Annotated in this window: 47 protein-coding genes (1 of these 47 running past the window's edge); 4 read left to right on the forward strand and 43 right to left on the reverse strand. The window is 44.7% G+C overall.

Annotation, left to right across the window (positions count from 1 at the left end):
* Positions 1 to 342: 342 nt before the first annotated feature.
* A complete protein-coding gene (locus ACFP56_RS19620) occupies positions 343 to 789 on the reverse strand; it encodes an N-acetyltransferase (RefSeq protein WP_379237799.1) in 447 nt (148 codons plus the stop codon).
* A 226-nt stretch (positions 790 to 1,015) separates the two neighbouring features.
* On the opposite strand from ACFP56_RS19620, the gene ACFP56_RS19625 reads away from it, so the two are divergent.
* Positions 1,016 to 1,573: a Crp/Fnr family transcriptional regulator gene (locus ACFP56_RS19625; RefSeq protein ID WP_379237801.1), complete on the forward strand. Its 558-nt coding sequence runs from the start codon at positions 1,016 to 1,018 to the stop codon at positions 1,571 to 1,573.
* Here the strand turns inward: ACFP56_RS19625 and hmpA are convergent.
* The 5 genes from hmpA to ACFP56_RS19650 form a co-directional block, all read right to left on the reverse strand.
* On the reverse strand, positions 1,537 to 2,754 hold the full coding sequence (gene hmpA / locus ACFP56_RS19630; protein ID WP_379237803.1) for an NO-inducible flavohemoprotein: 1,218 nt from the start codon (positions 2,752 to 2,754) through the stop codon (positions 1,537 to 1,539). The genes ACFP56_RS19625 and hmpA overlap by 37 nt on opposite strands.
* A 288-nt stretch (positions 2,755 to 3,042) precedes the next feature.
* A complete protein-coding gene (gene ligA, locus ACFP56_RS19635) occupies positions 3,043 to 5,067 on the reverse strand; it encodes an NAD-dependent DNA ligase LigA (protein ID WP_379237805.1) in 2,025 nt (674 codons plus the stop codon).
* Positions 5,068 to 5,148: 81 nt separating this feature from the next.
* On the reverse strand, positions 5,149 to 7,521 hold the full coding sequence (gene pcrA, locus ACFP56_RS19640; RefSeq protein WP_379237807.1) for a DNA helicase PcrA: 2,373 nt from the start codon (positions 7,519 to 7,521) through the stop codon (positions 5,149 to 5,151).
* A gap of 23 nt (positions 7,522 to 7,544) precedes the next feature.
* Positions 7,545 to 8,258: a heptaprenylglyceryl phosphate synthase gene (locus ACFP56_RS19645; protein ID WP_379237809.1), complete on the reverse strand. Its 714-nt coding sequence runs from the start codon at positions 8,256 to 8,258 to the stop codon at positions 7,545 to 7,547.
* A gap of 75 nt (positions 8,259 to 8,333) precedes the next feature.
* Entirely contained in the window at positions 8,334 to 10,850 is a 2,517-nt protein-coding gene (locus tag ACFP56_RS19650; protein ID WP_379237811.1) for a U32 family peptidase, read from the reverse strand.
* 258 nt (positions 10,851 to 11,108) lie between these two features.
* Here ACFP56_RS19650 and ACFP56_RS19655 point away from each other — a divergent pair, with 258 nt between their 5' ends.
* The gene (locus ACFP56_RS19655; RefSeq protein WP_379237813.1) at positions 11,109 to 12,077 is read left to right on the forward strand and encodes a sugar phosphate isomerase/epimerase family protein; all 969 of its coding nucleotides are present in this window, start codon (positions 11,109 to 11,111) and stop codon (positions 12,075 to 12,077) included.
* Positions 12,078 to 12,132: 55 nt separating this feature from the next.
* Here ACFP56_RS19655 and ACFP56_RS19660 read toward each other — a convergent pair whose 3' ends face one another.
* The 21 genes from ACFP56_RS19660 to hpf form a co-directional block, all read right to left on the reverse strand.
* Positions 12,133 to 12,345 carry a hypothetical protein gene (locus tag ACFP56_RS19660; protein WP_379237815.1) on the reverse strand — a complete coding sequence of 71 codons (213 nt, stop codon included), beginning with the start codon at positions 12,343 to 12,345 and terminating at the stop codon, positions 12,133 to 12,135.
* A gap of 195 nt (positions 12,346 to 12,540) precedes the next feature.
* On the reverse strand, positions 12,541 to 15,402 hold the full coding sequence (gene uvrA / locus ACFP56_RS19665; protein WP_379237817.1) for an excinuclease ABC subunit UvrA: 2,862 nt from the start codon (positions 15,400 to 15,402) through the stop codon (positions 12,541 to 12,543).
* Positions 15,403 to 15,417: 15 nt separating this feature from the next.
* On the reverse strand, positions 15,418 to 17,391 hold the full coding sequence (gene uvrB / locus ACFP56_RS19670) for an excinuclease ABC subunit UvrB (RefSeq protein WP_379237819.1): 1,974 nt from the start codon (positions 17,389 to 17,391) through the stop codon (positions 15,418 to 15,420).
* A gap of 133 nt (positions 17,392 to 17,524) precedes the next feature.
* Entirely contained in the window at positions 17,525 to 18,697 is a 1,173-nt protein-coding gene (locus ACFP56_RS19675; protein ID WP_379238083.1) for a response regulator, read from the reverse strand.
* A gap of 108 nt (positions 18,698 to 18,805) precedes the next feature.
* Positions 18,806 to 20,131, reverse strand: coding sequence for a PDZ domain-containing protein (locus ACFP56_RS19680; RefSeq protein WP_379237821.1), 1,326 nt, complete (start codon positions 20,129 to 20,131; stop codon positions 18,806 to 18,808).
* A gap of 90 nt (positions 20,132 to 20,221) precedes the next feature.
* Positions 20,222 to 21,679, reverse strand: a complete 1,458-nt coding sequence (locus tag ACFP56_RS19685; RefSeq protein WP_379237823.1) for a S41 family peptidase — start codon at positions 21,677 to 21,679, stop codon at positions 20,222 to 20,224.
* 125 nt (positions 21,680 to 21,804) lie between these two features.
* On the reverse strand, positions 21,805 to 23,025 hold the full coding sequence (locus ACFP56_RS19690; protein ID WP_379237825.1) for a murein hydrolase activator EnvC family protein: 1,221 nt from the start codon (positions 23,023 to 23,025) through the stop codon (positions 21,805 to 21,807).
* A gap of 12 nt (positions 23,026 to 23,037) precedes the next feature.
* A complete protein-coding gene (gene ftsX / locus ACFP56_RS19695) occupies positions 23,038 to 23,955 on the reverse strand; it encodes a permease-like cell division protein FtsX (RefSeq protein WP_379237827.1) in 918 nt (305 codons plus the stop codon).
* Complete coding sequence (gene ftsE, locus ACFP56_RS19700; RefSeq protein WP_379237829.1) at positions 23,945 to 24,631, reverse strand: cell division ATP-binding protein FtsE; 687 nt, start codon at positions 24,629 to 24,631, stop codon at positions 23,945 to 23,947. Before ftsE ends, ftsX begins: the two co-directional genes overlap by 11 nt.
* Before the next feature lie 313 nt (positions 24,632 to 24,944).
* Positions 24,945 to 26,072 (reverse strand): LCP family protein, encoded by a 1,128-nt coding sequence (locus tag ACFP56_RS19705; protein ID WP_379237831.1) that lies wholly within the window; start codon positions 26,070 to 26,072, stop codon positions 24,945 to 24,947.
* 169 nt (positions 26,073 to 26,241) lie between these two features.
* Positions 26,242 to 27,657, reverse strand: a complete 1,416-nt coding sequence (gene argH, locus ACFP56_RS19710; RefSeq protein WP_379237833.1) for an argininosuccinate lyase — start codon at positions 27,655 to 27,657, stop codon at positions 26,242 to 26,244.
* Positions 27,658 to 27,724: 67 nt separating this feature from the next.
* Positions 27,725 to 28,957, reverse strand: coding sequence for an argininosuccinate synthase (locus ACFP56_RS19715; protein WP_379237835.1), 1,233 nt, complete (start codon positions 28,955 to 28,957; stop codon positions 27,725 to 27,727).
* Between the two features lie 30 nt (positions 28,958 to 28,987).
* Positions 28,988 to 29,944 (reverse strand): ornithine carbamoyltransferase, encoded by a 957-nt coding sequence (gene argF / locus ACFP56_RS19720; protein ID WP_379237837.1) that lies wholly within the window; start codon positions 29,942 to 29,944, stop codon positions 28,988 to 28,990.
* A 148-nt stretch (positions 29,945 to 30,092) separates the two neighbouring features.
* Positions 30,093 to 31,280: an acetylornithine transaminase gene (locus ACFP56_RS19725; protein WP_379237839.1), complete on the reverse strand. Its 1,188-nt coding sequence runs from the start codon at positions 31,278 to 31,280 to the stop codon at positions 30,093 to 30,095.
* Positions 31,281 to 31,293: 13 nt separating this feature from the next.
* Positions 31,294 to 32,082 carry an acetylglutamate kinase gene (argB, locus tag ACFP56_RS19730; RefSeq protein WP_379237841.1) on the reverse strand — a complete coding sequence of 263 codons (789 nt, stop codon included), beginning with the start codon at positions 32,080 to 32,082 and terminating at the stop codon, positions 31,294 to 31,296.
* Positions 32,083 to 32,095: 13 nt separating this feature from the next.
* Complete coding sequence (gene argJ / locus ACFP56_RS19735; RefSeq protein ID WP_379237843.1) at positions 32,096 to 33,328, reverse strand: bifunctional ornithine acetyltransferase/N-acetylglutamate synthase; 1,233 nt, start codon at positions 33,326 to 33,328, stop codon at positions 32,096 to 32,098.
* Between the two features lie 21 nt (positions 33,329 to 33,349).
* The gene (gene argC, locus ACFP56_RS19740; RefSeq protein ID WP_379237845.1) at positions 33,350 to 34,399 is read right to left on the reverse strand and encodes an N-acetyl-gamma-glutamyl-phosphate reductase; all 1,050 of its coding nucleotides are present in this window, start codon (positions 34,397 to 34,399) and stop codon (positions 33,350 to 33,352) included.
* Positions 34,400 to 34,568: 169 nt separating this feature from the next.
* Entirely contained in the window at positions 34,569 to 35,441 is an 873-nt protein-coding gene (locus tag ACFP56_RS19745) for a YitT family protein (RefSeq protein WP_379237847.1), read from the reverse strand.
* A gap of 62 nt (positions 35,442 to 35,503) precedes the next feature.
* Positions 35,504 to 36,614 (reverse strand): peptide chain release factor 2 gene (gene prfB / locus ACFP56_RS19750; protein WP_379237849.1). Its coding sequence is split into 2 segments (ribosomal slippage): positions 35,504 to 36,541 and positions 36,543 to 36,614, totalling 1,110 coding nucleotides; the frame shifts between segments, so codons are not numbered across the junction.
* A 373-nt stretch (positions 36,615 to 36,987) separates the two neighbouring features.
* Positions 36,988 to 39,492 carry a preprotein translocase subunit SecA gene (gene secA, locus ACFP56_RS19755; RefSeq protein WP_379237851.1) on the reverse strand — a complete coding sequence of 835 codons (2,505 nt, stop codon included), beginning with the start codon at positions 39,490 to 39,492 and terminating at the stop codon, positions 36,988 to 36,990.
* A gap of 180 nt (positions 39,493 to 39,672) precedes the next feature.
* Complete coding sequence (gene hpf, locus ACFP56_RS19760; RefSeq protein ID WP_379237853.1) at positions 39,673 to 40,218, reverse strand: ribosome hibernation-promoting factor, HPF/YfiA family; 546 nt, start codon at positions 40,216 to 40,218, stop codon at positions 39,673 to 39,675.
* Between the two features lie 182 nt (positions 40,219 to 40,400).
* Here hpf and ACFP56_RS19765 point away from each other — a divergent pair, with 182 nt between their 5' ends.
* Complete coding sequence (locus tag ACFP56_RS19765; RefSeq protein WP_379237855.1) at positions 40,401 to 40,766, forward strand: hypothetical protein; 366 nt, start codon at positions 40,401 to 40,403, stop codon at positions 40,764 to 40,766.
* A gap of 136 nt (positions 40,767 to 40,902) precedes the next feature.
* On the opposite strand, the gene ACFP56_RS19770 is transcribed toward ACFP56_RS19765, so the two are convergent.
* Positions 40,903 to 41,100 (reverse strand): cold shock domain-containing protein, encoded by a 198-nt coding sequence (locus tag ACFP56_RS19770; RefSeq protein WP_213519776.1) that lies wholly within the window; start codon positions 41,098 to 41,100, stop codon positions 40,903 to 40,905.
* 260 nt (positions 41,101 to 41,360) lie between these two features.
* Between ACFP56_RS19770 and ACFP56_RS19775 the strand changes: the two genes are divergently transcribed.
* A complete protein-coding gene (locus tag ACFP56_RS19775) occupies positions 41,361 to 42,773 on the forward strand; it encodes a glycosyltransferase (protein WP_379237858.1) in 1,413 nt (470 codons plus the stop codon).
* 227 nt (positions 42,774 to 43,000) lie between these two features.
* Here ACFP56_RS19775 and ACFP56_RS19780 read toward each other — a convergent pair whose 3' ends face one another.
* The 15 genes from ACFP56_RS19780 to ACFP56_RS19850 all read right to left on the reverse strand — a co-directional run.
* Positions 43,001 to 43,930: a hypothetical protein gene (locus ACFP56_RS19780; protein WP_379237860.1), complete on the reverse strand. Its 930-nt coding sequence runs from the start codon at positions 43,928 to 43,930 to the stop codon at positions 43,001 to 43,003.
* A gap of 277 nt (positions 43,931 to 44,207) precedes the next feature.
* The gene (locus tag ACFP56_RS19785) at positions 44,208 to 45,008 is read right to left on the reverse strand and encodes a formyltransferase family protein (RefSeq protein ID WP_379237864.1); all 801 of its coding nucleotides are present in this window, start codon (positions 45,006 to 45,008) and stop codon (positions 44,208 to 44,210) included.
* Positions 45,005 to 46,348, reverse strand: coding sequence for a DUF4910 domain-containing protein (locus tag ACFP56_RS19790; RefSeq protein WP_379237865.1), 1,344 nt, complete (start codon positions 46,346 to 46,348; stop codon positions 45,005 to 45,007). The genes ACFP56_RS19785 and ACFP56_RS19790 overlap by 4 nt, the downstream gene beginning before the upstream one ends.
* A gap of 11 nt (positions 46,349 to 46,359) precedes the next feature.
* Positions 46,360 to 47,505 (reverse strand): UDP-4-amino-4,6-dideoxy-N-acetyl-beta-L-altrosamine transaminase, encoded by a 1,146-nt coding sequence (gene pseC, locus ACFP56_RS19795; RefSeq protein ID WP_379237867.1) that lies wholly within the window; start codon positions 47,503 to 47,505, stop codon positions 46,360 to 46,362.
* Positions 47,502 to 48,548: a pseudaminic acid synthase gene (gene pseI / locus ACFP56_RS19800; protein ID WP_379237869.1), complete on the reverse strand. Its 1,047-nt coding sequence runs from the start codon at positions 48,546 to 48,548 to the stop codon at positions 47,502 to 47,504. Before pseI ends, pseC begins: the two co-directional genes overlap by 4 nt.
* A complete protein-coding gene (pseG, locus tag ACFP56_RS19805; protein ID WP_379237871.1) occupies positions 48,545 to 49,531 on the reverse strand; it encodes a UDP-2,4-diacetamido-2,4,6-trideoxy-beta-L-altropyranose hydrolase in 987 nt (328 codons plus the stop codon). The genes pseI and pseG overlap by 4 nt, the downstream gene beginning before the upstream one ends.
* Positions 49,528 to 50,250: a cytidylyltransferase domain-containing protein gene (locus ACFP56_RS19810; protein WP_379237873.1), complete on the reverse strand. Its 723-nt coding sequence runs from the start codon at positions 50,248 to 50,250 to the stop codon at positions 49,528 to 49,530. Before ACFP56_RS19810 ends, pseG begins: the two co-directional genes overlap by 4 nt.
* A 38-nt stretch (positions 50,251 to 50,288) precedes the next feature.
* On the reverse strand, positions 50,289 to 51,488 hold the full coding sequence (locus ACFP56_RS19815) for an acyl-CoA reductase (protein ID WP_379237875.1): 1,200 nt from the start codon (positions 51,486 to 51,488) through the stop codon (positions 50,289 to 50,291).
* Positions 51,485 to 52,555, reverse strand: a complete 1,071-nt coding sequence (locus ACFP56_RS19820) for a LuxE/PaaK family acyltransferase (RefSeq protein WP_379237877.1) — start codon at positions 52,553 to 52,555, stop codon at positions 51,485 to 51,487. Before ACFP56_RS19820 ends, ACFP56_RS19815 begins: the two co-directional genes overlap by 4 nt.
* A gap of 2 nt (positions 52,556 to 52,557) precedes the next feature.
* On the reverse strand, positions 52,558 to 53,910 hold the full coding sequence (locus ACFP56_RS19825) for an AMP-binding protein (RefSeq protein WP_379237879.1): 1,353 nt from the start codon (positions 53,908 to 53,910) through the stop codon (positions 52,558 to 52,560).
* A 63-nt stretch (positions 53,911 to 53,973) separates the two neighbouring features.
* Complete coding sequence (locus ACFP56_RS19830) at positions 53,974 to 54,213, reverse strand: acyl carrier protein (protein WP_379237881.1); 240 nt, start codon at positions 54,211 to 54,213, stop codon at positions 53,974 to 53,976.
* 66 nt (positions 54,214 to 54,279) lie between these two features.
* Positions 54,280 to 54,819, reverse strand: a complete 540-nt coding sequence (gene pseH / locus ACFP56_RS19835; protein WP_379237883.1) for a UDP-4-amino-4,6-dideoxy-N-acetyl-beta-L-altrosamine N-acetyltransferase — start codon at positions 54,817 to 54,819, stop codon at positions 54,280 to 54,282.
* Between the two features lie 19 nt (positions 54,820 to 54,838).
* The gene (locus ACFP56_RS19840; RefSeq protein ID WP_379237885.1) at positions 54,839 to 55,579 is read right to left on the reverse strand and encodes an SDR family NAD(P)-dependent oxidoreductase; all 741 of its coding nucleotides are present in this window, start codon (positions 55,577 to 55,579) and stop codon (positions 54,839 to 54,841) included.
* Between the two features lie 26 nt (positions 55,580 to 55,605).
* Entirely contained in the window at positions 55,606 to 56,775 is a 1,170-nt protein-coding gene (locus ACFP56_RS19845) for a glycosyltransferase (RefSeq protein WP_379237887.1), read from the reverse strand.
* 9 nt (positions 56,776 to 56,784) lie between these two features.
* A protein-coding gene (locus tag ACFP56_RS19850; RefSeq protein WP_379237889.1) for a Stealth CR1 domain-containing protein crosses the window boundary here: on the reverse strand, positions 56,785 to 57,671 show its 3' portion. Its footprint extends 118 nt past the window's final position; the window shows 887 of its 1,005 coding nt (coding positions 119-1,005); its start codon lies off the right edge, out of view — the gene reads right to left on this strand; its stop codon occupies positions 56,785 to 56,787.

A 57,671-nucleotide genomic window follows, 5' to 3' on the forward strand; every position in this document is an offset into this window, starting at 1 on the left:
ATGTATTAGGCACGCCGCCAGCGTTCGTCCTGAGCCAGGATCAAACTCTCCATTAAAGTGTTTGATTGCTCATTTATAACTACTCGATTAACGAGTTAATTGACGTGTTCCATTTGTTCAGTTTTCAAAGAACTTTCGGTTACCGATGCGGTAACAAGATATTATGATATCAGCTTCTGACTATTTCGTCAACAACTTTTTTAATTTCTTTTTTGTTGATTCATGTCGTTCGAAGTGACAAGAAATAATATAACACGTGGACAAGCATATTACAACTTGTAATTTTTTCTATATACCAAGTCATATTTTCATTTATAAACATGGACAAGTTTATTTTTAATGTTAGTCGATACTGTTGCTCGAGGAATGCCACATCATGACAAGCTCTCTTTCATTTGTTTCCTCATCTAAGATGTTATCAATAACTTGAAAGCCGTTTGCCTGATAGAAACTGATTGCCCCTGAATTCTTTTCATATACTTTTAGCTGCAAAGAGTTCCGCAAGCTTTGAGCATGTTGAAGCAGTCTTTTTCCAAAGCCTTGTCCCTGCACATGACCAACCACAAATATAGCAGCCAAATAATCTTCCACCAAGGATATAAAGCCTACTACCTCATTCTCCACGCTAATGACATATGTTTCAGATTGAGGCAAATATACATCTGCCATATCATTCGCCCGCTGTTCCCAATACTCAAAAGGAATAAAGGAATGCGCTTCTTTCGATCCACTCAGCCATATCGTTACGAGCTGTTGAATATGGTTTTGATTCATTTTCAATATCGTCATGCCCAAAAGCCTCCACTCATTTATAATAAGAATAAAATAACTAGTTACTTTAAAACTATTGCAGTGACCCAATGTGTAAACAATATTACTTATTCTACCATAACTAAAAGCACTAAGCGAGATATACGAGATAATTGTATAAATAAAATAGCGTTATTCTATGATTAGATGTTAAGTCGCAATTATCGTGAATATATATTGTGAGTGAAGTTAGGAGCGATATGTCATGATCCTTCATAAGGGCGAAACGTTATTCCGCCAAGGAGAAACTGGCCCGCTTTATTATGTTAAGAGCGGACTGCTTAAAATATCCCGATTGAACGAGGATGGAACGCAAGCATTAGTGAATATCATTACACCTGACGAAATTATCCCGCATCATTCTTTAATTGTACAAAACCCTTACCACGGAACGGCCATCGCGCTAACAACATGCGAAATAGAGCTAGTACCAACAGAAAGCTGGTATCGATCCATTGCGCAGGATACCGAGCTCTGCCGCGATATAGCCTTGCGACTGCAGGATAAGCTCCGCATGATGCAGCAACGAATCGACCAGCTTACAGAAGTTACACCAATGAACCGCTTGATCAAGCTCCAGGCTTGGTTCAAGCAATATGTTGGTACAGCCTCAATTAACGATATTTTGACGCAAGAGGAAATTGGTCAGTTTATCGGCCTGCGACGGGAAACAGTCAATCGACTGCTTCGTAATCAATCAACAGCAGCAAAAGTCACAGCTAATACTCAATCCAAGCTTCCTTTGGGACCAAAAAATTCATAATGAATATCCGCTTGCGGCACACCAATGCCATGCAATGATTGATGAACTTGCCTCATAAATGGGATTGGGCCACAGAAATAATAGGCAGCATCCTTGTTAGGAACTATTCCCTTCAGCCAATCAGCTGTGATATACCCTTCCTTGTCAAAGCTTTGCTGCAATCGATCTTCTTCAGTTGGTTGGCTATAGCACCATTGAACAGTTACATTCGAATTAGTCTTGGCAAGCTCTTCGACCGCTTGCTTCATGGCGTGAGCGCGACTGTTACGAGCTGCATGAATGAAGGAGACTTTTCGCTCTGGCGCTTGTTCAACGATGGTGTTCAGCATGCTTATCATCGGAGTCAAGCCTACACCACCACTAATAAGAACGACGGGTCGAGCATCCTCCAGATTTAGGGTAAAGCCCCCTGCAGGCGCTGTTATATCCAGAACATCCCCTTCACTTACTTGATGGTGCAAATATTGTGATACTATTCCACCTGGCTTAACCTCGCTGTCGTCCTCACGCTTGACGCTTATCCGGTAATAAGGCAATCCAGGCTTATCAGATAAACTGTACTGCCGCATATGCGTGTAGGATTGTCCAGGAATGTTAGCTTTAACGGTCACATACTGACCCGGCAAAAATCCAGATATAGCTTTTCCGTCCTCGGGAACAAGGTAGAAAGAGGTAATGGCATCACTTTCTTGAACTTTTCGTGTAACAACAAAGGATCGAAATCCTCGCCAGCCACCTTCTGCGTTTTCAGCAGCTTCGTACATCTCTGCTTCTACATCAATAAATACTTGCGCGATAACTCCATAAGCCTCAGCCCATGCTTGAATAATATCATCTGTTGCTGCGTCACCCAGCACATCCTTTATTGCCGCCAACAAATTTTTCCCTACAATCGGGTATTGATCCGCTGTTATGCCCAAACTCCGATGCTTGTGAGCAATCTGCTTCACAACAGGTATAATCTTCTCAAGTTGATCGATGTTGGCTGCCGCTGCATAAACGACATTAGCAAGCGCAGTCGGTTGCTTTCCTTGCTTTTGATTGATATGGTTAAACACATTTAACAGCTCAGGATGATTGGAAAACAGCATTTGATAAAACCGCTTCGTTATCGCTACACCATGCACCTCTAGTACAGGCACTGTAGATTTAATAATGCCAATAGTATGTTCACTTAACATACGTTCACTCTCCCTTACAGCTGGAATCAACATCTGTACCCAGTATAACGAGTGACACTAACAGCTCTTGTGATCGAAATCACAGCAAAATCAAACGCTTTGTGAAAATTATGACAGACTGTATCTTTATGCTTGCAATAAAAATAGGCAGGTTTATAGGTTAGCGACCCGTAAACCTGCCTAACACATATTCTATTCTATAACGATCTGCAACCAGCCAAGCACTTATCTAAATACGTTGAGCGCAACCACGTAAGCAAGCGTTATATCGCTCCTCCACCGCCAGTACTATTCTTGACTATCAAGCAATTGCAAAACTGCAGCTTCGTCTTCAATAATCTCAATGCCAAGCTGCTGGGCTTTGGTTAGCTTACTGCCTGCTTTCTCTCCTGCGATAACGAGATCTGTCTTCTTCGAAACGCTGCCCGTTACTTTAGCTCCGCATGCTTCCAATTTTTTCGTTAGCTCATCGCGCCCTAATGTCGGCAATGTTCCCGTAATAACAATTGTTTTGCCGAATAACGGGTGATCCTCAGAAGCTGCTGTTGGCAGCTCTTCTATCTGCGGGGCAACTCCCGCTTCCAGCATCTCCGAAATGCTTTGCTTGATCGAGTCATCCTGGAAGAAGCTTACGATGCTTTCTGCTACAATTAGACCGATATCCTGCAGCTCGATCAGTTCATCAACAGTCGCATTCATCACCGCATCAAGACTACGATAATGATCCGCTAATGTTTTAGCAGTCGCTTTCCCTGTATTCGGAATGCCTAGCGCGAACAAAAATGAGGCAAGCTCTCGTGTTTTCGACTTTTCAATCGCGTCTAGCAGCTTCTGTGCTTTCTTCTCTCCAAACCGCTCAAGCTTAATTAGATCGTCAAAGGTCAACCGGTACAAATCAGCCGGGTCCTTAACGCCACACTCATGATACAGTTGCTCGGCAGTCATCACGCTGAACGATTCAATATCCATCGCATCACGCGCCGCAAAGTGGGTGATGCGTCCAATCATTTGCGGTTCACAGCCTAGCTTGTTGTTGCAAAATAAATGCGCGCCACGCTGTTCCAGCTCTGAGCCGCAGGCTGGACAAAGCGTAGGGAATACAATTTCTTCACCCTGCTCCTCGTCAACCTTACCCAGAATTTCCGGAATTACGTCATTAGAGCGGCGAATGGCTACAAGCGTACCAAGCGCAAATTTCAAGTTTTTACGCTCGATATCCCCCATATTGTTCAGCGTACAGTTTTGCACCGTTACGCCCGCCAGCTCCACGGCTTCCACCTTCGCAACAGGCGTAATCTTGCCGGTGCGTCCAACCTCCCATGAAACCGATAGCAGCGTAGTCTCTGCTTCTTCTGCTTCAAATTTGAACGCAACCGCCCAGCGCGGAAACTTGTCCGTATAGCCAAGCGCCTCGCGCGTGCGCATATCCTGCACCTTAATAACCGCTCCATCGATCAGGAAATCAAGCTCGTTTCTACGCTCCGCCAAGGCTGAAAGCTCGCTCTCAAGCTCCTTCAGATTGTCTGCATAGATGACATACGGATTAACCTTGAACTGGTTATCCTTAAGAAACTGCTGCATTTGGCGATGATCTGCAAAAGATACGCCTTGTGCATACCCAACATTATAGATAAATGCATCCAGCTTGCGGCTTGCTGTAACTGACGGATTTAAGTTGCGCAACGCTCCAGCTGCTGCATTTCTCGCATTTTTCAATGGTTCCTCAGCTGTTTCGTTATAACGAGCCAGAGTAGATAAGGTCATAATTCCTTCGCCCTGTACTTCAATGATACCCTCGGTGAACGGAATGCTCAGCGGAATCGATTTAATCGTCTTAACCTGAGCCAATATTCCTTCGCCGATTGTCCCGTTCCCGCGTGTAGCTGCCTGCACAAGCTGTCCGCGCTCATAGGTCAGATTTAGCGTGAGGCCGTCGAATTTCAATTCCATAACATAGGTCGGATCGGGAAGCGCCAAGGATGGATTTTTCGTATTATAGTCCTGTATGGCGCGCTTCAATTTCGCTTCCCAAGCATACAGCTGCTCAAGGTTTTGTGCTTTGTCCAGACTCCATAATCTAGCTAGATGCTTATGCTGTGCAAAGCCTGTCAGCATCTCTCCGCCTACTCGTTGGGTAGGAGAATGCGGCAGCACGTTGCCCAGCGATGCTTCCAGCGCTACCAGCTCATCATACAGTCTGTCGTACTCCGCATCTGAAATAGTCGGGGCATCCAGCGTATAATAGCTGTAATTATGCTCATTTAGCTCCTTGATCAGCTGCTCCATCCGCTGCTGATCCTGATTGGTCGACATCGACATCCCTCCATGCTTCCTTCTTTACTAAATAGGATTGCCTTATTGCTATGAAAACAAGCCATTGCTCGCTTACAGCTTTTATACTTTTTTAATTGGCGCGAAGCTAGCAAGCAGCTTTTTAATACCGGTCGGCGCAGGAAATGCGATTTGCAGTTCCATGTCCTGATCCTTGCCGCGCACAGCGATGACTGTCCCTTCGCCCCATTTGCCGTGCATCACCTTGTCACCAGCCACATAACTGCTTGTACCATCATTCTGTACATGCTGCTTCTTCGCAGCATCGAGTCCTGATGTGACCGTAACACTAGGGCGTGCTGCGCTTGAGCCTGGTCTTCCTGCCGATGAGGCTGGTCCTCTGCTGCTATACCCGCCTTGTTGACCCGTGGCGCCTCTAGCTCCATAGCCAAATCCGCTCTGTCCTGCTCCAAATCCGCTTGGACGACCGGAGGCTCCGAAGCCACGAGAAAAGCCGCCATCAGCGCCAGCTAGCGGTTGATTAGTTTCAATCAACTCGCTCGGAATTTCCTTCAGGAAGCGCGAAGGCATGTTCACTGAAGTACGACCAAACAACGTTCTCATCTTCGCTGAAGTGAGATACAGCTGCTCCTCCGCACGTGTAATGCCAACGTAAGCCAGGCGACGCTCCTCTTCCAGTTCCTCCTCATCGGTAAATGCGCGAGAATGCGGGAAGATCGACTCCTCCATCCCTACGATGAACACAATCGGGAATTCCAGTCCCTTCGCGCTATGCATCGTCATCAGAATAACTGCATCCTGAGCGCCTTTTTCTTCTTCACTATCATTCATAGAGTCAATGTCTGCAATTAAGGCCAAATCCGTCAGAAAGGCAACGAGCGTTCGATCCTCGTTACGCTGCTCGAAGTCTTGCGTTACAGATAGAAACTCCTCAATATTTTCAATTCGAGATTGTGATTCAAGTGTCTGCTCGCGTTGAAGCTCAAGCTTATACTCCGAAAGCTCCAGAACCTTCTCAGTCAGCTCCGTTACCGTCATCTCATCAACCCGCGCATTCAGGCTTTGAATCATATTGCCGAAGTTGATAAGCTGTTCCTTCGTTTTTCCCTTTACATCCACCGAATCAAGCTCTGATATCAATACTCGATAAATCGACATACCTTTAGCTGTCGCTTCTGCCGCCAGCTTCGCCACCGTCGTATCGCCAATGCCCCGCTTCGGCACATTGATGATGCGCTGCAAGCTAATATCATCGTCAGGATTGGAGATTAGTCGCAAATAAGCCAGCAAATCCTTAATCTCTTTGCGGTCATAGAACTTGATGCCGCCGACGATCTGATAAGGAATCTCCGATTTAATAAGCGTTTCCTCGATCACACGCGACTGCGCATTCGTACGATACAGTATGGCATGGTCACGGTATTTGCGTGAGCCCGCTACATTTTTCTGTATAATTCCTGTTACGAAATAGCCTTCATCCCGTTCGCTATCTCCATAGTAGACGTAGATTTTGTTGCCGTCCCCTTGATCGGTCCACAGCTTTTTCGATTTTCGGCCTGTATTGTTGGCGATAACCGCATTTGCCGCGTTCAAAATCGTAGAGGTAGAACGATAGTTCTGCTCAAGCAGAATCGTCTTTGCTTCGGGGTAATCATCCTCGAAATTTAGAATGTTGCTAATATCGGCACCACGCCAACGATAGATTGACTGATCGCTATCCCCTACTACGCAAATGTTATGGTGCGCATCAGCTAGCATACGCACGAGCATATATTGCGCACGGTTCGTATCCTGATACTCGTCCACATGGATATAACGAAACTTGTTTTGATAAAACTGAAGCGCTTCGGGCACTTCCTTAAACAAGCGAATCGTCATCATAATCAAATCATCAAAATCAAGCGAGTTGTTTTGCTTTAGACGCTTTTGATACAGCTTATATATTTTAGCTACGATCCCCTGAAAGTAATCACCGATTTTTTCTTCATAGCGTTCAGGACTAACCAGCTCATTTTTAGCCGAGCTAATTGCAGCTTGAACCGCCTTCGGCTCAAATTTTTTCACATCGATATTTTCATCCTTCATGCAGCTGCGAATAACGGACAACTGATCAGCTGAATCTAAAATAGAAAAATTAGAGCTAAAGCCAATCCGATCAATATCCTTGCGCAAAATGCGAACGCACATCGAGTGAAATGTCGATACCCATATATCTTGCCCAGAAGACCCTACGAGCGAGCTGACACGCTCCTGCATCTCTCTTGCTGCTTTATTCGTAAAGGTAATCGCCAATATGCTCCATGGCGCTACCCGCTTCTTTTCAATGAGATAGGCGATACGATGAGTCAGCACACGCGTTTTACCACTGCCTGCGCCGGCCATAATTAGCAGCGGCCCTTCCGTCGCCTGTACCGCTTCGCGCTGTGGTGCATTAAGCTTTTGCACCGCATCATCAATATTAAAGAAACTAAACATCTACCTCACTCCCTCTTGTAGCCTTATGCTTTTTGCGATTGCTTTACTTGCTTGACCGCCTCAACCGTTGCTAGTGCCGCTGTTAGATCGTTATAGACAATATTGCCGACAACAACGGTTTTGGCATGTTTAGCCGCGTTCGCAGCCTTTTCCGCATGATCTATCCCGCCACCGTAAAATAAATGCGCCTGCTGCAGCTCGCTGGCAACGCGGGCAAGCAAGCTCATATCTCCGTACATTCCGCTATATTCGATATAGACGACCGGCAGACGCAGCAAGCGATCTGCCATCCACACATACGGTAACACCTCTTGTGCAGAAAGCTTCGCATTCGCGCCAGATACTTTAGCCGCCGTACTATCCTCATTTAATACGATATAACCCGAAGCCGAAGTCATCTCCCACGGCACAAAATGACCGTATTCCTGCAGGCCCTCCAGCTGCTTGAGCATGAGCCAGTCGGCCTCCTTTGTGTTCAACACGAACGGCACAAAGTAGCCATCGAAGCCAGGGACGGCTCCATCCATCGTCGATACCTCTAATGCGCAATCGACACTGTAACGGCGAACGCGAGCCAGCAGATCAACCGTATTTTCAAAGGTTACGCCGCTTGAGCCGCCGATTATAATTGCATCCGTTCCAGACATGCACAGCTGATCGAGCGCTTCATCACTAATTTCCTTATCAGGGTCCAGCTTGAACACATGCTGCCAATTGGAAAACCACTCTGTATCCACGTTTTTCCTCCTTCCCTTGTCACAGAAAAGGCCAAGCCATGCGTTCGACTTGACCTTCTCTCATGCTGCAAGCTTTTATTTTACGAGCTGTCCGCGTGTGACGCCAAGCTGATTCGTTGCTTTCAAGCTGCGCCATACTTGCGTTCCACTGATGTTGCCGTCCAGTGCCTTGCGATAAAGTGACAAGACCTCCTGCACCTTCTCCGCACTTTCTTCCAAAAACTCTACTCGATATTGCCCGACTCCGAGCTCGATAAAGTTTTTCAAGTATTCCGCACCAGACTGCTCGATCGCATTATATACCGTATTACGGCAGCCTTCATCTACACGAACAGGGTGACTCATGCCAATACGATCCTGCAAGGACGCACGATGTGATTCACATGGTCTACCGCAGTTTGTATAGTCCGTACCTTCACTTAAAAACGTACAGTACACGCAATGCTCGGTATGGAACATCGGCAAATGCTGATGAATGACAACCTCGATATTGCTCGTATTCGAACGCTCCAGCAAATCAACCATCTGCTGAATGTTGAGATCATAGGATGGCGTTACCGTATCAAGACCACTTTCCAAAAACAGATTAACGGCCTTATGGTTCGCAATGTTAAGCGAGAAGTCGCCAATCAAACGCGGAAACGGCGCATCGGGATTCATCATTTTCGCGCGCATATAGTAATACAGCGCTCCTGTATTGCGAACAAGCACCGCATCAGGCTTCAGCTTCAAAATATTAGCATGGTAGCCATTCTCGTTCGGCATATGAATGCGCGGTGTTGCAAGAGCAATCGGCGTGCCAGCAGCACGAGCGAGCTCAAGTGCCGCAGGGAACTGTTTAATAAATTCAAAATCAGCATAAATGTAGTCTGCATTCGCCTTAATTGCACCTTCCACCTGCTCCAATGTGCGGCAAAGCACAGACAGCTTCGCTTCCTTACCACTGGTTAGCGGCTTAAGCTGCTTCGTATTGTCGAAGGCATCATCCATCGCATCGACTGGTCGCTTTACATATTTCGGCGGCTTAGGACGTTCGCCAGCAAGCTGTTCAACCGCCACTCGGCGCATACGGTTAAGCTCACGCATTGGCAGAATCAAATCGCCCTGCAGCACAACCTCCAAATGATCAAGCTGGTAGATCGTCCCGCCAAGTCGTCCAAGCTGCTCGGATAGAAGCTCTGCATCCATCGGTCGTTTCAGCGCCTCCTCCAGCAACAGCTCAGATTCCACAGTTACGCTAGTCTGCTTCTCTACATCAGTCCAAACGGTATGAAGCGGCTTTCCAGCCTCCCCCGTAACCTGAACATGCAGTGGGAATACACGATATGGCTTGTCCGTTTCAAAGCTTGCGCGCAGCGCGCGATCAAGCGCAGGATCATTCGTTTTCCAGATTCGATCTCCCACATGCACCTTGCGCAAATCGATATCGTTGCGGCCAGGAACCAGCTCGATCACAATGCCCTCTGCTGCTTCCCCTTCAAGCTTAACGCCTTGACGTCTAATATCATAGACGCGACCGCCTTCTTCCTTCTTCGTTGGGTCGCCTGCGTCAAACACGATACCATCGCCGCGCTTAAGCGGAGCTTCAAGACGAATCGTTACCGCGTCACGCATAATGCGCTCCACTTTACCCAAATAAACGCCGCGGCTTTTCGGGAATGTACCATCCACGAGCTGCTTGTTATTCGTGCCTTCTAGAAATCCAGTCGTAAAGCCACGAGAAAAGCTTTGCTGCAGCTCACGAATTTCTTCTTTAGAAGGTTTTGAACGATTGCCATCGAAATATTTATCGATGGCATTACGATATTTGCTTACTACGTTGGCAACATATTCTGGCGTCTTCAAGCGTCCCTCGATTTTGAAGGAGGTTACGCCAGCTTCAATCAGCTCAGGAACCAGCTCAATTGCCGCCAAATCCTTAGGAGAAAGGAGGTATGCGACGTCGCCCATCGGTTTTTTCTCGCCGTCTACCATCAGGTCATACGGCAAACGACAAGCCTGCGCACATTCACCACGATTCGCAGAGCGTCCACCCCACATTTCAGAGGTTAGACATTGTCCGGAGTAGGAAACGCAAAGCGCGCCATGAACGAATACCTCCATTGGAAGCTTGGCTTGCTCACCAATCGTTTTGATCTGCTTTAGATTGTTTTCGCGCCCTAGCACGACACGCTCCATATCGAAAGGCTTCGTAAACTCAACCGCCTCTGGAGAAGTGATCGTCATCTGGGTAGAGCCATGAATCGGGAAATCAGGCGAAAGCTCACGAATCAGCTTTACAAGCCCAAGATCCTGTACAATGACAGCATCGACTCCAGCATCTATGCACATTTCTATTAAGGCTTGAGCATCTCTCAGCTCATCCTCGAATACTAAAATATTAAAAGTCAAAAAGCCCTTCACACCATACGTATGAAGGAAAGCCATAATTTCTGGCAGCTCTTCGCTTCTAAAGTTGTTCGCTCTTGCACGGGCATTGAATTTCTCAACGCCAAAAAAGATTGCGTCAGCACCATTGGCAACGGCAGCACGCATGCAATCCCAATCGCCAGCTGGAGCCAACAGTTCAATATCTGATCTTGTTAAAGTCATATTAGAATTCCTCTCACTAAATTCACAGCTATTATGTTAGCTTGTTCGTTCATCTATTTTCTAGTTAATAGTGTAACAAAGCTGCGCAATATATTCTACATGACATTCCTGCCAGCACAGCTTTATCACAGTTTTGTTGAATAATTATGCTATTTTGCTATATGTATTGAAGTTCTTCGGTGTTACGGGCATTATAGTAGTAAGGCTATAAACTGTTCTATCACCATTATTAACCATACGTTTAGGAGGTTATTACTTATGAAGTTAGGTGTATTCGCTGTATTGTTTGCACAAAAGCCGTTTGAAGAAGCATTGGATTACATTGCAGAAAAAGGATTGGAAGCTGTTGAGATCGGTACAGGTGGTTATCCTGGCAATGCACACTGCGATCCAGACGTCCTGCTGGCTGATGCTGGCAAACTGAAAGCGTTTAAGCAGGCTGTAGAATCACGCGGCCTTATCATTAGCGCATTAAGCTGCCATGCCAACCCTCTTCATCCGCAAAAAGCGCTAGCTCAAGCAGATGATGACGTAATTCGCAAAACAATCGAGCTGGCTAACCGCTTGGAGGTTCCAGTTGTCAATACATTCTCTGGATGTCCTGGTGATCACGAGGATGCGAAATATCCGAACTGGCCTGTTGCTCCTTGGCCGAATGACTATCAAGACATTCTAAAATGGCAATGGGAGCAAAAAGTTATTCCATATTGGTCTGATATTAACAATGTTGCAACAGAAGCTGGCATTAAAATCGGTCTTGAGCTGCATGGCGGATTCTCTGTACACAGTCCGGGAACGATGCTTCGCCTCCGTGAAGCTACAGGAAAAGCGATTGGCGCAAACCTTGATCCAAGTCATATGTGGTGGCAAGGTATTGATCCTGTTCAGGCCATTCGTATTTTGGGTCGTGAAGGCGCAATCCATCACTTCCATGCGAAAGACACTACGATCGATCCTGTTAACGTGAATATGCATGGTTTAACTGATATGCAAAGCTATACGCAAATGCTTGATCGCGCATGGCAGTTCCGCAGCGTTGGCTTCGGACATGATCTTAAAACATGGGCAGACATCATTAGTGAACTGCGTCTCGTAGGCTATGATTATGTCGTTAGCATCGAGCATGAGGATGGCTTGATGTCCGTCGACGAAGGCTTTACAAAAGCAGTACAAAATCTGCAGCAAGTATTGATCCGCGAGCCACTTGGCGAGATGTGGTGGGTTTAATCCATTTCAATAAAAAAGTTCCACCGATTAATCGGTGGAACTTTTTTTATGTACGCTACGCTAACCAGACTTTAAAGATCATTACATAATCGATAAATAGAAATACAAGTAGTGATACCCCGGCGAAACCAATTGCAAACAAGTTCTTTTTTGGCTTAGCTGTCACCAAACGAAAGAAGCCAATTGCAATGATAACCGTGAATGCAAGCATGAACCAATCAAATGGATCAATTTTGCTTGCTTCTTCTGCCACTTCTGCTAGAAACATAAGAAGACCTCCCTTTAATCACACGTGTCCTATTATTTATATATCCTATCGAGAATACTGCCAACATGCAAGCATTAATAGCTTCGTCACACAATATTCACATTTTTATGCAATACATAACGGATTGGACGATGACAAGCTTGCTTTAAGATAGCTTTACCCATCATCACCCAATCTATTACAATTTTTATCTAATTATGCTTTTACAGTTTGCAGTTTTTGCGAACGAGCTGTATCACGCTCCAATATCGGCGCCAAATATTTACCAGTATAGGAGCCCTTCACCTTAACTACCTGTTCAGGGGTTCCGGTAGCTACTAAGGTTCCACCGCCTTTTCCGCCTTCAGGTCCAAGGTCAATCAAGTAGTCTGCAGTTTTAATAACATCAAGATTGTGCTCGATGACGAGTACAGACTCCCCCGAATCGACGAGTCGATGCAACACATCAAGCAAACGTGCGATATCATGCGCGTGCAAACCCGTAGTTGGCTCATCCAAAATATAAAGTGTTTTGCCCGTGCTGCGACGATATAGCTCTGATGCCAGCTTTACGCGCTGCGCTTCCCCACCAGAAAGCGTAGTAGCAGGCTGTCCCAGCTTCATATAACCTAAGCCCACATCAAGCAGTGTTTGCAGCTTGCGGTGGATTCTAGGGATGTTTTCAAAGAACTGACAGCCGTCCTCAATCGTCATTTCCAGTACCTCGGCAATGCTTTTGCCTTTGTACTTCACTTCCAGCGTTTCACGATTGTAACGCTTGCCTTTGCAAATTTCACATGGTACATACACATCGGGCAGGAAGTGCATTTCGATCTTGATAATACCGTCTCCGCGACAAGCCTCGCATCTGCCGCCTTTAATGTTGAAGCTGAAACGGCCCTTCTTATAGCCGCGAACCTTCGCTTCATTCGTTGAAGCATACAGATCACGAATATCGTCAAACACGCCAGTATAGGTAGCTGGATTGGAGCGAGGTGTGCGTCCAATTGGCGATTGGTCAATATCGATTACTTTATCAATATGCTCCAACCCGCGAATTTCCTTATACGCACCAGGACGTGTCTTTGCTCGGCTCAGATCACGCGCTAATGTTTTGTACAGGATTTCATTGACGAAGGTAGATTTCCCTGATCCTGATACGCCTGTTACCGCAACAAATACGCCTAGCGGAATTTTTACATTCAGATTGCGTAGATTATTCTCCTTCGCACCGAGCACCTCAATCCAACGATCACCGATTGCTCGACGCTGCAGCGGAACCTCGATAAACTTTTTCCCGCTCAAGTATTGGCCTGTCAACGAGTCCTCATTTTCCATTAGCTCCTGAGGAGTGCCTTGTGCGATGATCTGTCCACCATGTATGCCAGCGCCAGGGCCGATGTCGATAATGTAATCAGCAGCCAGCATCGTATCCTCGTCATGCTCTACGACAATCAATGTATTGCCAAGATCACGCATATGCAGCAACGCTTCAATTAATCGATCATTGTCACGTTGATGCAGACCGATACTCGGCTCATCAAGAATATAAAGTACACCCATTAGGCTTGAGCCGATCTGAGTCGCCAGTCGAATACGCTGGGCTTCGCCGCCGGATAAGGTTCCTGCTGCACGGCTTAGTGTCAAATACTCAAGTCCGACATTAACAAGGAAGCCAAGGCGACCTGATATTTCCTTCATGATCAGTCCTGCGATCTTCATTTCCTTGTCGCTGAGCTCCAAGCTCAAGAAGTACTGCTGGGCTTCGCCAATCGACAGATCGGTAACGTAAGCGATATTTCGATTGTCAATCGTAACCGCTAGCGTTTCCTTACGCAGGCGCTGACCTTTACAGCTGTTACAAGGTCTGGCACTCATGTACCCTTCGATATGCTCTCTCATCATTTCAGATGGCGTTTCGCGATAGCGCCGCTCCAAATTGTTGACAATACCTTCAAAGGCGACATACGCTTCCTTGCGCGCGCCGAAGTCATTCTCGTATACAAAGCGCACCTTCTGCCCGTCTGTTCCGTACAGCAGCTTCTTCATCTGCTCAGTCGTCAGCTCACTGACAGGAACATCCTGCGGGATATCATAATGATCAGCTACAGACTTAAGAAACTGAGGATAATAGTTGGACGTACTGCCTGCCCAAGCTAGAAAAGCTCCATCATTAATAGACTTGCTGTAATCAGGAATAAGCAGGTCTGGATCGACAACCATCTTCGCCCCCAGTCCATCGCATTCCGGGCAAGCGCCATACGGACTGTTGAAGGAGAACATGCGCGGCGCAAGCTCTTCGATACTAAAGCCGCATTCTGGACAGGAAAGATTGGAGCTGAACAGCAGCTCCTCTTGACCGATGACATCAATCAACACACGTCCTTCTCCAAGCTCTAACGCTGTTTCAATCGAATCTGCAAGCCGCGACTCTATACCGGCCTTCACCACGATACGGTCAATGACCACCTCGATCGAGTGCTTTTTGTTTTTATCTAGCGTAATCTCTTCACTTAGCTCTCGAATCTCACCATCGACTCGTACACGAACATAGCCTTGCTTCTGCATATCAGCAAGCAGCTTGACATGCTCACCTTTTCTTCCGGACACAATTGGCGCCAGAATTTGCATACGTGTTCGTTCCTCATACTCCATAATGCGATCAACCATCTGCTCGACGGTTTGCGAGGTGATCTCTATACCATGTGTCGGACAGTGCGGCTTACCAATTCGGGCGAAGAGCAGGCGCAAGTAATCATAGATCTCTGTGACGGTACCAACTGTAGAACGAGGATTGCGGCTCGTTGTCTTCTGGTCAATCGAAATGGCAGGCGATAGTCCCTCAATCGAATCGACATCCGGCTTGTCCATTTGCCCTAGAAATTGGCGGGCATACGCGCTTAGCGATTCTACGTATCGGCGCTGTCCTTCCGCATAGATTGTGTCAAATGCAAGAGAGGATTTTCCCGAGCCACTTAGCCCTGTTAATACAACGAATTTGTCACGAGGGATCGTAACATCAATATTTTTCAAATTATGTGCTCGCGCACCTTTTACGACAATTTTGTCATTAGCCACTTTCTCTCCCCCTACCTATTGTTCCGCCTTTAGCTCCAGCAGCGCATCACGCAGCTCTGCTGCACGCTCGAATTGCAAGTTTTTCGCTGCGTCCTTCATTTCTTTCTCTAGCTTTTCGATTAAAACAGCACGCTCTTTCTTGCTCAGCTTTTTATCTGGCTCAACTACATAGTCTGCTTTATCCTCCGCTACCTTCGTCGCTTCGATCACATCATGCACCAGCTTGCGAATGGTTTGCGGCGTTATGCCATGCTTCTCATTAAACGCAATTTGCAGCTCGCGACGGCGCGCCGTTTCCTTAATCGCCTTATCCATCGAGTCTGTTATTTTGTCTCCATACATAATAACGGTTCCTTCGCTATTGCGGGCTGCCCGGCCAATTGTCTGAATCAACGAGCGCTCGGAACGCAGAAAGCCCTCTTTATCCGCATCCAGTATAGCCACCAGACTAACCTCTGGAAGGTCGAGACCTTCACGCAGCAGGTTAATCCCGATCAACACATCAAAAACACCTAAACGAAGATCGCGTATGATTGCTAGGCGCTCAAGCGTTTTAATTTCGGAATGCAAATAGCGTACCTTCAGTCCTACATCCTTCAAATAATCAGTCAGGTCCTCTGCCATTTTCTTCGTTAGAGTCGTTACAAGCACCCGTTCATCCTTGGCGATTCGAAGCTGAATCTCATGCAGCAGATCATCAATCTGTCCTTTGGATGGTCGAACCTCGATAATCGGGTCTAGCAAGCCAGTCGGACGAATAATTTGTTCCACCATCTCAGAGCAATGCTCCAGCTCATAAGGGCCAGGCGTTGCCGATACATAGATGAGCTGTTTCGTCTTATCCTCGAATTCCTCGAAGCGAAGCGGACGATTATCCATCGCGCTTGGCAGTCGGAAACCGTGATTTACAAGCACTTCCTTGCGGGCTCTGTCACCGTTGTACATCGCACGAATTTGCGGCAACGATACATGGGATTCGTCGATAACGACAAGCATGTCTTCTGGAAAATAATCAAGCAGCGTATAAGGAGTAGCCCCTCGTTCACGGAAGGTAAGCGGTCCTGAATAGTTCTCGATGCCAGAGCAAAAGCCCATCTCCGCCATCATCTCCAGGTCATAGCGTGTACGCTGCTCCAGTCGCTGTGCTTCCAGCAGCTTTCCTTCACTGCGAAAATAAGCTAATCGCTCCTCAAGCTCCTGTTCAATATCGACGATTGCCCGCTTCATCGTTTCTTCTTGCGTAACAAAGTGAGAGGCTGGAAAAATCGCGATATGCTCACGTTCGCCTAGCACTTCTCCTGTCAGCACATCCATTTCTACAATACGCTCGATTTCGTCGCCGAACAACTCAACCCGAACAGCATGCTCATTACTCGCTACCGGGAATATCTCGATAACATCGCCGCGCACGCGGAATGTGCCGCGTGTAAAGCTGATATCATTGCGCTGATATTGGATATCCACCAGATCATGCAAAATCTCATTACGAGACTTCTCCATGCCGACACGCAAGGACACGACCATGCTTCCGTATTCCTGAGGCGAACCGAGGCCATATATACAAGATACGCTCGCTACAATAATGACATCCCTACGCTCAAACAAGGCGCTGGTTGCCGAGTGGCGAAGCTTATCTATTTCATCATTAATGCTGGAATCTTTCTCAATAAAAGTATCTGTAGACGGTATATATGCTTCTGGCTGATAGTAGTCGTAATAGCTCACGAAATACTCAACCGCATTATTGGGGAAGAAGGATTTGAATTCGCTGCACAGCTGAGCTGCAAGCGTTTTATTATGGGCTATCACGAGCGTCGGACGCTGTACCTCCTGAATAACATTGGCAATCGTATATGTCTTGCCTGTACCCGTTGCTCCAAGCAGCGTCTGATGACGCATGCCTTTCTCCAGACCCTGTACGAGCTGCCCTATGGCCCTTGGCTGATCTCCTCTAGGTTCATAGTCTGAAACAATTTGAAAAAGAGACATAATTTCCTCCCGTCCATCTAACCTAAGATATCTTCATTATCGTCAAAAATGTATGATTTCAACATTTCACATAACAGAATGTATGTTCTCATTCTTCTCCATTATAGCCCTAAACACAACAAAGCCGCAAGAGCTATACTTGAGGCAAGCCCTTGCGGTTTTTCAACCAAGTCTGAAACCAACTTATCATATTGTCAGGCAGTGGAAGATCCAGCTCCTCCCGAATATGCTTCTCCTGTTTATAGTAAAAATGCTTCAGCTTATCATACTGTCCAAGATGATCGTAGGCCTCCATAATAAGCACACTGCAATCAAACTCATATGGGTTCATGCCAACTAACCGATCGCCTAGTCTAGTCAAGCTTTCCCACTCCTTCGCAGCATACTGATGCTGCATAAGTCGCTTGGCATGATCCATCCACAGCCGACGCAGGCGCTCGCGCTCGTTTTCTGCCCACATATACTCATAATTGCCCATATAGTCGCCATCAAACTGGTGCAAGAGCTGCTCCAGCTGTTCATAGTTGTTGGCATCGTCTGTTGCTAATGAAATGAGACTAGCCTCCCATTCTTCTATATCTACGACGGTATCTTCCAAAAGCAGTCTGTAGCCTTCCTGAATACTATCCGTCTCGATTATGAGCTTGAAGTTGGCTTCCTTCATACATTTCCTAATTTGATAAATGACGGTATACAGCTGAGTCATAGCTCGTTTTTTATCAAGCTCTGGTACAAACATATTCAATATCACATGTTTAGGAACGATCGCACCTCGGTGGTGCAATAAAAACGCAAAAAGCTCCTGCGCTTTAGCTGTTCGCCACTTTGGTACAAAAATAGTGCCATCGCTTGATTGAAAGCGAATATGGTTCAAACAATATATCTTCTGCTTGAATGCAATTGGTTTCTCATTTTCTGTTTGAGCTTCTGATGCCGCGTAGCTTGCCAATACACGATCCATTGTTTTTTGCAATCGTGCTGCAGCTACAGGTTTAAGTAAATAGTCCAGCGCATTTAATTCGAATGCTTTTACTGCAAATTCGTCAAAAGCTGTCACGAATATAATGTCTACGTCAGGGACGATTTGCTGAATATGCTCTGCCGCTTTCAAGCCTGTCATTTCAGGCATATGAATGTCCAGAAAAACTAGATCTGGCGGATTTAGCTGAGCATGGGCAAGCGCCTCACTGACACGTTGAAAGCTATGAATCTCGGTAATTCGCTCAAGCAGCCCTCGCTCTGAAAAAGCATTGGTAAGCATGCGCTCAAGCTGCAAAAGAGCCAACTTTTCATCATCAACCAGCATGATTTTCAACGTCTTCACCTCATCTACTCACTCATCGATTTCAAATAATCAAACTAAAGCGATAGCCCATTATGACTTACACGCTGCATAATAGGCTATCGCTAGTTGCTATAACGTATTGGACGTACCTGTTGTCTCTATTGTTGCTGATGTACGAGTTAATTTCCGGCGCAGCTTGCCTTGACCGAATAATGCGAGCAAGGACGGCTCTCGATAGTTTTCAAAATGTTTGGCTAGCCCGTCTGGCGCCATAATAATGCCAAGCTGATGATGCTCATCTGCAAAACGTGCACGCTGAGCAAATTTCAGCTCACCCTCTACATTCAACAGCTCCAGCTTACAGAAGGCAGGGTTGGTTGACATCGCTGCATACAGCTCATCCAAGGTGTTAACAGGTACCCCGTTCGCTTTCATAACGGTATCTCCCGCCTCAATTCCCATATGAACAGCAGGAGAATGATCGATGATCGCAAGCACGCGCAAGCCTTTGTCCAGTGGAGCATAGCGTGGCGCTCGCTTGCTTTCATTCCAGCGATTGATCGCGTGCACCAGCTCGAAGGAAACAAGCATGCCAATGGCAGCAACCCAAATTAATGGCTCGACCCACCATGAACCCAAAGAAATCATTAAAAATAATATTGAATAAATAAGCCATTGATTCGATACTCGCTTAATGAATGAAGCTGGACCTAATGATTGCGTCATTCCAGTAACGCCAAGCATAAGCGGACAAGCTAGCAGAAGCCATGCTTCAGGTCCAGCCGTAAGAAAGAATGGCTGTACTGCATTGGTCGCAAATGATACGGCTCCTGCCTCATCGGCAGCCACTGGCATAAACAATAATAACGGCGCAGCCCAATAGCTTTGCAGCACGTAGCCGCCAATAATTTTGCCACGCTTACCCGACATATATATCGGGCTAATAAAATGCTTGCCCTGCCATCTTACTAGCAGCGACTGTGCAATCGATAAGAGCGAAGCGACAACTAATATGTTGACTGGCTGTAGTGCTAGCAGCGATTCATATAGCCGCTGCAAATCCTGCTCCAGCTCAAGCGGCCCAATGGCGTGTGCGGCTAAATTCAGAACAGATACTATACTCGCACTGTATATAATACTAACAAAACGAAGACGGATAAGCATTAAAATAATGGATACGCCCCATAACCACCATACCGTTGCTGCTGTAAATGTGAAGCCAAGCAGCACCGCAATAATAGATACGGCTAGTGCAGCAAGCAAGCCGCCTGCAGCTGCGTACGCATATCGCTTTAGCCACGGCTGGAGTCTAACTGAAAACATCGCTCTTTCCATACGTGTACGATAAGTATACATAATGACAAGCAATAGAAGTGACGCATAGAATAGAGGCTGTATTAGCAGCGATAAAATCGCCTTTCCTATCAAAATGAGCCATAGCTCAATGTTCCCCAATTCGTACACCCCTTCATCCTAAATTGGCCAATTCATAAAAAAAAGGCAGGCTTCTTAATAAAAGAAACCAACCTTTAAATAATTCGACGCTTATTGTTTTTTTCCTGCCGCAATTTCCAGTGCCTTTTGCATCTGCGGATCATTGGCATCATCACGGATAAAGGCAATCACTTTTTCCTCAAGCTTGCTTGCCGTAGTTGTATCCACAATCCCGGTGCTTTTCAGTCCATGATCACGTTGGAACTTGCGTACAGCTTCTGCCGTATTTGCACTAAAGTAACCGTCTGTACGATCTACTTCATATCCCAGAGCTTCAAGCATAATTTGCACGCTGCGAATTTTTTCGCTTAATTGATCCTCTTTCAGCTCTTCAGTTAAATTCAAGCGAGCTACACTGTAAATCGCTGGCGGTTCTACGATGACATTAGGCGTTACGCCCTTTTCATTGATCCAATTGCCATTAGGCGTCAACCATTTTGCAATTGTCATCTTAATTAAACCACCGTCATCAAAAAGCTGGTTGAAACTAACCTGCACCGTTCCTTTACCATAGGTTTGCTCACCAACAACTGTTGCGCCTGCAGCTTCCTGCAATGCACCGGCTAAAATTTCCGAGGCGCTGGCACTACCGCCATTCGTTACGACGACGATCGGATAATCCTTCTTCTCTCCGCCTTCGGCAAAAGTCTTATCCCGCTTGCCTGAACGATCCTCGACTTGAACAACAACCTTGCCTTGTTCCATCATAAGCTGTGCAATCGCAACAACGTCTTGAAGCACGCCGCCAGGATTGTTACGGACATCAATGACAAGCCCCATGATTCCTTTGTCCTCCAGAGCAGCCAACTCCTCAGTAAAACGCTCTGCTGTATTCAAGGAGAATTGTGTAATTTCAATGACGCCAACTCCGTTTTCGTCAATTCGGCTATAAACAGTTTCAATGTCGATATCGTCACGAATCAATACGACTGCTATCGGCTCGGAGTTTCCTGCACGCATCACTTCAAGTTTGGCCTTCGTCCCTTTTTCACCGCGAATTAGATTAACAGCCTCTTGCAAGGTCAAGCCAGTAAGGCTTTCACCATTTACAGATAGGATTATATCCTTAGCCAGCAATCCACCCCGTTCCGCAGGCGAACCTTTTATAGGGGATACGACAACGATCTGACCATTTTCCAGAGCGACCTCTGCGCCAATTCCGGAAAATGAGCCTTCAATGGATTGCGAGAATTTACTTGCAACCTCAGCTTCCATGTATACGGAATATGGATCATTCAGCGCATTCATCATGCCGGAAATAGCACCGTCGATCAACTCGTCGCGATCTACTTCAGTAACATATTGCGTCTGCAGCAAATCAAGCACAGTATTCAGCTGCTTCAGTTCGTCATCTGTCAATTGTGTGCCACGATCAGCCGCTGCAGCAACTGACGTTGATGCTGCAACCGGGACCTCTTCCAGCTTGTCCGTTACAAAAATCGTGACAATAACGGAAGCTAGTACAGAAAGCATGACGATAGCGGCCACTGCGCGTCCTCTTACTTGCATCAACTACACCACCTATTCATGTATACTCTTAGCTAGACCAACTTAGTATATGACAATTGTAGCGCAAATATTTATATAATAACAACAATAGGCAGCCTATAAGAATAGACAGCCTATTGCATTCATTATTTTAAGTAGCTAGAAGGATTGACCGGAACTTCGTTTTTGCGAACTTCAAAATGCAAATGTGGACCAGTAGAATTACCTGTGCTGCCTACCTCTGCAATTTTCTTTCCTCTTTTCACTTCATCGCCTTCATTAACTAAAATACCGCCATTTTTAATATGTGCATACAGCGTCCATAGTCCACCACCATGATCAATAATGACCGTATTACCATATCCGCTTGTATATTTCGCAACAATTACAACGCCTGACTCAGCTGCATATATCGAAGTACCCGAAGGAGCCCCGAAATCTATACCGTTGTGCGCTTTTTTAACTCCTGATATCGGATGAATTCTCACGCCAAAGTTTGACGTTACACGATAGCCGCTATCGATCGGCATGCCAAGCTTCCCGCCGGAATACGAACTAGACAAACGCGTTCTCTCTGCGTATAGCTTAGATATTTCAGATGCAAGCTTCACGAGGTTGCGTTCTTCTTCCTCTGTGATCTCACTTAGCTCTTCATGCAAAGCATGAAGCTCTTCATACTTGGCATTCAGCTTCTTAATTAACTCTTCTTTTTCAGCCTCTTTCTGAAGCAGCACTTTCTCCTCTTGCTCTAGCTGCGCATACATCTCTTGCAATGAAGCAAGCTGCGTTTCAACTTCAGCCTTTTTTTCCTCTACAAGCTTTTGTGCTGCCTTGAAATTGTCCAGCATCTCGCGATCAGATTGTAGAATCATCTGCAAAGAGTCAAATCGATCAAGGAAATCGGTAAAGCTTGTTGCACTAAGCAATACTTCCAAGTAAGATACAACACCATTGCTGTACATCAAACGGGTACGCTTTTGCAGAAGCTCATCCTGCTTTTCAACCTGTGCCATTGCTTCTTCAAGCTCCTGCTCGGTTTGTTCCAGCTCAGTCTCTGCTTCCTTAACCTTTACTTCTGTCTTCTCTTTTTCTTTGGCAAGAGCGCTAATCTCCGCGTTCAGCTTGTCACGTTCAGCTTCAAGCTGAGCTTTTTCGGTTGTAACTTCCTGCTGCTCATGCTCAACCCGAATCTTTTCCTCATTGGCTTCCTTGGCACGTTTTTCCGATTCAGCCTTTTCTTTATTCTTTTGCTCAATTTGCTGTGTAATCTGCGATGCAGTGGTTGCATAACTGCTCGGTGAGAGTACGATTAACGTTCCGAGCAACGCTACTGTAAGCGTATATGCGGTAATCTTCTTCACATTCATGAATGTTTTCACCTACACCTTCAAATATTTACGTACAGACATCACACTACCCCAGATTCCGATGAAGGATCCGAGCAAAATCATCATAAGTGCCGTAATCGGAATCACTTCCTTGGCTGGAAGCAGTTGCACCAGCATGAGTGATAGATCATATTGGAATGCTCGCACAATTTGATCATAGCCAATGAGCACAATAACCGTTGTAAGCACGGATGTTACGACTCCAATTAGCGCACCTTCAATAAAAAATGGCCATCTAATAAATGCATTCGTTGCGCCTACCATTTTCATGATGCTTATTTCACGCTGGCGGGCAACGATTGTCATACGAATTGTATTGGAAATAAGCAATACAGCAGTAATAGACAACGCCGCAACAATTACATATCCAGCGTTTCTGATTGCCTCGGTAATTTTGAACAGTGTTTCTACCGTGCCTTGTCCATACTTCACATCTGATATAGGCGAAACCTCGTAGCTAGAAGCAATTGTGTTAATTTGGTCTGCAACACTTTTCACAAGCTTAGGCTCAAACACCTCAACTGTAAATGTTATCGGCAGCGGATTATTCTCATTGTCATAGCCTTCAAGCCAGTCACTGTTGTCTTCACCCATTCGTTCACGTAGCAGCGCAAGGCCTTCTTCTTTTGAAACATAGGTAAGCTTGCTCACTTCAGCGATATTGCCGATCTGCTTTTGAAGATCTGCCGCGACTTCTTCTGCAACATCTGTTTCAAGATATACACGTATCTGCACCTGGCTCTCAATTTGCGAAGCCATTGCATTCATATTTAGCGCCATTAAAATAAAGACACCGAGAATTAACAACGAAATAAATATAGAAGTTATGGAAGCGAAGGACATCCAGCCATTACGCAAAATGCTCTTGAATCCTTCTCTCATATGCCGTGTTAATGTACTAAATTTCATACCCGTACTCCCCTCTTTGCTCATCGCGCACAATATTGCCATTTTCAATAGCAATGACACGCTTACGCATCGAGTTCACAATCTCTTTATTGTGAGTTGCCATAACAATAGTCGTACCACGGAAATTAATTTCTTCGAGCAAATTCATAATATCTAGTGATGTTTCTGGATCAAGGTTGCCTGTAGGCTCGTCTGCGACAATAACCGCGGGATTATTCACTATTGCCCGGGCAATAGACACCCTTTGCTGTTCTCCCCCCGACAATTGAGACGGAAAGCTCTTGTGCTTGTGCTTTAATCCGACAAGATCCAACACTTCCATCGTGCGTTTTTTAATCACTTTGCGAGGGGCCTCGATCGCTTCCATCGCAAACGCTACATTTTCATAGATCGTTAGCTTCGGCAGCAGTCTAAAGTCCTGAAAAATAACGCCTATATTACGGCGTACATAAGGAATTTTACGTTGTTTCAGTTTTCCAATATTAAATCCATTAACGAAGATTTCACCCTTCGTGGGCACCTCTTCCCGATAAATCAACTTCATAAAGGTTGATTTACCAGCACCTGAAGGTCCTACCAAATACACAAATTCATTGCGATCTATTTTGACCGACACCCCGTTAAGTGCACTCGTACCGTCGGCGTACGTCTTCCAAATATCGTGCATTTCTATCACGTTATCACATCCTGTAGAAAGTTCAATACTATAAATTCGACAGGTTATGGCTAATTCCTTCAAAGAACCGCAGCGATTAGTCAATTCTCACTTTTCTCATTTTTCCATTTTGCGCATGTTGTCAGTTGTTCTCGAACATTTCTGTAAGGGAAGGCAGGAAATATGTCGTCAGGGACAGTTAGCTTATCGCAACACAAACATACGAGATCAGTCTCGCGTTTAAGTAAACATACAAAAAAGCACAGGCGTTAAGAGCCTGTGCTTGCTATTGTGCTAGTCGTCGTTAAAGCTGGCATCCAGTCTTCAAAAATCGCTAAAGCTCTGCTTCCTCTTGCGGTTCATGCTCCTCGATCTCTAGCGACTTAAACGAATTCCGCAATTCGTTACGTGCTTCATCAGAAAGAATAACATCTCCTTTCGATGAGTACATTTCAGGGAATGGAACGGATTGAAAAGAATCGCTATTAAACACATTGTAATAATTCGTCACCATGGCGTACATATCAGCGTAATCCATATCTGTTTGTACGTTTTCAGAAACGATCGCTAATAATTTTAGTGTCTTCCCGCTGTTTTTCAAAGTAAAAATCTCGTCTGCCAATGCCTTTACCACTTCTTGCTGTTGCTGACCTCGTTCAAAATCGCTGGCAAAGTATCGCCTTCCGCGATCATCCTCACGAAAACGAGCATATCCTAGTGCATCTTCTCCATTTAAGGTTTGCAGTCCTGGTTCGAGATACAAATTGGTCACTCTGTATTTCATTGAGCGTTTTACATCAATTTCGATTCCGCCAACCTCATCAACCAAAGCGACTAATGTATTGAAATTGACCAAAACTGTATTCTGAATGCTTACGTCCAGTATCTCTTCTAATTTATTTCTCGTATTGGCTATCGCACCACTAAGCACAGCTTTATCCATCGTCACGTTTCCTAATTTAATCGTATCTCCGCTTAAAATGGATGGATTGTCTTTGGCCTGTTGCCGGGTGAGGATGTGTCCTTCGCTAAATAAGGAGTTTATTTTAACGATTGACCCACGTGTATTTTCCACTAATAAATCTCTCGGGATTGATAATAATTTTATAGTAGATTGTTGCGGTATAATGTGCAGCACCATTATCGAATCCGTAAGCAGTGCATTGTGATTATCACGATAATCGAGCCCCATAACTAGCAAATAAAAATCTTCATCTTCTTCACTAAACACTGGAGGCGTTTCAATTGGACCATCCTGCTCTGCGTCGATTACAGGCTTAGGTATTATCATTCTATTAATATTTGATGTAATCTGGTAGGCAATTACGCCTGTCGCAAGTAATAGTATACCTGCCGCTATCAATATTACTTTTAGTATTAATTGTTTTCTTTTGCTCTTCTGCGACTTTATTATTCTACTTGATTGCGTCGTGTCATGATCCTCAACTTGCGTGTTCTTCATCTTTCGCACCTACTTTGCCATAAATAACCATAGTAGGATTATACATCATTTTCATATATTTCAAAACACTCAAGATAATTTAGTAGAGGAAGCTAACGCAACAATATAAAAGCGCAAGTGAAAGAGCAATCTGATCACTCTTTCACTTGCGCTTCTTATCCTTATTTCATTACTGACAGCGTTGCATGTAATCCGCTACCCACTCAGCTGTAGCCTGCAGCGCTTGCTCTGCACGACCGATAGCCGCTTCAACCTGCGGCTTCGCCGTACCACCGTATACATTACGAGCATTGACAACCTGCTCTGGCTGCAGCACATCATAAATGCGCTCATCGAACAGCTCAGAGAATTGCTTAAACTCGTCCAGTGCTAAATCAAGCAGGTATTTATTGTTTTCAATACAGTATAGAACCGTTTTACCGATAACCTCATGCGCTTGACGGAAAGGAAGTCCTTTGTTTACGAGGAAATCCGCAATATCTGTCGCATTGGAGAAGTCTTGGTTCACCGCTTGGCGCATGCGGCCCTGGTTCACCTTCATCGTTGCAATCATTGGCGCGAATAGCTGAAGTGCGCCTTGCAGCGTAGTAACGGTATCGAACATGCCTTCCTTATCCTCTTGCATATCCTTGTTATAAGCAAGCGGCAGTGATTTTAATACGGTTAACAGTCCGATTAAATCACCGTATACGCGTCCTGTTTTACCACGAACGAGCTCTGGCACGTCTGGATTTTTCTTTTGCGGCATAATGCTGCTGCCTGTACAGAAGGCATCGTCCAGCTCCACGAAGCTGAACTCAGTGCTTGACCACATAATTAGCTCCTCACTCAAACGAGAAAGGTGCATCATAATGATCGAAGCATCTGCCAAAAACTCCAAAATGAAATCACGGTCACTTACTGCGTCTAAGCTGTTCTCGTATACACGATCAAAGTTTAGCTGCTCTGCTACGAAGTGACGATCAATCGGGAATGTCGTACCCGCCAATGCACCAGCGCCAAGTGGAAGCACGTTAATGCGCTTGTAGCTGTCCTGCAGACGCTCGATATCACGACCAAACATCGAGACATACGCCATCATATGGTGCGCGAACAGAATCGGCTGTGCGCGCTGCAAATGGGTATAGCCCGGTACAATCGTATCGATATTCGCTTTCGCTTGACCAATCAGCGCTTCCTGCAGCTTGCGAAGCAGCTCAACAAATTCTACTACACGCTTGCGCAGCCACAAATGCATATCTGTCGCAACCTGGTCATTGCGGCTGCGTCCAGTATGAAGCTTGCCGCCTACAGGGCCAACATCCTCAATAAGTGCCTTTTCGATATTCATATGAATGTCTTCATCGCTAACTGAAAACTGCTGCTCGCCTGCGCGAATGCGCTCCAGTACGCGCTGTAGACCTGCTTTAATCGTTTCTACATCCTCTTGTGGTACAATACCTTGCTTGCCAAGCATCGTGACATGCGCAAGACTGCCTTGAATATCCTCTTCAGCAAGTGCCTTATCGAATGTAATTGATGCTGTATATTCTTCAACTAATTGGTCCGTTTTTTTCGTAAAACGACCGCCCCAAAGCTTGCTCACTTGTCCACGACTCCTTACCTTTTTAGCCTAGCAGAGTTGCTTTACCCTACATGTCTTAAGCTCAACTCTACTTGCTTTGATTTACCCCAGCAGAAACCTTCAAGCGAAGCGCATTTAGGCGAATGAAGCCTGTTGCATCTCCTTGATCATAAGCTTGAGACGGATCTGCCTCCATCGTTGCGATATCAGGGTTGTAAAGGCTGACTGGGCTTTGCACGCCAGCGCCGATTACATTTCCTTTATACAGCTTCAAGCGAACGACGCCGGAAACATTTTTCTGAGATTCTGTTACAAGGGCTTGCAAGGCCAAGCGCTCTGGCGCGAACCAGAAGCCGTTGTATACAAGCTCACTGTACTTGGAGATCAAGGAGTCACGAAGATGCATCACTTCGCGGTCCATCGTTAGAGATTCCATTTTGCGATGCGCAGTGAACAGGATTGTTCCGCCTGGCGTCTCATACACGCCGCGGCTCTTCATGCCTACGAAGCGGTTTTCAACCATATCAACGCGGCCGATGCCGTGCTTACCGCCAAGCTCGTTAAGCTTTTCCATCACGTCAAGCGGAGACAATTGCTCACCATTGATCGCAACGCAGTTGCCTTGCTCGAACGTCAGCTCAACGTATTCCGCCTGATCCGGTGCACGCTCTGGCGAAACGCTCAGCACGTACATCTCTTCGTTTTCTTCAGAGCTTGGATCAAACCAAGGATCTTCAAGGACGCCGCTCTCAAAGCTGATATGAAGAAGATTGCGGTCAGTGGAATAGGGCTTAGCTGCAGATGCAGATACAGGGATGCCGTGTTTTTCAGCAAATGCAATCATTTCCGCACGTCCCGGGAAATCTGAGCGGAATTGTTCAAGGCGCCATGGCGCAATAACGTCAATCTCAGGTGCTAACGCAGCAACGCCCAGCTCAAAACGAACCTGGTCATTCCCTTTGCCTGTTGCACCATGCGCAATGTATTTCGCACCTTCAGCACGCGCAATTTCGACCATGCGCTTTGCGATAAGCGGTCGAGCAATTGAAGTGCCTAGCAGGTATTGTCCCTCGTACATTGTGCCTGCCTGGAACATTGGGAAAATAAAATCTTTCGCGAACTCCTCACGAAGATCGTCGATGTAGACCTTGGAAGCGCCTGTTTTAAGCGCCTTTTCCTCTAGACCATCAAGCTCTTCCTTTTGACCGATATCGGCAGTAAATGCGATAATTTCCGCATCGTATGTTTCCTTAAGCCACTTCAAAATGATGGATGTATCCAGTCCACCAGAATAGGCTAATACAATTTTATCCTTTGCCATCTTGAACCCTCTCCTTCAGCTTATATAAAATTAAGACATAATCGCTGCCATAACCGCTTTTTGCGCGTGCAGACGATTTTCAGCCTGATCGAAAATAATAGAATGCTCGCCATCAATTACACTCTCGGTTACTTCTTCACCGCGGTGTGCCGGCAGGCAGTGCATGAACATAAAGTTCGGGCTTGCATGCTTAACAAGTTCTTCGTCTACCTGATAGTTAGCGAATGCTAGCTCGCGTTCCTTTTGCTCGGCTTCTTGACCCATGCTTGCCCATACATCCGTATAGACGAAATGAGCGCCTTGAATCGCTTCCTTCGGATCACGACATACAACGATTTTCGCCCCGGTTTCCTCTGCAACTGCCATCGTTTGTGCAATAATATCCTCATCCGGCTCATAGCCTTCAGGCGTCGCTATGGACATATCAATGCCAAGCTTAGCTGCACCCATCATCAACGAGTGTACCATATTGTTGCCATCGCCGATATAAGCCAGCTTCACGCCATCAAACGAGCCATGCTTTTCATAGATCGTCTGGAAATCAGCAAGCGCCTGACAAGGATGAGACAGGTCCGTTAATCCGTTAATAACAGGAATGGTTGCGCCACGCGCCAGTTCAACAACCTTGCGATGCTCAAATGTGCGGATCATAATACCATCTAGATAACGGGATAGCGTCTGCGCTGTATCAAGTATCGTTTCTCCGCGACCGATCTGCAAATCGTTGCCGCTTAAGAATAGCCCTTGACCGCCCAGCTGATAGATGCCTACCTCGAATGAAACACGCGTACGCGTAGAGGATTTTTCAAAAATAAGACCGATTGTTTTTCCTTGCAGCAGCTTGTGATCCTCGCCTGCTTTTTGCTTAGCCTTCAGCTCAATAGCCAAGTCTATCAAATATTGAATCTCTTCTTGAGTAAAATCGACAAGCATTAAAAAGTCTCTGCCCTTCATGCTTTGTGCGATCTCTTCTTTCATTCTAACCATATGTAATGCCTCCTTTTGCTGACAAGACGAAAGCTGATGACGTTAAGCACGCACCAGCATTCTGCCTGTCTATCCGTTCTATCATCATTTAACGCATCATGATCAAAGCTTAATCATTTAACGTCGTTTCAAAATTAACATTTCAGCATCAACGCTTCAGCAAGATCTCCGCCAAAATTGAAACGGCTTGATCGATCTCTTCATTAGTTACAAGCAAATTAGGAAGCAGGCGGATCACATTCGGTCCAGCAGTTATGACTAGAAGTCCTTGCTGCTGAGCCTCTACGATCAGATCGCCAACGGGCTCCTTGCACTCAATCCCTACGATCAAGCCCAGACCGCGCACTTCTGTAACAAACGAAGAGTCTGCAAGCTTGCTGCGAAGCTGATCCATCAGGTACTGCCCTTGCTTCGCTGCACGAGCAGGCAGCTGCTCGCCAACAACGGTTTCAAGCGTTGCCTTAACCGCTGCCGTAGCGATTGGCGTTCCGCCAAAGGTTGACCCGTGACTGCCAGCTGTAAAGGCTTCACGAAGTGCTTCCTTGGCAGCCATTGCCCCTACCGGGAAGCCGCTGCCCAAGCCTTTTGCCATTGTGAAAATGTCTGGTTCAATGCCAAAATGCTCGTATGCGAACAGCTTGCCTGTTCTTCCGATTCCAGTTTGAATTTCATCAACAATAAGTAAAATGCCTTCAGCCTTACATAGTGCTGCGACAGCTTGAATGTAATCACGGTCAACTGGATGAATCCCACCTTCAGCCTGCACCATTTCCAGCATGACTGCCGCTGTTTCAGAGGTAATAGCAGCCTTCAATGCCTCAAGATCGTTAAGCTCAATATGCTTAAAGCCAGCTGGCAGCGGACCAAAGCCTTCCTTTACTTTCTCCTGTCCGGTTGCAGTCAAGGTAGCTAATGTGCGGCCATGGAACGATTGATGGAACGTAATAATCTCAAACCGTCCGTTGCCCTTCACCTTTTGCTGATAGCGACGTGCCAGCTTAATCGCTGCTTCATTCGCTTCAGCGCCTGAGTTGCAAAAAAACACCGCATCCGCGCAGCTGTTGTCCGTAATCAACTTTGCTGCCTCAGCTTGATTAGGAATTTGAAATAAATTTGAAATATGCCATAGCTGATCAAGCTGAGCCATTAATGCTTCTTTCACCTTTTGCGGGGCATGCCCTAAGTTAGTGACTGCAATCCCGCTCATAAAATCCAAATATTTATTGCCCTCGCTGTCCCATAGCCAGCTTCCTTCGCCTTTTACAATTGCTTGCGGATATCTGGCATACGTCGGAAACAATGATTGTCCCGCTACCTCAATCGTACCTTGACTCATCACGAACACCTCACTATTGCTTAATAACCGTACCTACACCGCCTGCCTTAACCGCCTCTGTCAATACGCCCTCTTGTGCGCCACTAACAATGACAACCTCCTGCACATTGCCCTGCAAACAAGCAATTGCTGCCCGAACCTTCGGAATCATTCCGCCATATATTTCGCCAGTCACAATCATCTCTTCGATCTCGGCAACGGTCACGCTCGGAAGCGTGATCTTTTGCCCGTCTACTGTCTTCATAATGCCTGGTACATCCGTGACGACTATCATACGCGATACGCCAAGCTGCGAAGCAACTGCGCCAGCAGCCGTATCCGCATTGATATTATAACGCTGACCGCTTTCATCTATCCCAATTGGGGCAATTACTGGAATATACCCCATGTTCATAATACCTTCTACAATTGTAGCATTAACCGTCGTTACATCTCCAACGAAGCCAATTTCAGAAGCATTCGCTACCGGTCGAGCCTTGATCAGCATGCCATCCACACCGGATAGGCCAATTGTTTTGGCGCCGTTCGTTTCCATTTTGCGTACAATTTCCTTATTAATTCGACCGGCAAGCACCATCTCAACGACATCGAGCACTTGATCGTTTGTCTTGCGCAAGCCCTGTACGAATTCTGTCTCGATACCGAGCTTATCCAGCGTCTCGGAAATCGCAGGGCCCCCGCCATGTACAATAACGGGCGAGATGCCGCTGTTTTGCAGCTCACGCAATTCAGCAAAAAAGCTGTCTGGCAGTGCCGCAAGCGTACTTCCGCCGCATTTCATTACAAAACGTTGTGTTGTCATGATTTGCTCCTCCTTACGTTCGATACGCTGCGTTGATTCGCACGTAATCGTACGTTAAATCACAGCCCCAAGCTACAGCCTTCCCTTGATTCATATGAAGCTGTACTGAGATCACAACGGTATCGCCCTTCAAATAATCCAATGCGGCATCCTCATCAAACGCAACCGGAGAGGATTGACGCAGTGTTACAATATCGCCCAATGCAATATCTACCGTGTCTGGATTAACGGGCTGACCCGCGCGACCAACCGCTGCAATAATACGACCCCAGTTGGCATCAGCTCCAAATACCGCTGATTTCACCAACGAAGAGCCAATAATCGTTTTTGCGATCGCTTGCGCAGATTCATCGCTGACTGCTCCTTCAACACGAACCTCGACCAGCTTAGTAGCCCCTTCACCATCACGCGCAATGGCCTTCGCCAAATGAACACAGACATGTGTCAGAGCTGCCTTGAAGGCCTCCCATGCAGGATGAGATTCCGTTAGCGTTTGGTTGCCTGCTAATCCGCTGGCCATTGCGACAAGCATATCGTTCGTGCTTGTATCTCCATCTACTGTAATCATATTAAAGCTTAGATCGGTTACTTGACGAAGCAGCTTCTGCAATGCGTCCGGCTCGATGCTTGCATCCGTTGTTACAAAGCCAAGCATGGTTGCCATATTGGGATGTATCATTCCCGATCCTTTGGCTGCACCGCCAATACGAACCTTTTTCCCATCAATCGTAAGCTCAACGCCAATTGTTTTTTTAACAAGATCAGTCGTCAAAATTGCTTGACTGAAATCCTCTGCTCCTTGCTCTCCAGCTTCTAGCACAGCAGGGAGCTTCTCAATGCCGCCCAGCACACGATCCATCTTAAGCAGCTCACCGATTACACCCGTTGAAGCAACTGCAACCTCATCGTGCGCCACACCGATTTTATCGGCAAATGCATTGCGCATCGTATAAGCGTCAGCCTCGCCTTGCGCCCCCGTACAAGCATTGGCATTGCCGCTGTTAACAATGACAGCGCGCAGCTTGCCGCTGCTTGCAATGCTTTCACGCGTCACCTTAATCGGCGCAGCCTGAAACACGTTCGTCGTGTAGACCGCTGCAGCTGCAGCAGGAACCTCACATACAATCGCGCCAAGATCGTGACGATCTGTTTTTTTCAATCCACAATGCAATCCACCTGCTGAAAAACCGATCGGGGAAGTGACAGAGCCTTCCTCTACTACTGTAAACAACTGTCCTTCTGGCATATCTACTCGATCTCCTTATCGTTAAGGATAGACGGGAACAAACTGCAAACCTAGCGTCTCGTCCCAACCCATCATTAGATTCATATTTTGAATAGCCTGACCTGCTGCGCCTTTAACTAGATTGTCTATTACCGAAATGATCGTAACGCGATTCGTACGTTTATCAATTGAGAAACCGATATCGCAATAGTTGGAGCCCCAAACTTCCTTCGTAGCTGGCAATTGGCCAACTGGACGAATACGTACAAATGAACGGCCCTCATAGTATTGTTCATATAGACGCACAAGCTCTGCTTCCGTTACATCGCTTGTTAGCTTGGCATAGATCGTTGCCATAATGCCTCGCGTCATAGGTACGAGATGAGTCGTAAAGCTGACGGTAACCTGTTCAGCTGCTACTTGAGAGAGCACCATTTCAATTTCGGGAATATGCTGATGCTGATTCACTTTATAAGCTTTGAAATTCTCATTGATTTCAGAGTAGTGCGTGCCTAGCGATGCACCGCGGCCTGCGCCTGATTGACCCGTTTTCGCATCGATTACAAGCGTGCTGTGATCGATAATCCCGCCATGCAAGGCAGGTACAATGCCAAGTAGTGTTGCTGTAGGGAAGCAGCCTGGATTAGAGATAAACGGCTGATCCACGACTTGCTCACCATAAACCTCAGCCAGACCAAACACCGCCTGATCAAGATCGCCTTGCTCAGCTGCTGGTTTCTTATACCATTGCTCATAAACCGCACGATCCTTAATACGAAAATCTCCAGACAAATCAATAACCTTTAAGCCTGCCGCCAAATATTGCGGGGCAAGCTTCGAGGCAACACCAGCTGGAGTAGCCAAAAACACAAGATCAGCCTTCTGCTTAATAAGCTGTGGATCTACATCATCCAGCACTTCCTCACGAATTCCTTGCAAATGCGGATAACCGTCAGTCACCAGTGAGCCTGCACTGGAGGATGAAATAACGGAAGTAATTTCCGCATTCGGATGAGACTGCAGCAAGCGCATCAACTCTACCCCGCCATAGCCTGTCGAACCAACAATCGCAATTTTAAGCTTGTTACTCATCGTACTGCTCCTCTCTCATCCGTTTATATTAATGCTATCGCTAGCTTTATAGAAATGTCCATTAGACCCATTACACTATTTTACAATAGATAGATACGAAAATGAATATGCATAACATTGTATTATTATACATACTGACTTATAAAAATACAATGTTCATTTTCACTATTTATTTTTGGTACGGCTTGAAGCCTTCTCCGAGCACTTCTGCCGTGCTGCTTATTATAACAAAGGCGCTGGGATCATGCTTGGCAACCGTTTGCTTCAGCCTTGCCACCTCATTTTGCGCAACAACGACCATGATCACATTGCGCGCCTGTCCAGTATAACCGCCTTCCCCTTTCAGCTTCGTTAATCCACGATCGAGATCATTCAAAATGAGCTTCTCCAGCTCCTCTGATCGCTCGCTAATAATGAATGCGACCTTGGACAGTTGAAGACCATTTTGTGCAAAGTCAATCGTTTTACTCGTGACAAACAAGGAAATGAGTGCATAGAGCGCCACCTCTGGCGAGATGATAATGGCTGTTCCGATAATAACAGCACCATCGAAGCAAACAACAGCTAGGTTATACGGGATGCCTGTTAGTCTATGTAGCATTTGCGCAGCGAGATCGAGTCCACCTGTCGACCCGCCGCCTCGAAATACAATTGCAAGTCCCAAGCCCACACCAATTCCGCCATAAATAGCCGCTAATAATGGATTTTGTGTTGGCGTAGGGATATGTGAGGTTAGCAAAACATAGAACGGAAATACAGTGGAACCAAGTAATGATTTGGCTCCGAATTTTTTACCGAGTATGAGAATGGCTGCAATAAATAATGGAATGTTAAGCAGCCACTGGGTAACGGCTGGCTGAACGCCGGCTACACGCTCCACTAGAACGGATACACCGGCTACACCGCCGGACGCAATCCCATTAGGTCGCAAAAAAAGGTTGAAGCTTACCGCTAAGATTAGCGCCCCGATCAGAACCTGAGCGATATTCCATGTGAGCTGCATCGCTGGAGAGAGCGTTCTTGTTTTACGTTTGTGCTTCATACATGTCTGTTCCTTTCCAATAGAAAGGGAGAGCTGCACAATAGTGAAACTCTCCCCTTACGTTATGCCTGTTGTTTAATCTGGCTTCGCAAAAAGCCGTCAATGAATGGATCAAGATCGCCATCCATTACCGCTCCGACATTTCCTGTTTCGACGGACGTGCGGTGATCCTTCACCATGCTGTATGGATGGAATACATAGGAGCGAATTTGGCTGCCCCAGGCGATTTCCGATTGTTCCCCGCGAATCTCGGCCAGCTCCTTCATTTGCTCTTCAATCTTGCGCTCGTAGAGCTTGGAACGAAGCATTTTCATAGCGCGATCACGGTTGGCAATCTGCGAACGCTCCTGCTGACAAGCTACAACGATACCCGTCGGCAAATGCGTAATTCGAATTGCGGATTCCGTCTTATTGACGTGCTGTCCACCAGCACCGCTGGCACGATACGTATCTACCTTCAAATCCTCGGTACGAATTTCGATCTCAATCGTATCATCGATCTCCGGCACGACATCACAGGATACGAAGGAGGTGTGACGGCGTCCTGCAGAATCGAATGGCGAGATACGTACAAGGCGATGCACGCCTTTTTCCGCTTTCAGGTAGCCATAAGCGTTGTAGCCCTTCACCAGCATGCTGACGCTTTTTATGCCCGCTTCATCACCAGGCTGATAGTCGAGCAGCTCGACTTTAAAGCCGCGTTTCTCCGCCCAGCGTGTATACATGCGGTACAGCATCATGCCCCAGTCCTGCGACTCGGTGCCGCCAGCACCCGGATGAAGCTCTACGATCGCATTTAGACGGTCATAGGGCTGATTAAGCAGAAGCTGCAGCTCAAATTCCGATAGCTTGCTGGAAAGTGCCGATACGCCCTCCACCAGCTCAGCAGCCATTTCTTCATCCTTCTCTTCCTCCACAAGCTCAAGCATCATCTCAAGATCCTGCTGCTCGTTATGAAGCTTAGTGTACTGATCAACCACAGATTTTACTGCATTGAGCTCCGAGATAATCGACTGCGCACGATCATTGTCATCCCAAAAATCAGGCATGGACATCTTTTCCTCGAAGTTTTCGATCATCTCTTGCTTCAATTCTAAGTCAAAGAGACCCCCTAAGCGTCTCTAGTCTTGTAACCATTTCACGAAGCTCTTGCTTTACCGTAACATCTATCATCGTTCATCGAACTCCTAAAGTTATCAAATTTCAAGAACGCGATGCCGAGCATCGCCATCAAAGGTCCAAGAAGATTGGACGATACCAATAAGCGAGGAACGCAGCGTACGTTTTTGGTACGTGAGGACCGCAGCTTGCGGTACCGTTCAATCTTCGCCGCTAAAGTCGAGTTTTTGAGTTACATCTTCAAATAAAAGTTCAAAAAGCTCGGCTTTCAGGACCAAGAAGATTGGACGATACTAGAAACCGAGGCGCGGAGTGTAGGTCTTTACTACACGAGCACCGCAGGTATCGGTAGCGTTCAAGCTTCGCCGTCGACTACGCTACAAAGCCAGGCGTCGTCATCAAAGTCGAGCTTTTTGAACTACATCTACTATTTGCCGTGACATTGCTTGTATTTCTTGCCACTCCCACACGGACACAGATCGTTACGTCCTACGCGGTCATCGCGTTTAACTGGACGCTTCACGCCTTCTTCGCCACCGCCGCTTGTAGAAGAGGTTTGACCCTTCACAACCTCTTGACGCTCCAGATTACTTTCCACTCTAGCCTTCATAATATACTTCGTTACTTCTTCCTGAATGGTAGCAATCATATCCTGGAACATCTCAAAGCCTTCGAACTGATACTCACGAAGCGGATCTGTACCGCCATATGCACGCAAATGAATACCTTGACGCAAATGATCCATCGCATCAATATGATCCATCCACTTCGAGTCAACCGCACGAAGCACGACAACCTTCTCAAATTCACGCATCATTTCACCAAGCTCTTGCTCGCGCTTGTCATATGCTTCAACGACCTTGCTGTAGATCGTCTCTACAATCTCTTCTTTTTCCTTGCCCCAGATGTCTTCACGTGTCAAGCTGCCTTCTTCAAGCAGATTAGCGTGCACGTAGTCAATAATAGCTTGTAGATCCCACTCTTCCGGAATATCCTCTACGCAATGTGCCTCAACTGTACGCTCAATAACGGGCTTGATCATATCCATGACTTCATCACGAATATTCGCAGACTCTAGAATATCGCGGCGCTGCTTATAAATAACCTCACGCTGCTGATTCATAACATCATCATATTGCAGGACGATTTTACGTGTATCGAAGTTGTTGCCCTCTACGCGTTTTTGCGCGGATTCAACAGCACGCGTAATCATGCGGCTTTCGATCGGTTGATCCTCTTCAAGACCAAGACGATCCATCATCGCCATTATGTTTTCCGCACCGAAACGACGCATCAACTCATCTTCAAGCGATAAATAAAACTGAGATGAACCCGGATCTCCCTGACGACCGGCACGACCACGAAGCTGATTATCGATACGACGGCTTTCATGACGCTCTGTACCAATAATATGCAGACCACCAACATCTGCAACACCTTCGCCAAGCAAAATATCCGTACCACGACCAGCCATATTCGTTGCAATTGTAACCGCGCCTGGCTGACCCGCACGAGAAATAATCTCCGCTTCCTCAGCATGGAACTTTGCATTTAGCACCTTATGCTGCACGCCACGGCGCTTTAGCATCTCAGAAAGAACCTCTGAATTTTCGATTGAAATTGTACCGACTAGTATCGGCTGATTTTTCTTGTGACGCTCAACAATTTCCTCAACTACCGCCTTAAATTTGCCTGCAACAGATTTGTACACAACATCCGGCATGTCCTGACGAATATTTGGACGGTTTGTAGGAATTTGAATAACATCAAGTCCATAAATTTTACGGAACTCTTCTTCCTCTGTTTTCGCTGTACCTGTCATACCAGATAGCTTGCGATACATGCGGAAGTAGTTCTGGAACGTAATCGTAGCAAGTGTCATGCTTTCATTTTGAACCTTAAGCTCTTCCTTCGCTTCGATTGCTTGATGCAAGCCATCGCTATAGCGGCGACCAGCCATAAGGCGGCCTGTAAATTCATCAACAATGACCACTTCTTCATTTTCAACAACATAATCTACATCGCGCTTCATAATGTAGTTTGCTTTCAGAGCTTGTTGAATATGGTGGTTTATTGTAACATTGGCATGATCAAACAGGTTTTCAATGCCAAATTGACGCTCTGCCTTCGCAACCCCTTCTTCGGTCAGCATCACGTTCTTAAGCTTAATATCTATGGTGAAATCTTCTTCTTGCTTCATACGGGACACCAGACGCTGAGCTGCATGGTATAGCTCTGTTGATTTGGCAGCTTGTCCAGAGATAATAAGTGGCGTTCTCGCTTCGTCAATCAGGATGGAGTCGACCTCGTCAATGATCGCATACTGAAGCGGACGCTGAACCATTTGCTCTTTGTAGAGCACCATGTTGTCGCGCAAGTAATCAAAGCCGAATTCGTTGTTTGTACCGTACGTAATGTCGCAAGCATAAGCCGCTTGCTTTTCTGCATGAGAAAGACCGTGCAGGTTACAGCCTACCGTTAGCCCTAAAAACTCGTATAGCTCACCCATCACCTTACTATCGCGCTCGGCCAAGTAGCTGTTCACCGTAATAACATGAACCCCTTTGCCTGCAAGAGCGTTCAAATAAACTGGAAGTGTCGCAACGAGTGTTTTACCTTCCCCTGTTTTCATCTCTGCGATTTTACCTTCGTGCAGAACCATACCACCTAGAAGCTGAACATCAAAGTGGCGCATGTTAAGCACGCGCTTAGAGGCTTCACGTGTCGTAGCAAAGGCTTCTGGCAATAGATCGTCCAGCGTTTCGCCTTTAGCCAGTCTTGCTTTAAACTCCTCTGTTTTTGCGCGCAATTGCTCATCAGAGAGCGCTTGATATTGCGGCTCCATCGCATTTATTTTTTCAACGACTTTGGAGAGTCGTTTAATTTCTTTCTCGTTATAGTCACCAAATATCTTTTTAACCAATCCGAGCATGGCTTTCCCCTTCCGATTTGTACGACTTATGGTTAAGATTTTAACAGTTTGTTGCAGTAATCGCAATGTATTGCCCCTATTCTTGGCAACTATTGGCACTTATTGTGAACGATAAAATGAAAAAGGCGCTCCGATGTTTGCCTGGGCAGACATCAGAGCACCTCTATTAGCTGATTCTGGTTATTGCTGTTCGATTAATCCGTACTTGCCGTCACTTCGTTTGTAGACGACATTGACGGTCTTCGTATCGGAGTTGGAGAAGACGAAAAAGGAATGGCCCAGCATATTCATTTGTAGAATAGCTTCCTCTACATCCATCGGCTTGAACGTAAAGCGCTTTGTTCGAACCAATTCAAAATCCTCTTCCTCGTCCAACACCGAGACAGCTGATTGATTGTCTTGGAAAATCATTTTATTTCCGCTCGCTTGACGGAGCTTGCGGTTTAGTTTTGTTTTATGTTTGCGAATTTGGCGCTCCAGCTTGTCAATAACAAGATCGATCGAAGCGTACATATCATCGCTTCTCTCTTCTGCCCGTAGAAACATCCCTGAAATCGGAATTGTAACCTCAACCGTATGCTGGCCTTTTGTAACAGAGAGAGTAACGTTTACCTCGGAGGTGATCGAAGGATCGAAGTATTTCTCCAATCGGCTAAGCTTTTTCTCAGCGTAGTCCCTTAGTGCGTCTGTAACTTCAAAGCGTTGTCCTCGAATAGTGTAGTTCATGTGGCACTCCTCCTTTACATGATCTTATTATATCATATGCAACCGACACTTACAAAATAGATTTTAGTTAATTTAGAATTTTCTGATAATATTATGGTCAATATCGAATTTAATAAAATCCTTACTTTTCTATGTGTCTAGACCGATATCAATAATATCAACTAGGAGAAAGGAGGATAAAGATGAAAATATTGCCTCAATTAGGGTCAAACCCCTCACTAGGTGCTGGTGTACCAAAATCGCGCTTGCAACAAATTCTTCAGATTCAGCAAAGCGCAGGATCAGATTCTGAAAGACGAGCTATGCTAAAAATGATTCAGGATCAGATTGCCGGTGAACAACTGCAGCATTTAGCGGCTCATATTCCTAAAGTCAAAGCTGAGCCTTCTTCCGAGCAATCCGAAGATGAAGTAACAAACGAGCATGGCGATACGTTGATTATTTCAGATGCTGCTAGACAAACGTATGAGACGACTGCAGACACGGCTACTTCCAGCTCTAGTGGAAGCTCTGGAAGCAGTTCTTCTGCAAGCGCATCTGCAGAATGACCTTCATCGATCTATAGCAGGTGATATTTTAACGGGCTATAAAGATAATATCGCACAACAGAAAAAGGACTATTTGATTGACATACAATCAAATAGTCCTTAAATCACTATAATAGAGGCTTAAATAGCCGTATAATTACAGTTTAACTACGTTTGCAGCTTGTGGACCGCGAGCGCCTTCAACGATATCGAACTCAACTGCTTGGCCTTCTTCTAGTGTTTTGAAGCCTTCAGTTTGGATAGCGGAGAAATGTACGAATACATCGCCACCTTGTTCTGTTTCGATGAAGCCATATCCTTTTTCTGCATTAAACCATTTTACTTTTCCTTGCATGTGCAAACATTCCCTTCGTCATATAAATGCTGTGTGGCTGCAATTTGTGGCCCACAACTTGACTATACAATGGTTGGTTCAAATTGTCAACGATATTATTGTAAGCGAATTCAAAACAAGAAATCGTTGATATGCCTAACACATATTCCAGTTCTTTTTTCATATTCTTTAGTGTATTAGTCGTTTTTGAATCGTCATTTACAAAGAGTCCATACACATTTATGCATAATTATTAATCCATTATGCAAGGAGCTGCGTTGATGATTATTGATATTATGTTGTATCAACTCTATGGTCGCGGAGGATTAGAAACGGTGTTGCTACATGTAAGCCGTGGCTTGAAGGCAAGAGGCCATCGCGTTCGATTCATGTTCCACGATCCGCCTATTATTGAGAAGTGGATGGAGGAACTGGATGAAGTGCACATCTGCTCCACTTACAGTGGCGAGAAGCATGAACAGGATCACCGCGATATTTTTTCCATTCGTTATCGAAACGCGATCGAACAGCTTGGCTTTCCCGATATTATTCTTGCTACCTTTCGTCCTATCTTCGGTTATATGGCTCGCGCCGCTTTTGTAGATATGCCCAAAGAACAGCACCCGCCAATTATTTCATGGATTCATGGACCACCCGAAGCTTATAGCGCCCCAGCCTCTCATTTTATAGATGCCGATGCTCATATCGCAATATCCTATCCCGTTGGACAAAAAATCCGTGCACTACAACCCACATCCCCGATATTTTTTGTTGGAAACCCTATTATTTCCTTACCACCAAGTCAGGCACAGCTTGTCCAGCGTCCAGCTTATCTTAAAATTGCATATGTCGGGCAGATCGATACTGCTGTCAAAGGTATTCCAGTGTTGCTGGAAGCTTGCAGACAATTAAAAGGTGATTGGGAACTGGAGCTTTATGGAGAAGGCTATGAGCGAATCACATTTATGCAATGGTGCGCTGACAACGGCATAGCCGATCGCGTTCATTGGAAGGGATGGCAGAATCAAGTGTGGTCGCAGATCAAGGAGGCGTCTGTTCTTGTGCTGCCGAGTAATAGTGAGGGCTTTGGCATGGTGCTGACAGAGGCGCTGCAGCGCGGTATTCCTGTCGTTGCTAGTGATACGGATGGAGCGAAGGAGGTCGTTGTCCCAGGTGCAAACGGCTGGATGTTCGAAAGAGGCAGCATTGAGTCTTTGAGAAGTGTTCTGCAAGGCATCATTGATGGAGAGCAGCAGCTGCCGAGCAAGGAACAGTGTCATCGTTCTGTTCAAATTTACGATGTAGAGCGTGTTCTCGATCACTTCGAGCGTGTGTTCGATATTATGCTTCTGTACAAACAACTGACGGCTGACCAAGCTTCGGCACATGCGCAAGCATCAGCAGCAACAGTCGATAAGTCGACTGCAGCAGTTGCAGCGGAACAGGAACAATTAATTAAAGAACTGCTGGAGCGTATGAAACAGCAGAAGCCAGAGGATCTGCTGAAAGCGGCTGAACAGCTCTATCTTCTATATCCGCATTCCTTGTATCTTGCATCCTTGCTGGGGCAGCTTCACGCTCAGCTTAAGGATAGCAATAAAGCGCATTTCTACTGGAAGCAGGTGCTGATTTCAACGCATGATCCTGTTCTTCGTCAGGTTGCAAGTAGGTATGTGGAGAGATTGCGGGGGTAAGAACGAATAATTGGTTACAAAGTAACCCGCCAAAATAAATGACGGGTTACTCACACTCCCCTCAATAGTAGAAGTTTAATTTGCTGAACCACTATCCATTTTTTGGCGTGGTATAATCCATTTTCATTTTTTATCAATATGGACATAAGATGGTTACTTATAACGATTACTAATCGTAACAAATTTAATAAATTTGTTTCTAATTATTCGACATTTGAACATTCCTACTATGATAGTAATTTCCTATCCCAAGCAATATTGGACTTTTTTACAATTGCAGGAATCCCAACTGCAGTACTATTTGCAGGTATATTAGATTTAACAACACTTCTCCACCCAATTACACAACCGTCTGCTATATTTGATCCAGACAAAACGACCACTTCTTTAGCTAACCAAACGTGATTACCAATATTAATTGACTTGCTTGGATTAATTCTTTGATTGGTGTGTTGATCAAAAATAGGGTGATAGTCGTGGCTGTATATATGAATATCTCTGGCAAACATACAATCGTTTCCTATAATAATTTCTGTTGCTTCTGCAGTGCTTATAGAACAGTTATCAGTAACTGATAACTGTTCGCCTATAACTACTTTGCAATTCCTTCCAACTTTAATTGACCCACTGTAAGCTGAATTTTTACCTATATAGCAGTATCCATTATCATTCCTAAACGTAATAGTTGTATTACGCAATAATACACCCGTTTCTATAATTAGTTTGTTATTTGCACCTTTAAATACAACTTTACTATCATCACATAATGTTTCACTTATGATTTCGTTTTCCATATTATCTTTATAACTACTGACTCCAACTACTTTTTCAAAATTTGATGTATAAAAGAAATCTTTATATTCTGAATATCCCCATGCTATTAAAGTATCGTTTACACTTTTGTGATATTTTTCTAGAGCAACAAAAATAAAATATTCACTACTTAGATTTTTTATTTTAGATGGATTAAATACCTCATGCTCTAAAAACATCCTGCCTTGCTTTTCCTCAGAACTATCAATGAAATAGTCAATTTTATATTTCTCTTGTGTCAAGAAGTTCAGTATGGTTTCACCAATTATTCCTGCTCCCCAAATTATAACCTTTCTTTCCTTAATTTCTTTCAATAGATAATGGATAGACTTCAAGGATATCATAACTTAACACCTCTATTTCAAATATACTTACTATAAATTGCAGGGATTCATAGAGGGTCATTTTGATGAATGAGCCCAAAAAGAATGGAAACAACGCAACGACTTAAGTACTTTTCATATAGGAATAGATGTTTTTCACAGAGAGACCGAATTAATATATTTTGTCATTTACTAATTTATATCTGTTTTTCTACATATCTGAATAAAGAAGAACAGTAGTAAACCACTTAAGCGTTAGTGTGCTGCAATCATAATTGTTAGTAAAGTCTCAAATAATTTAACACTCATATGCTCTTACTAATGGCGGCTCAACATGAGGGAGTTCTCCGTCCAGATAACGATCTACAATATCATTGTTGAATAATTGGTAAATAACCCGCAAATGCTCCGGCTTCCACTCGGATGATAAAAACAGCTTGCCAGCAGTTTTTTGAGGTACATAGTTAAGTTGCTCCAGCTCGAAATGCTCTAGAATGTAACACAGGTCCTCTGCAGCCTGCTTGACAGCCTTATTGGCTACATCATGAATGCCATCTCCATATTCCAGTGTCGGCACAGCATGATGCAGGATATCTCCTGCATCTAATTTATCGGAAAGTCTGTGAATCGTCATACCAGCCCAATTCGGCTGAAGCATATAGAACGGCCAGAACAACGTTGTTGTCCCGCGATACCAAGGCGACAATCCTCCATGAATATTCCAAGCATGAGCTGGAGCATCCGCCAGCAGCTCTCGGCTTAACTTGTGGACCCCGTAGCTAATCAATACATCAGCTTGTAATGATTGTAACCACTCTATCGTTTCCTGACTATTCAACTGATCAATCGTTACATGTCTTACGGAAACAGAGTCAGGAATATGAATCGAAGCAGGAAACATAGCCCTCTCCGATTGATCACGATCATTGAAATGACGAATAAAGTTAGCTTTATCCTGTTCAGCCAAATGCTTTGGGGGAGCTGGAACAAAGCTTTCTCTCTTCTCTACTAAATAACCAACTACTTTTCCTGTTTGAATAAGCTGTTCAGCTACATAATTGTGTCTCGGATGTGATCCCATCATAATAACAATCCTCATGCTTGACTCCCCCTCTTCTCTCGTATTGGTCCTTTAAGCAAACCTACTTCTTGAAGCCTGTTTATACTTGCCTCATAGTGATAAAGCGGATAGTTTTGCTTTCTAGCAATATCAATTAACGTATGCTCGCCATCTGAATAGTTCAGCGTCATCAATATTTGATTCAGCATCTGTCGGTTATCTATCACCAGTTTGCTTGTATCCTTCCAGCTAGTAGGCGAATTAATATCAGGATATAGATCATATTGGCTAAGCATCGGCTCACCATATGGTTTGAGATTAACGTATACACCGTTCAACTCTTGCAGTCGAAGGATCGCTTCTATTTCATCTACGCTTTGCAACAGCGCCTCAATTGTCATAACTTCCTTCGTATCGAGCGAATTGTGATACCCCTGATATTGCCCGTATACCATACGCGAGAACTGTCCAATCGGCAGGTTAAACCCAGGTGAACAAAATTGACGTTCATCTGATCCATATAACGGCGTGAACTCTCTAATGTTATAATCTCGTTTCTCATGCGAAACCAAGTACTCTACCAGCTCGTTAAGTGGTGCCTGATTATCTCTAGCTTTCTTATAGTTCAAAGGCTTGTCTTTGCCGCCTAAGCAGGTCAATACACAGCCCGAATACACATGCTTTTTCAAATGCTCTCCATATGCATGCAAGAAAGCAATCGAACCAATCGTTTCAGGATGAAAAACAAACCGATAGGTGAACTCACGATCTGGCCAATTTTTAATTCGACTGTATAGAAAAGTTGCTACAACTGGGCCACTTAACTCATTATTAGCCATAGATGGATGGCAAACATAGGTTGAGATTAGTATTTCTTTGCTTGTACGGCCTGGTAGTATAGCCTGTCCATAATGAAGTGAACCGTCTATCTTCTCGCTATCAATATACACATGATAGTTGCCTTCTGGTAATGAAGACAGCTGCTCATGGGACATGCAAAATCCCCAGCGCTCCTTGTAATAGGACGTTACATAAGGGATAGCTGTTGGCAAATGTGGAATTGTATAGACATGCTGCTTTAATTCTTCCAGGCTTAGCCATTGATCAATCGGTTCACTATAGTTTAATACGTGAAGATTACACTGGCTGACATTGATAATGTCTTGACCATTCCCATCCTTAATCCACGCTTCTCTTAAAATCCATTCCTTCGGAATTGTCCAGTCGTATACCTTTGTCCCTGAGGCAACACTCTCTACCTCAAGCGGCATATATTCGCCAAGGATAGAAAGTGTCTCGCGCAATCCTTCACCTGTAATGCTGCGAAGTAGCGGAAACAACCGATCGAATAACGTATTCATTTCCTGAAGTTCATTCATAATATATCTTCCTAACGTATAATATGTTTCAACGCATTTACAACGTCGACTACGTCTTCATCTGTCATTTTAGGGAATAACGGCAGCGTCAGTGCTCCCTCATACCACTGCTCAGCAACAGGGCAAATTCCTTTTTCATACCCTAATTGCTGATAATACGGAAACCAGTATACCGGGATATAGTGTACATGCACACCGATATTGGCAGCTCGCATTTCTTCAAAAACCTGCTTGCGCGATTTGGTAAGCTGCTGCTGATCTAGCTGTATAGAATATAAATGCCAGCCTGACTCCGTCTCCGGCAATTGATATGGCGTACGGAATCCTGTTACATCCTGTAATAGCTTTGTATAGAGTGAAGCCAATGCTTGCCTGCGCGATATAAACCGATTCAGCTTAGACATTTGTGATAGTCCAAGTGCAGCTTGAATATCTGTCATGCGATAGTTATAGCCAAGATCGACCATTTCGTAGTACCAGTCCCCTTGCTCCTGTGCATATGAGGTGGTTGTAATACCGTGTGATCTAAACAGCTTAAGCTTCTCATAGTACGCTTGATTGTTCGTAACGATGACACCGCCCTCAGCCGTTGTGACTGGCTTAACGGGATGGAAGCTGAACATCGTCATGTCTGCTTGAGAGCCAACTTTTTTTCCTTTATAGCTCGCGCCTAATGAATGTGCGCCATCTTGAATGACAACGAGATTATATTGTTGGGCCACCTCCATAATTGAGTCAATATCACACGGCTGACCGGTAAAATCAACAGGTATGACCGCTTTCGTATGAGGAGTAATCACTCGTCGCAGCTGCTCGGGATCGAGATTATAGGTTCTTTCGTCGATATCGGAAAATACAATCTTCGCCCCAAAATAGCGCGCACAGTTAGCACTAGCAGCAAATGTAATCGGTGATGTAATCACTTCATCTCGTTCCGTTATACCTGCTGCATAGCAAGCGCCATGCAAAGCAGCAGTACCGTTCGAAAAGGCAACTGCATATTTCACGCCTACATAATCAGCAACACGCTGCTCGAATTGTGCGATTTTAGGCCCAGTTGTCAAGTAAGGAGATTGAAGCGTCTCTATAACTGTCGCTATATCATCCTCTTCGATCCACTGCTGCCCGTAAGGTAAAAATTGTTCCCGACCTGTCATAGCAATAAGTCCCAGCTAAGCGCTGTTCCTTTCTTCACATCTTTCTTGATGGCTTTCCCTAGCACTAATTCATAGTACTTCGTTTCTAGCCCTAAGCCTGGGCGAACATTGCGCAGATTTTGCTCCGTCAATAGATCTCCTGCCTTCATGTCCTCACCAATATAAAGCGATCTTCTATTTTTCACGGATGGTAGCTCGGCTTCAGTTGGACCGTATTGAATATGTCCAATACTTAACCATGCACGCTCAGTTTCCTCTACAAGAGCTTTCAATTCATGCGGCTCCATCGAGAATGCAGCATCCACTCCACCTTCTGCACGCGAGGTCGTAAAGTGTTTTTCAATAACAGTCGCACCTAATGTTACTGCAGCTACCGCTACTCCGATTCCCATCGTGTGATCAGACAATCCGATTTGCGTTTGAAACATCTCCTTCATATGCGGAATCGTAGCCAGGTTAGAGTTTTCTGGAGAAGCTGGATACGTGCTTGTACATTTTAAGAGCACAAGCTGATTATTACCTTCTGCTCTAACGGTACGAACTGCTTCATCAAGCTCCGCTGCTGTTGCCATTCCCGTAGATATAATGATCGGCTTCCCTGTTTTTGCAACCTTGCGAATTAATGGGATATCCACATTTTCAAACGAAGCAATCTTATATGCGGGCACATCCAACGTTTCAAGGAAATCAACTGCTGTTTCATCAAAGGGTGAGCTGAACGCCAGCAAACCGAGCTCCTTGCACTTGTCGAATATCGCTTGATGCCACTCCCAAGGCGTATACGCCTTCTGATATAGCTCATACAAGGATTGACCCTTCCACAGGTCGTCTTGATTCGAGATGAAAAATTCTCCAGTATGCACATCCAGTGTAATCGTATCTGGCGTGTACGTTTGCAGCTTGACAGCATCCACACCCGCTTCAGCTGCTAATTCTACCAAATGAAGTGCACGCTCTAGTGATTGATTATGATTGCCTGACATTTCCGCTATAATAAAAGGCTTCGTATGGCTGCCAATTTCCTTGTGGCCAATTTTGATCATGATAATAACCCCACCATTTCTTGCAGCCAAGCATTAGGGCCGTCTTGGCTTTCGGTAATTTTATAGCCTTGCTCGCTCATTGCCATTAATTGCTCGCTCATAGCTGGCAGCTTGTCCAGCAGCTGTAAGTAATGTGTTGACGACACGTCTACATGCCAGCCTATTTGAATAATAGCATTGAGCTCCTCTGCTGTGTTCGTGGACAACCGTTGATTCTCAGCAACGACTGTGCTCGCCGAGGGAAGTCCAACATAGCAGCGTTCCCACATCGATGACCCGCCCGCACCAATTGAAAAATCAGCCAGACGCATCAGCTCCGCCATATAATCAATTTGACAATAGTAATGCAGCTGCATATCTTCGCATAATCGTTTAATGTCATCACGCTTGACGCAACTATTGCCAACGACGACATCAACATGCTTAAATGATGTGTTCGTGTGCTGCAACGCTTGCAGTACCTTTGTCGTTTCATCAGTCGGATCGCTTCCACCCATAAAAACGAGTAACCGTTCAACTTTACCACTTCTATTGCGTGATTTTCCTCGAGCAGCAACAAACTCGTCCCGCATGATTAAATAAGTCGGTCCCAAAAGTTTGCGACATTGTGCAGGGACTAGTGCATCATAGCGATGCTCATAGTTCGGAACAACGTTCTGATCGAGCAACAAGTCACAATCATGACGACGATTTGCCAAATCATCAATCACAATAATTTTTTTGGCCCATGCACGCATTTCCGTTTCCCACTCAACGCCAAATTGATAATGATCCACTATAAGTAAATCAGCCTTCATTACTGTTTGTGTAACGGAAAACCCTTTACTGATTACGAGATCAATGAGATGACCAGGCAATTCACTCATCCAAAAAACAACTTGATGACCTAATCTCCTAAAATTATTTGCAATGGTTAGACATCGCATCACATGCCCACTACCAATAACAGTTGATGCATCCGCACGAATCAATATGCGCATCATACAACTGGCTTTTGCTCCACATGTGCGTTAATGCCTGCTACCTCTGGATGATCCAATAAATACTCAATGACGGTTGAGCTTGGCACAAGCGGGTCATCGAAATGCTTGGCAATATCGCTAATAACACGGTAGTCCTCTTGCGTATCCAGCGTGATGCGAAGCGCTGGATGAAGACGATTAGCAGGAGGTTGATAGACGACTCTTGAAAATCGCTCTTTAAATTCATATGCATAGTACGTAACATGCTCGCGATGACGAAGCTTCTTGCCATGTTCATTGATATACTGCAACGCAGAATATGAGACCACCTCAACTGCCAAGCCTCTTGGCAGCTCAGCTCCCAAATCTACAATGTCAACCCGCTTTTCCTTGATGAATTGAATCATATCCTGTGCCATTTCCACATCGACAAATGGACAATCAGCGGTTACACGAACAACAAAAGCAGGCTCATAAAGCTTAGCCGCTTCTATATAACGGCTAAGCACATCCTCTTCTGATCCACGAAAGCATAGGATCTGATGCTCACTGCACCACTGCTCCACGGCATCGTCCTGCGGTAGGGTAGAGGTTGCGACTATTACTTCATCTACTCCCGCTATGCTTCTACAGCGAGCCGTTACATAATACAAATTGTTGTGGCTGCCGAGCGGCATGAGGATTTTCCCTGGAAGCCGTGAGGATCCCATTCTAGCCTGTATAATTACAATTGTTTTCATCAGCCAGCTTCCTTTCTATCTTGCTGTGTGCAACCTCATTATATAATAACAATTTCTCTCGTAAATGAACGCAAAAAGCTTTGTCCATCCCAGGTCTCCTGAAAGTCGAGCGCCTTGCCGATTGGCACTACACGATCAATGCCACGCGAGCCAATTTGATTAATCAGTTGAAGCAATTGATCCTTGCTGTAACCAAAATAAGTTAACGTTTGATCCTTATCGACGATAATACGAGACAGCTCGGATAGATCCCGAATAAGCTTCTCAACAAAAAATCCACCTCCGCAATGACGTTCTCGAATGTCATCACCTAGCTGGTCGACTAGAACACGTGAATACCACATACCATGACTAGCTTTTATCGTATCATTTTGCGAAGCCAGCAGCATGGATGTTGTCAGCTTTTGAACTTGTACAGCTGGAGCCAGCTCTATTGTTTTAGAGCGAATAACCTGCTCAAGCATTTGCCAAAATCTCATTTGCGCACGTTCAATCTGATCAGCCTTACCTTCCCACACCACTAATCTTGGAGATGAGCAGGCGAGCTGGTCAAACCAGTAAGCATCGTTGTAAAACTGCTCTGCAAGCTGTTGCAGCGCTTGATCATTAAGCATGTCCATCGCTTGTGCATGAATAAGCGACATAGAAAACCGATCCGGAAATACAAGCTCACTTGCCATCGGCGCTAGCGGTACGCGGCGTATAGCATCTACTGTTTCATCCCCGCCCCAAACAACTCGCACATGGCTAAGCATACTCAGCTCTGCTGTTGTCTGATCATGATGCTCGTATGTAAATACAACATTACGCTCAGCCAGCTCTTGAAAATGTGGATTAGACAGCTCATCTACAATTGCTTGCAGAAGAATGTTCTGCTGCGCTTGCTGTTTACTCGATACACGAATCATATTTCGATTGCCAGCTAATAAGGATAAAATCCACGAGTAGACAAAGATTGTATCGACATTAGAAGGCGCAATATGAAACACTGTTCCTCTCGCCTTAATCACGCATTGTCCTGTGACTTGCTCCCATTGCTGCTGCAACGCTGCAATATTGGCCTTTCTCATCCAAAATCCAAGTGCTACTGCTTCTGGATATTGACGAAGCTGAACAAATCGCTTGGACAAAGCTTGGATAAAGGAAAGAACAGTCTCATGAAATGGCGTTAAAGTTGGCACTTCCGATAAATGCTTTAGTACCGTCTCGCCGTTCTGGGCTGGTAAATAAAATTTCAAGAGTTGCTCCCCCCTTGTCCAAAGCCATACGTATCACTACAGCCTCTTAGCTCTGCCTTAGGGATTCTTCCTGCCACCGTGAAGTACTTCCCTTTCCATCCGCAAGGACAATCGTCTTCTCCATGAATCGTACCCAGGTCCTCGGTTAATAAGCTATGTCCTGGATAGCTTCGAGGCAGTAGGCTCTGAACCTGAATCAAGCCTTGCTGCCCGTAGGGCAACGGCTTAAAGCTTAACGAATCTCGCACGATCACATCTGCGAAATGTGGGGTGTGCAGATGTCCTTGCTTACACTCTACAAAAATCGAGCCGACCTGCTCGACCATACCATAATAGTTGTGCACCTTCTGAATGCCAAGCACTCGCTTGAGCTCTGATTTAAAGGTTGTAGAATCAACTGCTTCATCCTGCAGCTTTTTCCATCCACCGCCATGAATCAGTATGCTATCTCCAAAGTCTAGAGTTTTGCCACTCCGTTTTGCTTCCTGATACACATGCTTCCAAACCATATAAGTAAATCCGAATAATAAGATTTTTGAGTTTCGGTGCTCAAGCAAGAAATCCTCTAGTCCATCCCAATCTACGGTCATATCATCAAACATTGCATAAAAGTGGTGTCTGCCAAAATTAGCGAACCCTAATATACCCGCTCCTCTAGCACTAAAAGAACGACGATCCTTCAGCACCGACTTGGTATCAAAGATAATCATAGGTAAGCGCTGTGAACCGAGTAATGGCTTCATTACATCGACAAGGGCTCTGGATTGAGCGGCTGCCGTTTCTTTATCCAAATAAATTTTAGATACTTGCTGTCCTGTTGTTCCACTAGAGGTTAACGTTTTAACAACATCTGATTTAGGGATAGAAGTCAAATCCATCATTTTGAACAATTGAACAGGTAAGTAAGGCACTGCCTCAAGCCGATTACTGTTAGACGGTAGACTAGACTTTTCAATCATTGAGCGATACAGCGCGCACTGCTCAATATGATGCTTTGTCAATTCATTGAGTCCTTCCAGAAGTAGATTCTGTTTTTGATCACTGACCAGTGTATAAGGATTAGTCATCATTATTCATCCTTTAGCGCCTGATAATTTATTTTGCCGTTTGACATTCGTGGTAGCTCTGACAGCACTACAACCTTATAAGATGATCGATGTAGCTTATATAGCGCATCAATTTGATGCTTAATTGCATCAACTAGCTCAGCCTCTTCTACAGCTATCACTAGTCGATCATCAGTACCAGCACATGCTATTGGCTGCTGCAAAACAGCTTCCAGCTTTTTTTCTACCTCATCCAAGTTGATGCGCAGTCCAAAAAGCTTAATGAAACGTTTCATGCGACCTGTAATCGAAAAAAAGCCCTCTTCGTCCATAACTGCTGCGTCTCCTGTGCGAAGTACACCATGGCATTCGTCTCCCTTGACCAAATCTTCTACAGATTCTGCATAGCCCATCATAACGTTACGACCACGATAGACCAGTTCCCCTGTTTCTGAATCAAGCATAAGCTCTCCCCCAGGAACCGCAACGCCAATCGAACCAGGCTTATCCAGCACCCTGCTGCTGGGCACGTAAGAAATGCGAGGCGTAGCTTCCGTCTGCCCATACATTACAAAAAAACGTTTATTTGTTTCTTGCGCATATTTGCCAAACAAGCGTACAAGGCGCTCATCCAAACGTCCCCCAGCTTGCGTTAACGTTTTAAGATGAGGCAATTCCATCTTCAAGAAGCCGATACGCTGCAGCATTTGATAGGTGAAGGGAACACCTGGGAGAGAGGTTGCTTTATATTGTTCAACAAAGCTCCAGAATGGCTTTGCAACTACACTATCCTCCGTCAGTAGTACCGTAGCACCAACCTGTAAGTGACTATTTAAGATCGACATGCCATATGAGTAAGAAAGTGGAAGGTTTAAGATGCCTCGCTCATTCTTATCTAGCTCAAGATACTGGACGATCGCTTCAGCATTCGATTGAAGATTGGCATAGGACAGCCGTACAAACTTGCTGCTGCCTGTCGTGCCAGATGTGCTGAGCAACACGGCGAGTTCTGGATGGAGATTCATTGAGATAGCTTGTTGTCTCTCCAACATCTCACCCTGTTTTTCATACCCGAGAAACGCAAATTCCTTTATCGTAATTATCCATCTAGGCTGATAAGTTGATACAATCTGCTGCAAGAGCCCTTCATTCGTAGATGAACTGAGCAGCATCACCGCATGATTGGATTGTAGCGCCGCTACATATGCAGCAATAATATCTATTGTATTATCGCAAAGCAAAAGTACCAGCTCCTTGATGGAGGACTTGAGTCGATAACGATTCGTCAAATCTTGCAGCTCTGCATAGGCATAGGATTGCTGTGGGGTAATGATTGCTAATTGCTGCGAATGAATATGTTGTATGTCGAAAAACATCCTGCTCTCCCTCCATAAGCTGTAAAAGAATAGGGCGTGGTATATACACCACACCCCGAATATCTAGAACTGCACATCATATTTAACTAGTATTTCCTTGGCTTTGGCGAATGAACTCATGTCAAGTACATCATCCGTATCCAGCATGGTGTCAAACTCATTGTCAATTTCAGATATTAACGTCATATGAGCAATAGAATCCCATTCAGGAATTGTATTGTATGTTAAATCATCTGTTACTCGATCTATACTGATTTGCAATGCGGAAGCAAAGATTTCACGCAATTTTTGTTCATTGTTCATCGACTTAACCACCTAACTTCATACGTATAATACATTTATCGGCTAATGCGTATTCTAGTTTTAGATTTACTCCATAGCAAAGTTGGCGGTAAATCTATGAAATTTTTTTAGTTCTTGCCATGTTGATGCCACCAGCTCAAAATAATGTACATCATGGAAGCGTCCACCCTTGTAAATGTGCTCCTTAAAGGTGGCAACATGTGAAAAGCCATAATGCAGATGCATTTTCATCATACCTTCATTGCCATCCATTACCTCTGCATACAGCTTATGGAGGCCTAGCTGATGAAATGCGAAATTATAAAAGTAAGGATGAATACGCCCAGCTATCATCGTATATCTTAGATCACCTAAATAGTAGCCAAAGGTCGCCTTCATGTTATGATGATCAAGTTGATTGAGGGAAATTAAGCCAATATTAATATTGTTATACTGGATGATCCAATAGAACTGTGTATGATCGGAGGAAACTTTTCCAAACCATTCCCTCTGCTTGTCGATATTCTTTTCTATATCGGTGTACATATATTGTGTAACATGCTCGCTCGTACGCCATTCTAGCACTTGTTCCAAGTCTTTCTCGCACAACTGCTTAAAGCTAATCACTGCTTCACCACCAATTTACTTATATAACCATCCCGCCATCCACTCCAATGACTTGTCCAGTAACATATGAAGACAAATCAGAAGCTAGGAATAGAATCACATTAGCCACTTCTTCTGGTTTGCCGATACGATTCATTTTAATTTCAGTTAATCGCTGCCCATACTTTTCCTCAGACAGCTGTTTAGTCATATCGGTATCAATAAAGCCGGGGGCTACTGCATTGACTCGAATATTGTATGGACCTAGTTCTTTGGAAGCTGAATAGGTGGCTCCTATTACAGCTGATTTACTCGCGGAATATACAACCTGGCCTTCATTGCCTGTTCTGCCGATGATCGAACTTACGTTAATAATGGAGCCTTGTTTTTGTCGCGTCATAAGGCGGGAAGCATATTGCATGTGATAAATGACTGCTTCGATATTAACAGAAAAGGTGTTGTTCATTTGCGGCTCATTAATCATACCTAGCAATGCGTCGTCTAGAATACCAGCGTTGTTAACCAGCACATCAAGTCTGCCCAGGTTCTTTTTTATCCATTGAAAGGCGTTTTTTATCGCGTCCTTATCGCGTACATCATAGGGAAGTAGATGAACGTCTGTTTGGAATTGATCCGTAATCTCAGCTTGCAGCTTTTCAAGAGCCTGCTTATTTTGTCCATTCAATACAAGCACGGCCCCGCTTCGGGCAAATTGTATTGCCGTTTCACGTCCAATCCCTCGTGAAGCGCCTGTAATGAAGGCAGTTTTTTGTTGTAGCAATGGCTAGACTCCCTTCTCTATATAAATTAATGAGAAGCATAGTTTATTAATACAGGTCTTAATTGCCGTAGGGTGAATTTGTAAGAACTAGGACAATTATTTTCTTGATTAACTAGTCTGATATTATATTGTACATCCAGGTAATTAGGATAATGCATGAGAGCTAATTGCATAACCTTCTTTGCAGAATTAAAATCATTATTTATAGCATATAGAACACCCATATTATTCAAACATGCGCCATTCGTAGGTTGATGTTCCAACAGAGCTTGTAAGTACTTTCTAGCACTTTCATAGCTTTCAAGCTTTAACATACAAACAGAATATAGAAATAGATAGTTACAATAATTGTGATCTTCAGGATGAATCTCAACAGATTTCAGATGTGATTCACATTCATTATACATTTGTAGTTTCATTAATATTGAGCTAAAATCAATCAAATTCTCTTCCGGCGATCTATTTCTAGATAGAAACCTTTGCTTAATACGTTCTATTCCATATTGGCTTATTAAGTGTTTTTCTGCTGCTAATGAAGCAGATACTGATTTAGTTGTATTATTAGAATGCCTTCGAATTCGAGAAAGAGGCTTATCGATATAGCCGATATCATATTTCTCAGATAATCTAATCCATAAATCTACATCTTCATCATATCTTAAGTCTGTATTAAATAACCCCACTTCAATACTTTTTTTTCGAGATAACAATACTCCAGAAGGCGATATAATAGGATTTCTTAAGAAAATATCACATACACCATTCTCTTTCTCTAAAGAGTATCCGTGAAAAGTCAGGTCTAATAGAGATGAATTGTCATCAATTTGCTGATACCCAGTATAAATCATTGCTAACTGATCTTTATGGCCGTATCTTTGTAAGTACTTACAATGTTCTTGGACTAATTCATGATCGATTTCATCATCAGCATCTAACAATAATATCCATTCCGAACTTGACTCATTGATCCCTCTATTTCTTGCAATTGATACTCCAGAATTACTTTGATTTAATAATATAACTTTAGGGTTTTTTTGAGATATTTCCTGAACAATGAAAGATGTTTGATCAATTGATCCATCATTAATTACTATGACTTGTTGTACCTGATATGTCTGCTGCAATACAGTAGCTATACATTTTTCAATAAAAAGCTCTGCATTATATGCAGGGATAACAACAGTGATAGGTATCATAACTTTACCTCATATTTCAAAGTTTGACTTCTCAGGTAATATAAACTGAAAAGCGTCTATAATTGAACTTTTAGTTAGTTCGAAATCTAATACATCTACAGAATCATTCACACAAATCATAGGTCTTTCTTGGTTCCGTATAAAATCAGTAATTCTATTTACGTCCTGCGATACACTAAACGCCCAACCTTTTTTTCTCCAATAAGTAGGATGGAAGTTTCCAGACATTAATTGCCAATACCTCATTAGATATGAAGTAACATCTTTTACTCCTCTAAACTTATTCATTGACGTTTTTTCTAATATATCTGAATAAGTTTCCCATACCTCATGAAACGTTGATTTTAGAAAACATTGAGGAAGATGAATAGTATAAAATCCTGAAAAGCACTTTAATTTTGTGTAAAATTCATTTGTAATAAGTTGGTCCATATATATTTCATTCATAAATTTCTTGTAATGACGGTTTACTTGGTTCGAAAAAATAAACTTCTCATTAATTAGTGCAATACAATTCATAATATAATGGTAAAAATCATCAGCATAATTATACGCTAATGGGTGTCCGAAGACAGCCTCATCACAAGGCAAACCATTAACAAAAAAATCTTCTTTATTCATTTTATTGATCATAAACATATCATCGTTAAAGAAAACAAATTGCTCTGATAGATTAGGTATTCGGTGAATGTTTATCTCAATTGGGTTCGCACTAAATGTAGGTAAATACTTTTTATCAATATAATGATCATGCGTTACAATATTAAGCTTGGGATGAGTTGTATCAAGCCAACTTGGTAAATGACCATATGTTACAAAGTGAACCTTGTTAACCCAAGGAGTATATTTTTCTATCCCGCGAAACCAATATTTCAGTGTATCCCAATCACGATAAC

It is taken from the genome of Paenibacillus septentrionalis (assembly GCF_042659865.1).
GTDB classification, from domain to species: Bacteria; Bacillota; Bacilli; order Paenibacillales; family Paenibacillaceae; genus Pristimantibacillus; species Pristimantibacillus septentrionalis.

Coding starts and splice junctions, on each gene's coding strand:
- ligA (WP_379237805.1), bottom strand. CDS start 5,067: ATGTCGACCAATCAGGATCAGCAGCGGATGGAGCAGCTGATCAAGGAG.
- uvrB (WP_379237819.1), bottom strand. CDS start 17,391: ATGTCTCTTTTTCAAATTGTTTCAGACTATGAACCTAGAGGAGATCAG.
- ACFP56_RS19715 (WP_379237835.1), bottom strand. CDS start 28,957: ATGGCAAAGGATAAAATTGTATTAGCCTATTCTGGTGGACTGGATACA.
- ACFP56_RS19650 (WP_379237811.1), bottom strand. CDS start 10,850: ATGACTTTAACAAGATCAGATATTGAACTGTTGGCTCCAGCTGGCGAT.
- ACFP56_RS19745 (WP_379237847.1), bottom strand. CDS start 35,441: ATGAAGCACAAACGTAAAACAAGAACGCTCTCTCCAGCGATGCAGCTC.
- ACFP56_RS19845 (WP_379237887.1), bottom strand. CDS start 56,775: ATGATACCTATCACTGTTGTTATCCCTGCATATAATGCAGAGCTTTTT.
- argF (WP_379237837.1), bottom strand. CDS start 29,944: ATGGTTAGAATGAAAGAAGAGATCGCACAAAGCATGAAGGGCAGAGAC.
- ACFP56_RS19775 (WP_379237858.1), top strand. CDS start 41,361: ATGATTATTGATATTATGTTGTATCAACTCTATGGTCGCGGAGGATTA.
- pseC (WP_379237867.1), bottom strand. CDS start 47,505: ATGACAGGTCGGGAACAATTTTTACCTTACGGGCAGCAGTGGATCGAA.
- argJ (WP_379237843.1), bottom strand. CDS start 33,328: ATGCCAGAAGGACAGTTGTTTACAGTAGTAGAGGAAGGCTCTGTCACT.
- argC (WP_379237845.1), bottom strand. CDS start 34,399: ATGAGTAACAAGCTTAAAATTGCGATTGTTGGTTCGACAGGCTATGGC.
- ACFP56_RS19830 (WP_379237881.1), bottom strand. CDS start 54,213: ATGAACAATGAACAAAAATTGCGTGAAATCTTTGCTTCCGCATTGCAA.
- argB (WP_379237841.1), bottom strand. CDS start 32,082: ATGACAACACAACGTTTTGTAATGAAATGCGGCGGAAGTACGCTTGCG.
- ftsX (WP_379237827.1), bottom strand. CDS start 23,955: ATGAAATTTAGTACATTAACACGGCATATGAGAGAAGGATTCAAGAGC.
- pseG (WP_379237871.1), bottom strand. CDS start 49,531: ATGATGCGCATATTGATTCGTGCGGATGCATCAACTGTTATTGGTAGT.
- ACFP56_RS19770 (WP_213519776.1), bottom strand. CDS start 41,100: ATGCAAGGAAAAGTAAAATGGTTTAATGCAGAAAAAGGATATGGCTTC.
- hpf (WP_379237853.1), bottom strand. CDS start 40,218: ATGAACTACACTATTCGAGGACAACGCTTTGAAGTTACAGACGCACTA.
- ACFP56_RS19825 (WP_379237879.1), bottom strand. CDS start 53,910: ATGTTTTTCGACATACAACATATTCATTCGCAGCAATTAGCAATCATT.
- secA (WP_379237851.1), bottom strand. CDS start 39,492: ATGCTCGGATTGGTTAAAAAGATATTTGGTGACTATAACGAGAAAGAA.
- ACFP56_RS19655 (WP_379237813.1), top strand. CDS start 11,109: ATGAAGTTAGGTGTATTCGCTGTATTGTTTGCACAAAAGCCGTTTGAA.
- ACFP56_RS19785 (WP_379237864.1), bottom strand. CDS start 45,008: ATGAGGATTGTTATTATGATGGGATCACATCCGAGACACAATTATGTA.
- ACFP56_RS19810 (WP_379237873.1), bottom strand. CDS start 50,250: ATGAAAACAATTGTAATTATACAGGCTAGAATGGGATCCTCACGGCTT.
- pseI (WP_379237869.1), bottom strand. CDS start 48,548: ATGATCAAAATTGGCCACAAGGAAATTGGCAGCCATACGAAGCCTTTT.
- ACFP56_RS19660 (WP_379237815.1), bottom strand. CDS start 12,345: ATGTTTCTAGCAGAAGTGGCAGAAGAAGCAAGCAAAATTGATCCATTT.
- ACFP56_RS19625 (WP_379237801.1), top strand. CDS start 1,016: ATGATCCTTCATAAGGGCGAAACGTTATTCCGCCAAGGAGAAACTGGC.
- ACFP56_RS19690 (WP_379237825.1), bottom strand. CDS start 23,025: ATGAATGTGAAGAAGATTACCGCATATACGCTTACAGTAGCGTTGCTC.
- ACFP56_RS19620 (WP_379237799.1), bottom strand. CDS start 789: ATGACGATATTGAAAATGAATCAAAACCATATTCAACAGCTCGTAACG.
- ACFP56_RS19725 (WP_379237839.1), bottom strand. CDS start 31,280: ATGAGTCAAGGTACGATTGAGGTAGCGGGACAATCATTGTTTCCGACG.
- ACFP56_RS19790 (WP_379237865.1), bottom strand. CDS start 46,348: ATGAATGAACTTCAGGAAATGAATACGTTATTCGATCGGTTGTTTCCG.
- ACFP56_RS19820 (WP_379237877.1), bottom strand. CDS start 52,555: ATGACTAATCCTTATACACTGGTCAGTGATCAAAAACAGAATCTACTT.
- ACFP56_RS19780 (WP_379237860.1), bottom strand. CDS start 43,930: ATGATATCCTTGAAGTCTATCCATTATCTATTGAAAGAAATTAAGGAA.
- ACFP56_RS19675 (WP_379238083.1), bottom strand. CDS start 18,697: ATGCTGGTTGATGATGAAAAGTTGGCTCTTTTGCAGCTTGAGCGCATG.
- hmpA (WP_379237803.1), bottom strand. CDS start 2,754: ATGTTAAGTGAACATACTATTGGCATTATTAAATCTACAGTGCCTGTA.
- pcrA (WP_379237807.1), bottom strand. CDS start 7,521: ATGTTTAGTTTCTTTAATATTGATGATGCGGTGCAAAAGCTTAATGCA.
- ACFP56_RS19705 (WP_379237831.1), bottom strand. CDS start 26,072: ATGAAGAACACGCAAGTTGAGGATCATGACACGACGCAATCAAGTAGA.
- ACFP56_RS19685 (WP_379237823.1), bottom strand. CDS start 21,679: ATGCAAGTAAGAGGACGCGCAGTGGCCGCTATCGTCATGCTTTCTGTA.
- ACFP56_RS19765 (WP_379237855.1), top strand. CDS start 40,401: ATGAAAATATTGCCTCAATTAGGGTCAAACCCCTCACTAGGTGCTGGT.